Below are 57,671 nucleotides of genomic sequence, written 5' to 3'. Positions count from 1 at the left end.
TACCTGATATTGGTCTCAGGGCCGCGCGGTTGGTGCCGGTTGGATGACGAATGGTGGGTTCTCAGAGGAACGCTTCACGCAAGTGGCAGATCACCTGCTCGACTGTCATGCCGGGTGCTTTTGGCGGATCAGGCCGTTCACAGAACTCGCGCCAGACGAACAGTGTCAGTTCGGCGCCATCGGTCGGGCTTGCCGGCGTGGCGGAAGAGAAGGTGTCGAGCAACCGGTAGCGTTCATCCTGCCAGAACAGATCCTCGACCCAGTCGTAGATCGGGACGATGTGAAAATGGATGGAGTGCCCGGGTTCATGGCCATAACGACCGATGTACAGGCGTTTGGGTTTGAACAGTGTTTCAACGATGCGTTGGGTGGTGGCCAGCAGCGGACCGAGTTCGGCCAGTGCGCTGTCGGGCAGTTCGTGGAGCGCGTTGGCGTTGGAGCGGGCGCCAAGCATCAGGTAACCCGGCAACGCCGAGTTGAGGCGATGGTTGAGCTGCCAATATTTGGTTTCGTGAATGATGAAGGGTTGCGGGATGTTCATCGGTGCTCCTTTTCAGCCCTGCATGAGTGCCAGTTTCGTTTCCAAGTGCTGCCGAACCTGCGGCCATTCATCATCAATGATGCTGAACCGCACCGAGTTGCGCTTGCGACCGTCCGGCATGATCCGTTCGTGGCGCACGATGCCTTCCTGCTGCGCGCCCAGCCTGAGGATCGCGTTGCGGGATGTCTGGTTGTTTTCGTCAGTGGTGAATTGCACCCGCACGCAATCGAGCGCTTCGAAGGCATGGCGCAGCATCAGGTACTTGGCCTCGGTGTTGACGAAGGTTTTCTGCCAGCTGGCGCCGATCCAGCTGCTGCCGATTTCCAGCTTGCGGTTGAGCCGGTCGACTTTCCAGAACCGGGTAGAGCCGATGACTTTGCCCGTCTCCTTGAGCACGATGACGAACGGCAGGACGCTGCCGGCATCGCGACCGTCGAGGGCTCTTTTCAGGTAGCTGTCGACGGTGGTCGAGGAGGGGACCACGGTGACTGTCAGTTTCCACAGTTCGCCGTCTTCCGCCGCTTGCACCAGCGCCTCGGCATCGGCGTATTGCAGGGGGCGCAGGATGATTCTGTTGCCTTCGAGGGAGGTGTCCATGGCGTCGATATTCTCGGCAGATCAGGCGGGGCATTGGGCGCCTATTACGCCGCACATTGCTTTGCCGACGCAACCACCAGAACCGGCAGCTGTCACACCCTAGACACCTCTTCACCAGGAGCCTGGGTCGATGAAGCCTTTGCGAATCGCGACGTTTAACGTCAACGGCCTGCGCGCCCGACTGCCGAACCTGCTGGCCTGGCTGGCGCGAGAGCAGCCGGACATCGTCTGCCTCCAAGAGCTCAAATCCCTCGACAGTGCCTTCCCGGCCGCGGAGTTGGAAGCTATCGGCTATGGCGCGATCTGGCAGGGCCAGTCCTCGTGGAACGGGGTGGCGATCCTGGCCCGGGATGCGCAACCATTGGAAAGTCGTCGCGGCTTGCCCGGAGACGACGCCGATACCCAAAGCCGCTATCTGGAAGCGGCGGTTCACGGGGTGCTGGTGGGGTGTCTGTACTTGCCTAACGGCAACCCGCAACCGGGGCCGAAGTTCGAGTACAAACTGGCCTGGTTCGAGCGGCTGATCAGCTACGCGCAAGCCCTTCAAGCCAGTGACCACCCGGTGGTGCTGGCCGGCGACTACAACGTGGTGCCCACCGACCTGGACATCTACAACCCGCGCTCCTGGCTCAAGGATGCGTTGCTGCAACCCGAGAGTCGCGAGTGTTATCAGCGCCTGCTGGACCAGGGCTGGACCGATTCCCTGCGGCACCTTTACCCGGAAGATCGCCTCTACACGTTCTGGGATTATTTCCGACAGCACTGGCAGAAAAATTCCGGGTTGCGTATCGATCATCTGTTGCTTAACCCGGCGCTGAGTCCGTATCTGCAAGAGGCCGGCGTCGATGCCTGGGTGCGCAACGAGCCCCATGCCAGCGACCATGCGCCGACGTGGATTCGGTTGGGGACGCGCAAGCGGCGTTGATTCTGCGTGGGTGGCGATTGGCGAAATCAATTGTCGGTCAAGCCGGTTTATCCCTTATATAGGGCGACCATCGGCGCAGTGACCTGCGGCCCCGTGCATAAGGATTGAGCAATGAGTGAGCCACGCCTGAGGAATCTGGATCTGTACCTGCAACGCCTGGGTTTCAGCGCTCCCCCCGCGCCCACCCTGGACACCCTGCGTCAACTTCAACTGCGCCATACCGGCGCGTTCCCGTTCGAGAACCTCACCACGTTATCCGGCGAACCGGTACTCATCGACGTGCCGTCCGTGGAGCAGAAAATCCTGCACCAAGGCCGCGGTGGCTATTGCTATGAACTGAACAACAGCTTCCTGGCCCTGCTTCAGGCGCTGGGCTTTGACGCTCGCGGCATCAGCGGGCGAGTGGTGATGGGCCAGCCGGAAGGCGCGTGGACCGCGCGCACTCACCGCTTGAGCCTGGTGACCCTGGACGGGGTGCGCTACATCAGCGACGTCGGCTTCGGCGGCATGGTGCCGACCGCGCCGCTGATGCTCGATACCCGCGCCGAACAGCCGACGCCTCACGAGGCCTATCGCATTGAGCAGCACGAAGACGGCTACACCCTTCGCGCGAAGGTCGCCGATGAGTGGCGCGCGATGTATATCTTCGATCTGCAACGTCAGGACGACATCGATTACACCGTCGGCAATTGGTACGTCTCGACCCATCCGGAATCGTCTTTCGTCAAACAGTTGATGGTGGCCCGTACTGGCGAGGGCTGGCGGCGGACGTTGAACAACGGCAGCTTTGCGATCCACCGGATCGGAAGCGAGAGCGAACGGCGCGAGGTGACGGATGTCGATGAGTTGCTCGCGTTGCTGGAAAGGGAGTTCGGGATTAGGGTGCCGCCGAGTGCGCGCTTGAAGCAGGTGCTCGAGCGTTTGATCGAGCCCAAAGAACAGGACAGGTAAAAGCCTGGCACTCCATTTTCCTGTTCCCTTTTCAACGAATATCGCGCCGCCATTTCCCACTCTTGGCGTTAAAGCGCCTGCAAGCAAGCCCCAGGCGTGGATAGATCCATGGAATGCCGTAGGGGCGAATGGTGAAATAAAACCGGTAATCGGCGTAGTCGTGGAAGGTCGCGTAGAAATGCGCTTCATCCAGCCAGAAGACCTCGTCGAGCCAGAACGAATTGTACATTTGACCGACTGTGCGTTCGTTCAACACCGTTGCGAGGTCTTTGCTGACCAGTACAAAACAGACAGCCTCTTCGAATGGGCAGTCGAAGTCGGTCACCAGCAGATAGCCGGCTGCCGTTTCGTATTGGTGCAATAGATTGAAGCCCGAGATCGCCAGCGAAGAGACGCTGCCATCGATGATGACGGGGGTTTTCGCCGGCCAGTCTTCATAGGGGCCGTGATGCTGCACCAGGGCGAATCGCTCAATCACATTCATGGCTATGGCTCTGCAAAGTGTTCGACGCGTTCGCCGTGGTTCAGTTGCTGAAGGATGACAGCGTTGTTGCCTAGGGGCGGACATCCGGTTCCATCACCCGACGGATTTCGCTGAGCGCGTCTGCGAGTTTCTTCTCGAGGCTTTTCAGGTCGGTGGCGGTCACGCCTTTTTTAAGATGGCCTGTCGTGGCGCTACCGTGTTGATCGGCCTTCGCGACTTGCCCGTTATCGTTGAGCAACGCCTGGCGCAAAGTGTTGTTGATCACCGTCTGATAGCCAAACCCTTCGTTTTCCGCAAGCGAGCGCGCCGCTTCGATCACCGCATCGTCGAGCATGATGGTAATGCGGGTCTTGCCTTTGCTGGAGGCCACCGCCCCGCGTTTGGCGTTACTGAAGTCGTATTCATCTTTCATGGTCATGCCTCCTTGTATTGGCGACGCTCGTTTTTGGTCGCGACGCGCGCCGAAATGATTCGAACGAAATTCGGATCGCGCCAGGTGTAGGCAACCACCAGTACCCGACCTTTGGCGTCCTGCCCCACGATAATCCAGCGCTGCTCATCGTGATCGCGGTCTTGCACGGTCAGGGCTCGCTCGTCGTCGAACACTGGCTCGGTTTCTGCAAGGCTGATGCCTCGATGCTTGAGTTTGTTGGCCGCGTTTTTCGCTTTGTCATATTGAATTTCGAATGGCTTCATTATGCATACTTTATATGTATATAAAAGAGGGCCTCCGTGCCGGCGGTCGCCATGAAGGAAAAAGATTAGCGGGAGAAGGGAGAAGCGCCGGGATGGATGTATTTCAAGGTTTTAGAGCGATTGGGCGCGTAGTGCGACGGTCAGGATGAACAGATGTCCATAATCTGACTGGTCAGTTGTATACAACTCTATAGACATTTGTCCTGAGTCTTGCATACAGTGTGCGCATAACAAAAACCAGGGAACCCCCCAACCATGAAAACGCCCCATGTTTCACACCAACGGCCTGAGGATGAAAATCTCGGGATCGGCGCGAATATGGCTTACGGCCTGCAACACGTCCTGACCATGTACGGCGGCATCGTCGCGGTACCCTTGATCATCGGCCAGGCGGCCGGGCTTTCGCCGGCGGACATCGGTTTGTTGATTGCTGCTTCATTGTTTGCGGGGGGCTTGGCGACCTTGCTACAGACCCTCGGTCTACCGTTTTTCGGTTGTCAGTTGCCGCTGGTACAGGGCGTGTCGTTCTCCGGCGTCGCGACCATGGTGGCGATTGTCAGCAGCGGCGGGGAGGGTGGCTTTCAGTCGATCCTCGGGGCGGTGATTGCCGCGTCATTGATCGGTTTGCTGATCACACCGGTGTTCTCACGGATCACCAAGTTCTTCCCGCCGCTGGTCACCGGCATTGTGATCACCACCATCGGCCTGACGCTGATGCCGGTGGCCGCACGCTGGGCCATGGGCGGCAACAGTCATGCCCCGGACTTCGGCAGCATGGCCAATATCGGTCTGGCGGCCGTGACCCTGGTGCTGGTGCTGCTGCTGAGCAAGATCGGCAGCGCAACCATCTCTCGCCTGTCGATTCTGCTGGCCATGGTCATCGGCACGGTGATCGCGGTATTCCTCGGCATGGCGGACTTCTCCTCCGTGACCCAAGGCCCGATGTTCGGCTTCCCGACCCCGTTCCACTTCGGCATGCCGACCTTCCACTTCGCCGCGATCCTGTCGATGTGCATCGTGATCATGGTGACCCTGGTGGAAACTTCCGCCGACATCCTGGCGGTGGGCGAAATCATTGGCACCAAGGTCGACTCCAAACGCCTGGGCAATGGCCTGCGTGCTGACATGTTGTCGAGCATGATCGCGCCGATCTTCGGTTCCTTCACCCAAAGCGCGTTCGCCCAGAACGTCGGGCTGGTGGCGGTGACCGGGATCAAGAGCCGCTTCGTGGTGGCCACTGGCGGTGTGTTCCTGGTGGTCCTTGGCCTGCTGCCATTCATGGGCCGGGTGATTGCGGCAGTACCGACCTCGGTGCTCGGCGGCGCCGGTATCGTGCTGTTTGGCACCGTGGCCGCCAGCGGCATTCGTACGCTGTCCAAGGTCGACTATCGTAACAACGTCAACCTGATCATCGTCGCCACCTCCATCGGCTTCGGCATGATCCCCATCGCGGCACCGAACTTCTACGATCACTTCCCGAGCTGGTTCGCGACGATCTTCCATTCGGGCATCAGTTCGTCGGCGATCATGGCCATCGTCCTGAACCTGACCTTCAACCATTTCACCACCGGCAACTCGGATCAGCAGTCGGTGTTTGCGGCCGGTACTGAACGCGTCCTGCGCTACCAGGACCTGGCGGCATTGCGTGAAGGCGATTATTTCAGCGAAGGCAAGCTGCATGACTGCGACGGGAAGGAGATCCCGGTGGTCGAGGCGGAGCATGGGCACGCGGAACCGCGGGCGGTGCATGCGAAGAGTGGGGAGCATGTCTGACGGTAGACACCCGTTGAAAGGGCTGTAGATCAAAAGATCGCAGCCTTCGGCAGCTCCAGGTGAAAGCGAATCCTGTGAGCTGCCGAAGGCTGCGATCTTTTGACTTTATGACAGGCACAAAAAAGCCCCTGAACCGTTCGATTCAGGGGCTTTTCGGTACTTCTGTCTGGCTCCACGACCTGGACTCGAACCAGGGACCCAGTGATTAACAGTCACTTGCTCTACCAACTGAGCTATCGCGGAATGGCGTGTATGTTACTGATTCAAAAAGAGAAGTCAAGCATCCATTGTTAACTTGATGGATTCATGAAGACGGACGGTGGTTTATCGGCCATTGGCGGTTACCAGAATCGTCCCGGAGGTCTACCATAGCTGCCCGGAAGTGGTGACACGCGCTACCGGCCATTCGCCGAACAAGGTAAGCGCCATGAATCATCCAGTACTCACATTGCCAAACCACGGGGTGTTCGCATGAGCATCGCCCAGATCAGCCTGCCCAAAGGTGTCGGTCCTCACGCCGAGAAACTGTTCGACGCCATCACCCAGGCCAGCACCGCTGATGAATTGAACCGCGCCGGTGGCAAGGCGGAAGGTTTTGTCCTTGGCCTGGAAAGCGCCAAGGCGATCAAGAGCCAAGTCGCCGAATCGCTATACGTGGCGTATGACGACGCCGCCAGCCAGCGCGCGACCGAACTGGCTTAACCGCCGAAGGTAAAGGTGCCGAGCATCAGCTTGGCATACAGCGAAGTTGCGGCCAGTTGCACCAGCCATAAGGCCAGGCCGCCGAGAAACACGCCGGCTGCCACTTGCAACACCAGGTTGTTGCCGCGTTTGGCCGGGGTGCGAGGGACGAAATGGTCCAGTTCGTCACGGTCAGCGCGTAGGTCATCGTTTTTCATGTGGGTTCTCGTAGATATTCCAGGCTGTACACATAATCTGTAGGAGCATCGTTGTGTGCAGTTTAGAGGGCGTGGACAACGCTTTGACACATCTCTCAGACAAATAAAAAACGGGAAGCCAAAAGGCTTCCCGTTTTTCGTACCGCGCGAGACTCAGATCACCGCAACGATGGCCTTGGTTACTGCATCGATGTTGCTCTGGTTCAGCGCCGCTACGCAGATGCGGCCGGTGTCCAGGGCGTAGATGCCGAACTCGCTGCGCAGACGGGTCACTTGCTCAACCGTCAGGCCGGAGTAGGAGAACATGCCGCGCTGGCGACCGACAAAGCTGAAGTCGCGCTGCGGCGCTTGCTTCGCCAATGCTTCAACCATCTGGATGCGCATGCCGCGAATCCGCAGGCGCATTTCCGCCAGTTCTTCTTCCCACTGTGCGCGCAGCACCGGGCTGTTCAGCACGGCGGCAACGATGCTTGCACCGTGGGTCGGCGGGTTGGAGTAGTTGGTGCGGATCACGCGTTTGACTTGCGACAGCACGCGCGCGCTTTCTTCTTTCGATTCGCTGACGATCGACAGGGCGCCAACGCGCTCGCCGTACAGCGAGAACGATTTGGAGAACGAGCTGGAAACGAAGAAGGTCAGGCCCGATTCCGCGAACAGGCGCACAGCCGCGGCGTCTTCGTCGATGCCGTCGCCGAAGCCCTGGTAGGCCATGTCGAGGAACGGTACGTGACCCTTGGCTTTCACCACGTCCAGTACGTTGTTCCAGTCCGCCGGGCTCAGGTCCACGCCAGTCGGGTTGTGGCAGCACGCGTGCAGCACAACGATCGAGCCGTTCGGCAGGGCGTTCAGGTCTTCCAGCAGGCCGGCGCGGTTAACGTCGTGGGTAGCGGCGTCGTAATAGCGATAGTTCTGCACCGGGAAACCGGCGGTTTCGAACAGCGCGCGGTGGTTTTCCCAGCTCGGGTCGCTGATCGCCACGACAGCGTTCGGCAGCAGTTGCTTGAGGAAGTCGGCACCGATTTTCAGGGCGCCAGTACCGCCAACGGCTTGAGTGGTGAGGACGCGGCCGGAAGCGATCAGCGGCGAGTCATTGCCGAACAGCAGTTTTTGCACGGCCTGGTCGTAGGCGGCAATACCGTCGATAGGCAAGTAGCCACGGGAAGCGTGTTGAGCGACGCGAATCGTCTCGGCTTCGACAACGGCGCGCAGGAGTGGAATTCGCCCCTCCTCGTTGCAGTAAACACCGACCCCCAGGTTGACCTTGTTGGTACGGGTATCGGCGTTGAATGCTTCGTTGAGGCCCAGGATTGGATCGCGTGGTGCCATTTCGACAGCGGAGAACAGGCTCATTTTTGCGGCGGCTCTGAATGGAGTGTGGAGGGACGTGTCGCGCTCCAGCCGAATGCACTAGAGCGGTGCACAAACGGGGAGCTAGTATAGAGGCCATCTGCGATGGCTGGCGACAGACGATTCGGCTTTTGGGGTAAGTTTTTCCGATTATTTTTCGACCGTTAGTCGAAAGGCATCGTCAAAGACTTCGAGGGATGTAGGACGTTTGCCTTGAAAGCGCGGGCAATCGGCTCCACATTGAGCACAATCCAGTTTTTTCCTCGGGCGACGTCGGTCGTTTGCGGTCTTTCTCGTTCCTGTCCGGTTTGACCGCGCGGGGGTGAAATCAGAGGTATTTCATGTCTGAATTCCAGCTAGTCACCCGCTTCGAGCCCGCCGGCGATCAGCCGGAAGCCATCCGCCTGATGGTCGAGGGCATCGAAGCCGGGCTGGCGCACCAGACTCTGCTCGGTGTGACCGGCTCGGGCAAGACCTTCAGCATCGCCAACGTGATCGCCCAAGTACAGCGCCCGACCCTGGTGCTGGCGCCGAACAAGACCCTGGCCGCGCAGTTGTACGGCGAATTCAAGGCATTCTTCCCGAACAACGCCGTCGAATACTTCGTTTCCTACTACGACTACTACCAGCCCGAAGCGTATGTGCCGTCGTCGGACACCTTCATCGAGAAGGATGCGTCGATCAACGACCACATCGAACAGATGCGACTCTCGGCGACCAAAGCGCTGCTGGAGCGCAAGGACGCGATCATCGTCACCACGGTGTCCTGCATCTACGGTCTGGGCAGCCCGGAAACCTATCTGAAAATGGTGCTGCACGTGGATCGCGGCGACAAGCTCGATCAGCGCGCGTTGCTGCGTCGGCTCGCCGATCTGCAATACACCCGCAATGACATGGATTTCGCCCGCGCGACCTTCCGGGTTCGCGGTGACGTGATCGATATCCACCCGGCGGAATCCGATTTCGAAGCGATCCGCATCGAGCTGTTCGACGATGAAGTGGAGAAGATTTCCGCCTTCGATCCGCTGACCGGCGAAGTCACCCGGCAGTTGCCGCGCTTCACTTTCTATCCGAAAAGCCACTACGTGACGCCGCGGGAAACCCTGCTCGGTGCCATCGAAGGCATCAAGGTCGAGCTTCAGGAGCGCCTGGACTACCTGCGCACCAACAACAAACTGGTGGAAGCCCAGCGTCTGGAGCAGCGCACCCGTTTTGACCTCGAGATGATTCTCGAACTGGGTTACTGCAACGGCATCGAAAACTACTCGCGCTACCTGTCCGGTCGTGAATCCGGCCAGGCGCCGCCAACCTTGTTCGATTACCTGCCGGCCGATGCCTTGCTGGTGATCGACGAATCCCACGTCAGCGTGCCGCAGGTCGGCGCGATGTATAAGGGCGACCGATCCCGTAAAGAGACGCTGGTGGAGTACGGTTTCCGTCTGCCGTCGGCGCTGGACAATCGGCCGATGCGTTTCGACGAGTTCGAAAACATCAGTCCGCAGACGATTTTTGTCTCGGCCACACCGGGCAACTATGAGGCGGAACATGCTGGCCGCGTGGTCGAGCAACTGGTGCGCCCGACCGGTCTGGTAGACCCGCAAATCGAAATCCGTCCGGCGCTGACCCAGGTCGACGATCTGCTCTCGGAAATCGGCAAACGCGTGGCGCTGGAGGAGCGGGTACTGGTCACCACGCTGACCAAGCGCATGTCCGAAGACTTGACCGATTACCTGGCCGACCACGGCGTGCGCGTGCGATACCTGCACTCGGACATCGACACCGTGGAGCGGGTCGAAATCATCCGCGATTTGCGCCTCGGCACCTTCGACGTGCTGGTGGGGATCAACTTGCTGCGTGAAGGCCTGGACATGCCGGAAGTGTCATTGGTGGCGATTCTCGATGCGGACAAGGAAGGCTTCTTGCGTTCCGAGCGCTCGCTGATTCAGACCATCGGCCGAGCAGCGCGGAACCTCAATGGTCGGGCGATTTTGTACGCCGACCGCATCACCGGTTCCATGGAACGGGCGATCGGCGAGACCGAGCGTCGTCGCGACAAGCAGATCGCGTTCAACCTGGCCAATGGCATCACGCCCAAAGGTGTGTTCAAGGACGTCGCCGACATCATGGAAGGCGCCACCGTGCCGGGTTCGCGCAGCAAGAAGCGCAAAGGCATGGCCAAGGCCGCCGAGGAGAGCGCCAAGTACGAAGCCGAATTGCGCTCGCCGGGTGAAATCGCCAAGCGCATCAAAGCGCTGGAAGAGAAGATGTATGCGTTGGCCCGCGACCTCGAATTTGAAGCCGCGGCGCAGATGCGAGATGAGATTGGCAAGTTGCGGGATCGGTTGATCACGGTTTGAGCCCAGGATCGTTCCCACGCGGAGCATGGGAGCGATCAGAGGCGGCTAGTGCGCCTCCCCAGCCTTCAATCCCGCCGGCAACGCCTTGGTCAGCAACACCGCCAACATGCTGATCCCCAGCGCAATCCCGACAAAGTGAAACGCATCGTTATAGGCCATGATCGACGCCTGCTGATGCACGATTTCACTCATCTTGCCCAGTGCCGCCGTGTCACTGCCAAACCGGTCCGCCATCGACGCCATCCGCTCGGCCACCTGAGGATTGCTCGGCACGATCGACTCGCGCAAATAATCAAAGTACGTCTTGGTCCGCGCATCCAGCAACGTGGCGAGCAGGGCGATGCCAATCGCGCCGCCGAGGTTGCGCAGGATGTTGAACAGGCTCGACGCCGACCCCGCGTCCTGGGGCAGGATGTACGCGGTGGCGATCAGCGAGATGGTCACCATGATCAACGGCTGGCCCAGCGCACGGATGATCTGGATCTGATTGAACTGCGGCCCGGCGAAGTCCGGATTCAACACCCCCGAGGAAAAACTCGCCAGGCCGAACAGCCCAAAGCCAATGGTGCACAGCCATTTTGGCGGGATGAATTTCATCAGCTTCGGCACCAGCGGAATCAGGAACAACTGCGGCACGCCCATCCACATGATCACTTCGCCGATCTGCAGCGCGTTGTAGTTCTGGATCTGCGCCAGGTACAGCGGCAGCAGATAGATCGAGCCATACAACCCGACCCCCATCCCCAGGCTGGAAATGCTCGACAGCCCGAAGTTGCGATTGCCAAGGATGCGCAGGTTGATCAGCGGATTGGGCTTGGAAAACTGCACGATCACAAAGGTGATCAGGCTGAACAGCGCAATGCTGCCCAGGCTCACGATCAGGCTCGATTCCAGCCAATCCTTGCGGTGGCCTTCTTCAAGAAACACCTGCAAGCAACCGAGGCCGACGCCGAGGGTGAGAATGCCCATGTAGTCAGTGCTTTTCAGCAGTTCCCAATGCGCTTCTTTCTTCTCCAGGCCATACATCAGGCCGGCGATCATGATCAGGCCGGGCGGGATGTTGATGTAGAAAATGTATTCCCAGCCCCAGTTTTCCGTGAGCCAGCCACCGATGGTCGGGCCGATGGAGGGCGCAAAGGTCGCGGTCATGGCGAACATGGCCATGCCTTTGGCGCGGTGGTGTTCCGGGAGTTTGATTAGCGTCAGTGTGAATGCGAGAGGGATCAGCGCGCCGCCGGTGAAACCCTGCAGGGCGCGAAAGACGATCATGCTTTCCAGGCTCCAGGCCATCGAGCACAACAGCGAGGCCGCGAGAAAACCGAGGGACACCCACACTGCCAGGCGCCGTGCCGAAAGCAACTGCACCAGCCACGCGGTGAGCGGGATCATGATGATTTCCGCCACCAGGTACGAGGTGGAAATCCACGAGCCTTCTTCCAGAGTCGCCGACAGCGCGCCCTGGATGTCCTTGAGCGAGGAGTTGGTTATCTGGATGTCGAGCACCGCCATAAAGGCGCCGAGCATCACGCTCATGACTGCAATCCAGTCCCGCCGGGTCGGTTCGCCGGCCGGGCGAAGCAGTTGATCACCGGCCATCGTCAGGGGCGTCTTTGATGTTCACTTTGACGGTGACCGACATCCCCGGGCGGATCTTGCCGTGCAGCGGATTGTCCGCGGCGAACGTCAGTTTTACCGGAATCCGTTGTACGACTTTGGTGAAATTGCCCGTGGCATTGTCCGGCGGCAACAGGCTGAACTGTGCGCCGGAGGCGGCGAACAGGCTGTTGACTCGGGCTTCAATCGGCGTGTCGCCGTAGGCGTCGAACGTCAGTTCGGCTTTCTGCCCGGGCTGCATGTGGCCGATCTGGGTTTCCTTGAAGTTGGCCTGAATCCAGATGTCCTGGTCCGGGACGATCGACAGCAGATAGGCGCCGGCCTGCACGTACTGGCCATTGCGCGCGGCGCGTTGGCCGATGAGGCCGCTGATCGGCGCATGGATTTCGCTGCGGGTCAGGTTCAGTTGTGCCTGGGCCAGGTCGGTCTTGGCGTTGGCGATCATCGCGTCGAGGCGCTTGATCTCGGCGCTCAGGGCGTTGACTTGCTGGCGCTGACTTTGCGCATCGGCCTGGGCCTTGGTCACTTGCGAGCGGGCGATGTGGTTGTCGGCGGAGAGGGTGGTCACCCGTTCTTCCGAGACGTAGCCAGGTTTGCGCAGGGCTTCGGCTCGGGACAGGTCGATTTGCGAGCGGCCGAGGCTGGCCTGGCTGGACACCACTTGCGCGTCGCTGGCGGCAATCAGGCTGGCCTGCTGGGTCAGTTTGCTCTGGGCTTGCAGGCGCTCGGCTTCGCGGGTGGCGAGGGCGGCGTTGGCGCGGTCGACGGCGAGGTGGAAGTCATCGCCTTCGAGCTTGATCAACAGTTGGCCTTTTTCGACGTGCTGATTGTCCTGCACCAGCACTTCATCGATGCGTGCGCCCAATTGGCTGGAGACGCGGGTGATCTCGCCCTGGACATAAGCGTTGTCAGTGCTTTCATAAAAACGCCCCTTGAAAAACCAATGGGCAAAGAAGCCCCCGGCGATCAATAGGACGATCAATAGGAAAATAAACAGGCGACGCTTGAGTTGGGCAGGCATGGGGCAGACTGTAGTCGAGAAATTGTAAGGAAAGTTATCAGCAGGCGAATCTGGCATACCGCCGATAAACGGTAAATGCCATCGGCTGATATTTGGCCATTCACCGCGGTCTGCGGGCGTTGTAGACGCAACCTTGGCTTAAATGCCCTGCTGACTGGAGCCGGGCGGGTATCGCCTGTTACCATTCGCCCCTTGCTTGATCTTCGCTTTCAATTCTTTGTTGAGACTTACCATGACCACCGTCCGCACGCGCATCGCGCCATCGCCTACCGGGGACCCCCACGTAGGTACCGCTTACATCGCATTGTTCAACTACTGCTTTGCCAAGCAGCACGGCGGTGAGTTCATCCTGCGGATCGAAGACACCGATCAATTGCGTTCGACCCGCGAGTCCGAACAGCAGATTTTCGACGCCCTGCGCTGGTTGGGCATCGACTGGAGCGAAGGCCCGGACGTCGGCGGCCCGCACGGTCCTTACCGGCAGAGCGAGCGCGGCGACATCTATCAGAAGTACTGCCAGCAACTGGTTGATATGGGCCACGCCTTCCCGTGCTTCTGCACCGCCGAAGAACTGGACCAAATGCGCGCCGAGCAAATGGCTCGCGGCGAAACCCCACGTTACGACGGCCGTGCGCTGCTGCTGTCCAAGGAAGAAGTCGCTCGTCGTCTGGCTGCTGGCGAGCCGCACGTGATCCGCATGAAAGTGCCGAGCGAAGGCGTTTGCGTGGTGCCGGACATGCTGCGGGGCGACGTCGAGATCCCGTGGGATCGCATGGACATGCAAGTGCTGATGAAGACCGACGGCTTGCCGACGTACTTCCTGGCCAACGTGGTCGATGACCACTTGATGGGCATCACCCACGTACTGCGCGGTGAAGAATGGCTGCCATCGGCGCCAAAACTGATTCTGCTGTACGAATACTTCGGCTGGGAACAACCGGAGCTGTGCTACATGCCGCTACTGCGTAACCCGGACAAGAGCAAGCTGTCCAAGCGCAAGAACCCGACCTCGGTGACGTTCTACGAGCGCATGGGCTTCATGCCGGAAGCGATGCTCAACTACCTGGGCCGCATGGGCTGGTCGATGCCGGACGAGCGCGAGAAGTTCTCGTTGCAGGAAATGGTCGACAACTTCGACCTGAGCCGTGTATCCCTCGGCGGGCCGATTTTCGACGTCGAGAAGCTGTCGTGGCTCAACGGCCAGTGGCTGCGTGACCTGCCGGTGGAAGAGTTTGCCAGCCGCTTGCAGACCTGGGCGCTGAACCCGGAATACATGATGAAAATCGCTCCGCACGTGCAGGGCCGGGTTGAGACTTTCAGCCAGGTCGCACCGCTGGCCGGGTTCTTTTTTGCCGGTGGCGTGAACCCGGACGCGAAGCTGTTCGAATCCAAGAAGCTCTCGGGTGATCAGGTTCGGCAGTTGATGCAGTTGATCCTCTGGAAGCTCGAAAGCCTGCGTCAGTGGGAGAAGGACAGCATCACCGCGACTATTCAGGCGGTGGTTGAATCCCTGGAGCTGAAGCTGCGTGACGCCATGCCGCTGATGTTCGCTGCGATTACTGGCCAGGCCAGTTCGGTGTCGGTGCTCGATGCGATGGAAATCCTTGGTCCGGATCTGACCCGTTTCCGCCTGCGCCAGGCCCTCGACTTGCTCGGTGGCGTGTCGAAGAAGGAAAACAAGGAGTGGGAAAAACTGTTGGGCAATATCGCCTGATACCCACTGTTCTCTGTAGCAGCTGCCGAAGGCTGCGTTGGGCTGCGAAGCGGCCCCTTATGGCAGCAACACAATCTGTCTGAAAGGGCAGGGTGGCCGAATCGCGAGTGCTACGCACTCGAACGCAGCCTGCGGCAGCTGCTACAAGAACGGATACACCCCCGGAATTACGGGGGAGGGCGGTAAGTGATTGTTATGTCGGCAAAAAACTTTGAAATATTTTAAAAATAAGTTTGACAGCCTTCCGATGCGCCATTAAGATTCGCCCCGTCCTCAGCGATGAGGGGCTATAGCTCAGCTGGGAGAGCGCTTGCATGGCATGCAAGAGGTCGACGGTTCGATCCCGTCTAGCTCCACCAATTTACACTTCAAGGTCTGGCCACACCGGCCTTGAAGCGATCAACACTCAGCGTTGATCAGTTGTATAGAAGGGTTTGCGTCCCCTTCGTCTAGTGGCCTAGGACACCGCCCTTTCACGGCGGTAACAGGGGTTCGAGTCCCCTAGGGGACGCCAGTTTTACAGAAGCAGTGTCGCAAGATGCTGCTCCGCCGCCAGGCGATAAATCGGGGCTATAGCTCAGCTGGGAGAGCGCTTGCATGGCATGCAAGAGGTCAACGGTTCGATCCCGTTTAGCTCCACCAATTTTACAGTTCAAGGTCTGGCCACACCGGCCTTGAATCGATCAGCTCTCAGCGCTGGTCAGTGTATAGAAGGGTTTGTGTCCCCTTCGTCTAGTGGCCTAGGACACCGCCCTTTCACGGCGGTAACAGGGGTTCGAGTCCCCTAGGGGACGCCACGATTACCCGCTCTGCGGGATTTATAAGGGTCATTCAATTATTGAATGGCCCTTTTGTTTGTCTGGCGTTTGGCCAAATCTCCTTTTCCTTCAAAACTGTTCTTCAGACCAGCGGTCACAGCCATGACTTGCGCAAATTTATTATGCGAATAATATTCTAGTCGTAATATTCGGAGGCAACGATGAACGATAAAAAAGCTCAAACCCGCGAACGCATCCTCAAGGCTGCCAGCGCAGCGCTGATTCAGCGCGGCCCGGCCGAGCCGAGCGTGGGCGAAGTGATGGGCGCGGCCGGTCTGACGGTCGGCGGCTTCTACGCACACTTCGAAAGCAAGGACGCGATGATGCTGGAAGCGTTCAAGCAGTTGCTCGGTCACCGCCGTGGCTTGATCGCCGACATGGACGCCGAGTTGACCGGCGAAGAGCGTCGTGCCTTGGTGGCTGCGTTTTATCTGTCTCGCAAACACCGTGATTCCTCTGATTCAGCGTGCCCGATTCCGGCTTCGGTTGGTGAACTGGGCCGTCTGCCGGACGAATTCCGTGTGGCGTTGAATGAGCATGTGGAAATGATGGTCGCGCAGTTGGCGGCCAGCCCGGAAGACACCGACAAAGCCTTGGCCGACATGGCCTTGATGGTCGGTGGTTTGGCCCTGGCGCGGGCGTTGGGGCCAGGCGAATTGTCCGATCGATTGCTGCGCGCCGCTAAATCCGCGGTGCTATGACCTGAAGGCAAAACGGCCTGAGGAGTGAAGCGATGAGCACGTTAAAGTGGGTTCGTAGCGTTAATGGCACCTTGGGTTGGGTCGCACCACACATGGTCGCGAGCAAAATGCGCCAGGCCTTCATGACACCGCGCACGTTCGCACCCGGTGACTGGGAATTGCCGCTGCTGGCGAAATCCGAGCGCATCACCTTGCGCTTCGGCCTCTCGGCGTTGCGCTGGGGGCAGGGCCCGACGGTCTTGCTGATGCACGGCTGGGAAGGCCGGCCGACCCAATTCGCCAGCCTGATCACCGCGCTGGTGGATGCCGGCTACACCGTAGTGGCGCTGGACGGCCCGGCCCACGGTCGTTCACCCGGGCGTGAGGCCAATGTGGTGCTGTTCGCTCGGGCCATGCTCGAAGCGGCCGCGGAGTTGCCGCCTCTGCAAGCGGTGATCGGCCACTCCATGGGCGGCGCCAGTGCGATGCTCGCCGTGCAGTTGGGGCTGCGCACCGAAACCCTGGTCACGATTGGCGCCCCGGCGCGGATTCTTGGCGTACTGCGCGGTTTTGCCCGTTATGTACGACTGCCACCGAAAGCCCGCTCGGCGTTCATCCGTCAGGTCGAGAAAGACGTCGGCATGCGCGCTGCCACCCTGGATGTCGCGCACTATCAACTCGATATGCCGGGGCTGATCGTCCACGCTGAAGACGATCGCTATGTGCCCGCCAAAGAATCGCAACTGATCCACGAAGCCTGGTTCGACAGCCGCCTGCTGCGCCTGGAAGAGGGCGGTCATCACCGCGTGATGGCAGACCCTCGGGTGATTGATGGGGTGCTATCACTGCTGTCAGGGCGCAGCCTTCAAGCGCGGCAATCAGCCTGAGCATCCGTTACACTGCCCCGGTCGAATTTATCTGACCGGGAGTGGGGCATGGGCTGGGATCGGGCAACGCCATTTATCATTGATCTGGAAGTCGGCGCCGAGGACATCGACGGGCTGGGCCACGCGAACAACGCGGTGTACGTGACCTGGCTCGAGCGCTGTGCCTGGCGCCACTCGCAACGGCTCGGCCTGGACCTGGTCGAGTACCGGCGGCTGGATCGGGCGATGGCCGTGGTGCGTCATGAGATCGATTACCTCGCTGCCGCCTATGAAGGCGATGAGTTGCAATTGGCGACCTGGATCGTCGATTGGGACCAGCGCCTGAAAATGACCCGACACTTCCAGCTCAAGCGCCCCAGCGACAACACCACGTTGCTGCGCGCGCAAACCACCTTCGTCTGCATCGAACTGTCCAGCGGCAAGCCCAAGCGCATGCCGGCGGAGTTCGTCGAGGGCTACGGCCCGGCGTTGCAAATCCCTGTTTAGGTGTCTGCCCGCGAAGGCGTCATCACAATCGCCACCGCCCCGTCTGACGAAATACCTTCTGCGCGCCGAAACCAGTAAACTGCCGCACGTTTTTCGTTGAGTGTGTTTTCCATGCAAATTGCTTTGGCGCCCATGGAGGGGTTGGTCGACAACATCCTGCGGGACGTGCTGACCCGCGTCGGCGGTATCGATTGGTGCGTAACCGAATTCATTCGGATCAACGATCAACTGCTCACGCCTGCCTATTACCACAAGTTCGGCCCTGAGCTGCTGACCGGCGCCCGTACTGCGTCCGGCGTGCCGCTGCGTGTGCAGTTGCTCGGTTCCGATCCGGTGTGCCTGGCGGAAAACGCTGCGCTGGCCTGCGAGTTGGGTTCTGAAGTCATCGACCTGAACTTCGGCTGCCCGGCCAAGACCGTCAACAAGTCCCGTGGCGGCGCGGTGTTGCTCAAAGAACCTGAACTGCTTAACCAAATAGTCGAAACCGTGCGCCGCGCGGTGCCTGCGCATATACCGGTGACCGCCAAGATGCGCCTGGGCTTCGACAGCCCGGACGGCGCGCTGGTCTGCGCCACGGCCCTGGCCGAAGGCGGTGCGGCGCACATCGTGGTGCACGCGCGGACCAAGACCGACGGCTACAAACCGCCAGCCCACTGGGAGTGGATTCCGCGGGTGCAGGACGTGGTCAAGGTCCCGGTGTTCGCCAACGGCGATATCTGGAGCGTCGAAGACTGGCGCCGCTGCCGCGAAATCAGCGGTGTCGAAGACATCATGCTCGGTCGCGGCCTGGTGTCGCGCCCGGACCTGGCCCGGCAAATCGCCGCCGCGCGCGCCGGTGAAGAGGTGGTCGAGATGACCTGGGCTGAGCTGCTGCCGTTGATCCAGGATTTCTGGCTGCAAGCCAAGGCGCAGATGACGCCGCGCCAATCGCCGGGACGCTTGAAGCAATGGCTGGCGATGCTGACCCGCAATTATCCCGAAGCGGTGGAGCTGTTTACCGTGCTGCGGCGTGAAACCGAGCTGGATCAGGTCTCGCGTTTATTGGGTCTGCGGGTCGCCGAAGCCGCCTGAAAAAAATCTGCAAAAAGTCTCTTGAAATGCAATCAGCGGTCCCTATCTAAGGGTTACGCGATGCCGAATTCGGGTCGCGGAGACAAAAAAACTTGCTGATATGTTTTCAGGAGATTTGAATCATGACGACTGCATTTTCCATGGCACCCCTGTTCCGTTCCTCGGTAGGTTTCGACCGTTTCAATGATCTGTTCGAAACCGCCTTGCGCAACGAGCCAGGCAGCACCTACCCACCTTACAACGTGGAAAAACACGGCGATGACCAATATCGCATTGTTGTAGCGGCCGCCGGCTTCCAGGAAGAAGACCTGGAGCTGCAAGTGGAAAAAGGTGTGCTGACCATCAGTGGCGGCAAGCGTGACGCGACCGAAGACGTCACCTACTTGTATCAAGGCATCGCACAGCGTGCCTTCAAACTGTCCTTCCGTCTGGCAGACCATATCGAAATCAAGGCCGCCGGCCTGAGCAACGGTTTGTTGAGCATCGACCTGTTGCGGGTCATTCCGGAAGAGGCGAAAGCCAAACGCATCCCGATCAACGGGACGCAAAAGCCAGCGTTGCAGCACTGAGTCATTCGAAGACACACATTCGTCTGAACAGGCTATAACCCGCTGAATGAAGGCCCCGACTTGTCGGGGCCTTTTTGTGTCCGGTCAAAAAAACGCCCGGCAGGCTTTGCCGCCTGGCGACGGTTTCTCTACAATCCGCGGCAGTTTTGCCGACTCCCATTCTGCCTGGTCGGCCCGGAGCTTTTTTTCATGGAAGAGATACAAAAGCGTTGGCTGTGCGGTCTTTCTGCGCCAATGGTGGCCCTCAACCCTCGTGCCGAATACGACGAGCCCGCTTTCTATTCCGATCCGGAATTTATCGACTTGCAATGCAGCTGGGGCATCAATGACCGGTCGCAGTTATTGAGCATGCTCGAAAGAATGACCGATGCCGGTCACGCCACCCACCTCAAAGAGGCGTATCGCTCATGGCAACGCTGTTTGCCCGGGGAGTGGCAGGCGTTGCTCGAGACCCTGGAACCCCGTGAGCGCATCTTGCATGAGTTTGCCAGCCGTACCTTCGAGGGCTGCGGCTCGGGGGGTATCCAGGCGTGGGATTTGGGGCGCATGGGCTTTCTGTTGCGGTGTGGCGTGCGCAACGAGTGGATCAATCTCTCCGAGAGCCTCTGGCTGCACTGGCGCCTGGCCGTCAGGGCGCAATATCACTACGACGACTGGTATTCCTATCTCAACGGATTTCTGACCGGTCGCGCATTCTGGGGCTGCCTGAGCAGCAGCGACGATACGCTGGCTTACGAACTGGACCGACAAGGGGCGTTTTCGAGCAGTCTGCGCATCGCTCGCGGCCTGGGTCGTAACATGCCGGCTTTTCTGGCCGACTTGCCTTGGCACCTGGAGCTTGATCCGCCGCAACGCCCGGCATCCTTAGGGGAGTTCGACTGGTCATGAGTTGCTGGATACGTCTGGGCATCGAGCCCACCAAAGACCAGGCACTGATTCGGGATGCCTACCGCGCGCGTCTACCGCAGCATCATCCGGAAAGTGATCCCGAAGGCTTCCAGGCACTGCGTGAAGCCTATGAAAGCGCCAACCGTTTCGCCCGGCAGGAAGAGGAGGACGTCGAAGAAGAGGATGCTGGCGTCCCTGAGATGCCGCAGACCATCGTGGATTTTTACGCGCTGCTCGAAGACCCGACGCGGCGTTTCAATCCGCAGGCCTGGCAAGTCTTTGTCAAAGCACTGGATCAATTGCCGCTGGACGCCCTCGATGACCTCAGTTGGGGGCTGTTCCACCCATTGGCCAACGCCCGTCCGTTGTCGTACCGCTGCGCGAATCTGTTGGCGCAACGGCTGGCCTGGGAGCAGCAGTTGCTGGACCTGGAGTTCGACCAGGCGAAAGAAGTCGAAGCATTCCTGCAACGGATCAAGGGTCCCGACCCGTTCGACACGACGCTGATGGGCGATTGGCCCGAGCCTGCGCAGCTGGAAACCCTCTGGTATGCCCGCAGCCTCGACTACATCTTCCAGCATCGTCCTCTGCATGAGTTCGCAGACTTCGCCAGCCACCACACCTGTTTGCCGCTGCCGGCAGATGACGCATTTATCCAGCGCTTGCTGGTGCAGTTCACTCAAGCGGGCATCGGCGGTCCCGGTCTGCGGCAAGTGTGCGTCGAACAACAGGCGCAAGCCCCCGACGATGTCGACTGGCTGTATTTGCTGGCGTGCCAAAACAGCTTGCTGGGCCTGGAGGATCAGGCGCTGCCTTGCTGGATCCGGCTGTGGCAGGAGCATCGTCATCCGAAGGCCGAAAGCCGCTTGCTGGAACTGTGCGCCAGGCGTCAGCCGGACTTTTTGGCGCTGCTGATCCAGGCATTTGATCGCCTGGAGAATTTCCGCGATTGGTCCACCGACCTCGCCGATGTCAGCCAAACTTATGGCAGCCCTTCACAACGTCCCGAGACGCTGGCGCGCTGGCTTGGGGTCGGGCAACTCGAGCTGCAAGGCTTGGCGGCCGCTTTTGTCGACTGGCGGATGACCGGGGATGAGCTGCCACTGCTGGCCTTGCTGATAGGGCAGCCTGTGGATGCCCGTTTGCAGCAGCTGTACCGGCATGCCTGGGCCTTGCACCGTGGCGATGTCGGATTGCTGCAACACATACTCGACGAACCGCAGCCGGTCGATGCCCTCGAAGGCCTGGTGCTGAGCGGGTTCAAGTATCAGGCTGCGCAGCAACTCTGCTGGCTGAATCAGGCATCGATCCCTTTGGCGCTGAAGGCGTTCCTCGGCAGTCGTTCCGCTGAGCCGCAACTGGCCGAGGAACTGGCAAAGGACGAACCCCACACCATTTGTCGCCTCTGGTTGCGCAGGCTGCGGCCTTACGATCAGTCCGCGCTGGCGCGGATCGACCGGGCATTTGATCTGCAAGACGCGCAAGCGGACGTGGACTTGCGCGGTGTGAGCCTGCTGGTCCAATTGGAACAGCGCGGCGTGGTTTTGCCGGCCATGGCCCAAGGTGAGGCGGCGTGGCAATGGCACGCGCAAACCCTGTTTCTGCTGGCGTTGCTCGACCAGCCGGAACGTTGGCTGTCGTTGATCGATTCGTCCTGCCTGGAACGGCTGGAGGTCGACCCGACTCATCCTCTGAGTCGGCTCCAGCCGCTGCTGCGGCGTTTGCAACGCGAGCAAGGGAGTTGCGCCGGTTTGCTGGGGTGGTTGCAAGCCAGCGATCCGGTGCATGGCTTGCTCGTGCAAAAGCTGTTCAACGTGCAACAGGCTCTCGACAGCGCGGCGTTGCCGGGTAACGCGCAACTCTATACCTGCATTGAAAGCGATCCTGACGCCTGCGGCGAAGATGTGTTGGGGCTGATGCTGCTCTGGGGCGTGCTGTATCACGATCCGACGCTGAATGCCGAACAGCACCGCGCGTTGTTGCAGTCCATCGCCGCCATCAGTTGCGAAGATGAATGGTTCGAAGGGTTCCGCAATGGCTTGATCAAAGGCGAACCGGTGTGGCCGCCAGAAAAGGTGTTGGCGGATTTCGGTGTCGAGAAACTGGTGGTCTATTCACTCCTCGATACCCTGAAAAGCCTGGTCCGTCATGGCGCGGCCGGGGTGCCGCGGAACAAGGTGCTAACCATCTTGCAGTACGGCAAGGACAACACCGAGAACAGCGTGGGCCTGCGTCTGGCGCTGACGGCCCTGTTGTCGTGGAACGAACGCCTGCTGCTGGCCAGCAGCGACAAACGTCCCGTGCCGGCCATGGCGTTCTGGCGCCTGGGTTCCCGACTCGGGCGCAAGGCGTTTATCGGGCAAGTGCTGGGGTGTGTGCTGTTCACCCCGTACCTGGCGTTGATGAGCGGCACTGCGCTCTCGGGCATTGGCGTGCTGTTGCTGGGCGCCTTGTTGTTGCTCGGCGCGATCCTGCGTCGCCTGCATGACATGGGCCGCGGGATTCCCACCCTGCTGATTTTTGGCTGCCTGTCGCCAGTGCTGCCGTTCATGCCTTTGCTGCTGTTCGGCTTTCCCGGCGACAAATTGCCCAACCGTTACGGTGCGCCGCCGGACAGCGGCGGTGAAGACACCTTGTCCGGCGGTTTGCAGGCGGCCCTGCGGCGGCTTAACGGCTAAAGGCGCAGTTCATCCAGGGCTTTATTGAGCTGTGAACGATGGCTGGCGATCTCCACCGATTGCTGGCCACCGAGCACGGCGGTAAAGGTATCCAGCCAATCGGCAATCTGCTCGCGTTCGTCACCCAGGCTTTGCGCCCAGGCCCGCTCCAGGCGCGCGAGTAAGGTGCGGTTGGGCAGGGTGTCGCGGGGGTGGATTTTCAGGGCGCTGAGTCGATCATGGCTGTTTTGCCGCGATTGCGGGTCGAGCCCTGTGGGGCTGCGGTCGATGCTGTGGCTGTGGCGTTCGCCGCTGGCCAGCAGGGTGACGTCGACTTCGAGCAAACCGTTGATGTCGTAGCTGAAGCGCACATCCAGCGCCTCGGTTTGTTCGCTGGGTGTCAGCGCGACGTCGAAGGCATCGATGAAAATATTGTCCCGCACCCACGGCCGCTCGCCCTGATAGACCTCAATGCGGATCAACGTTTGCTGGGGGTGACTCGTGAAAAAGCGCTTCACCCTGGACGTCGGGATCACCGTATTGCGCTCGATGATCGGCGAGAAAGCACCGCTGATGCCTTCACCGCGATTGGTCGAGATGCCCAGGGTGTAGGGGCAGACGTCGGTCAGGATCAGTTCTTCGATGGCGCTGTCCCGGGCCTTGCAGGCCGCTTGGGTGGCGGCGCCCAGCGCGACGATCGTGTCCGGGTCGAGGTGGCGATAGGGCAGGCGCCCGAACAGCGTCGCAACCATTTGCTGTACGGCCGGCATCCGCGTGGCGCCGCCGACCATCACCAGACTGTCGAGGTCCCGAGGCTTGAGCCGCGCATCACGCAGGGCTTGCTCGATGGGCGCGCGTAACCGGGCGAGCAGCGGCTCCCAGATTTTCAACGCCCCGGCTTCATCCAGCGACCATTCGCGCAATGCGCCGGCACCGTTCCAGCTCAGGTGCTGGGTGCCTTCACTGAGTTTGCATTTGAGTTGTTCCAGGGCATCGCCGAGGCTGGCCAAGCCCTGGCCATCGATCATTTGCGGGGTGAGTTGCCAGTCTTTCAGGCAGGCCTGCAGCAGCGCGGCGGTGAAGTCTTCGCCACCGAGGAAGTTGTCGCCAGTGGAAGCATGCACCTCGATCAGCGGCAGGGCGTATTCCAGCACCGTGACATCGAAGGTGCCGCCGCCCAAATCGAAAATCAGCGTGCGCTCGAACTTCTGCTCATGCAACCCGTACGCCATGGCGGCAGCGGTCGGTTCGTTGATCAGCCGCGATACCGTCAGGCCAGCCAGTTCGGCAGCAAACAGCGTGCGCTTGCGTTGCTCGTCACTGAAATACGCCGGCACCGAAATCACCGCCTCGTGCACCGGGTGGCCGAGCCAGGCTTCGGCGTCCTGCTTGAGCGAACCGATCACCAGCGCAGAAAGTTCTTCCGGGCTGAACTGGCGTCCGCCCAGTTCGAACGGCTTGTCGCTGCCCATGAAACGCTTGAACGCCGCCACCGAGCGTTCCGGGTGGGTGGTCAGGCGCGCGCGGGCGGCCTTGCCCACTAGAATGCTGTCGTCTTCATCGAGGCTGACCACGGACGGGGTGAGGACATCGCCGAGGGCGTTGGGAATCAACTGTGCCCGACCGTCCTGCCAGACGGCGATCAGGCTATTGGTGGTCCCAAGGTCGATACCCAGCAAGGCCGGGCGGGGGAGGGTTGCATCCTGCATGGTTGATCTCTTTGAGGCGGCGCAAAAAACGCGACCCTACAGGCTGAGAGAAAAACTGGCAATTACCGCAAACCTGTAGCAGCTGCCGAGCCCCAGCGAGGCTGCGTTCGGCGGCGAAGCCGTCGTAAACCCAGCGCACGCGGTTTGCCTGATCCACCGCGTCGTCTGATTTCACGGCGACTTCGTCGCCGAACGCAGCCTCGCTGGGGCTCGACAGCTGCTACGGAGGGGGCGGTGATTTATTTGAGCAGGGTCTGAAACGCCTCCACCGGCAATGGCTGGCTGTGCAGGTAGCCTTGATACAAATGGCAACCCAATCCCTGCAGAAACTCCAGTTGCTCCGGCGTCTCTACCCCTTCGGCAATTACTTCCAGTGCCAGGCTGCGGGCCATGGCGACGATGGCGCGAATGATTTCTGCGTCGTTGGGGTCGGTGGTGGCATCGCGGATGAACGACTGGTCGATTTTCAACGTGTCCACCGGCAGGCGCTTGAGGTAGGTCAGCGAGGAATAACCGGTGCCGAAGTCGTCCATGGCAAAGCTCACGCCGAGTTTTTTCAGGCGACGCATTTTGTTGATGGTGTCTTCCAGGTTCTGGATGACGATGCCTTCGGTGATTTCCAGTTTCAGCAACGAATAGGGCAGGCCGTGGCTGCTGAGGCTGCGTTCGATGCGTTCGACGAAGTCGTTCTGGCGGAATTGCCGTGGGCTGATGTTCACGCACAGGCTGAAATTGAGCGGGTCGATCCGGCCTTTGGCGATCAAGTGTTTGAAGGCAGCGCAGGCTTCATCGAGGATCCAGGTGCCGACCTCCAGGATCAATCCGCTGTCTTCCAGCACCTTGATGAACTCGGTGGGCGATTGCGCGCCGAGTTCCGGGTGGTTCCAGCGCACCAGGGCTTCGGCGCCGATGATGCGGTTGTCCTGGGCGTCCACCTGAGGCTGGTAATGCACGCTGAATTCACCCCGGGAAAGGGCCAGGCGCAAATCGGTTTCCATGCGCAAGCGTTCGCTGGCGGCCTTCTGCATGGTGTTGTGGTACATCTGCGTGGTGTTGCGCCCCGAATCCTTGGCCCGGTACAGGGCGATGTCGGCGCGCTTGAGCAGGTCGGTCGGCGTGGAACCGTGATCGGGAATCAGCGCGATGCCGATACTCGGCGTGACTTGCAGGCGCTGGCCATCGAGGAACATCGGTTCCGAGAGCAACTCGCGCAAGGTGTCCGCCAGGTCCCGCACCTGTTCGCTGACTTCGCTGCGCGAACCTTCCAGGCCACTGAGCAGCACCACGAATTCATCACCGCCGAGCCGCGCCACCGTGTCTTCCATGCGCACACTGGCTTCGAGGCGTGCGGTGATGATCTTCAGCACCGTATCGCCCACCGGGTGACCGAGGGAATCGTTGATGTGCTTGAAGTGGTCGAGGTCGAGAAACATCAAGGCGCCACGCAGGTTGTGGCGTTTGAGCAGGGCGATCTGCTGGCTCAGGCGATCCATCAGCAGCGCGCGGTTGGGCAGGTTGGTCAGCGGGTCGTGGTAGGCAAGGTGACGGATCTGCGCTTCGGCGTTTTTCAGCAGACTGACATCGCGAGCGGTCAGCAACAGGCACGCAGTTTCGTTGAGGGTGATCGGTTCGACCGAGACTTCAACGGTCAGCAGATCGCCGCGTTTGTTGCGCCCGAGCATTTCCTGGTGGTGCACGCGGCCCTTGATTTGCAGCTCGGCCAACAGCGATGAACGCTGTTTCTCTTCGGCCCAGATGCCGACCTGATACACGGTTTTGCCCACCACTTCATCGGCGCGGTAGCCGGTCAGGCGGCAGAAACCGTCATTGACCTCCAGATAGCGCCCGGTGTCGCGTTCGGTAATGGTGATGGCGTCGGGGCTGGAGTGAAACGCCTTGGCGAATTTCTCTTCGCTGGCCTTGAGCGCCGCTTCCGAGCGCTGCTGCTGGGTAATGTCGCGCAGGGTGGTGACGATGCAGGGCTGGTCGCCGACGCTGATCTGCCGGCTGGAAATCACGCAGGTCAAGGCTTGCCCGTCCTTGTGCTGGACGAGGATCGCCACATTGCTCAGGCCTTGCTCGCGGATGACCTGTTCGATCCGTTGCAGGCTTTTTGCGGATGCGTCCCACAGGCCGATTTCATCGGCGCTGCGGCCAATCACGTCGGCGGCGGTCCAGCCGAAAATCTGCGTGAAACTGGAGTTGATCTCGATGAACTCGCCGCTTTCCTGGCGCGTGACGCAGATCGGGTCCGGGCTGACCTGGAACAACGTGGCGAATTTTTCCTCCGAAGCCACCAGCAACTGTTCCCGCTCGACCTGATCGGTGATGTCCAGCAGGGTGCCGGCCATGCGCAACGGCACGCCGTTTTCATCGCGATAGAGCCGGGCGCGGCTTTCCAGGAAGCGCGAACTGCCGTCGGGCAGTTGCACGCGGTAGGTCAACTGATAATTGCCGGCCGGGCCTTCGCGCAGGCTGCGATAGGCGTTGCGCATGCTGTCCCGTTCTTCGCCGGGCACGCCTTCGAAAAATTCGTCGAAGGCTTCGTGGAACGGTTTCGGTTCCATGCCGTGCAACTGCGCCGCCCGTGCCGAGCCGTAGAGCATGCCGCTGGGGATGTGCCAGTCCCAGGTGCCGAGTTGCGCGGAGTCCAGGGCCAGGTCGAGGCGTTCCTGGCTGTCCTTGAGCGCATGTTCGGCGGCTTTGCGTTCAGTGGTGTCGAGGAAGGTGCTCAGCAGATACGGCTGGCCTTCGAGTTCGACCTTTTGCGCGCTGAGGATGCCATCGTGGACCTGACCATTGCTGGCGCGAAACTGCACTTCCATGCTGACCAGTTCACCCTTGGCCTTGGTCGCCTTGACCAGCACCGCCCGTTGCTCGGGATGCACCCACAGGCCCAGTTCCAGCGTGGTACGGCCAATCACACTTTGCACCGGCCAGCCGAACAGGCTTTCGAAATACTGGTTGGCCTCGCTGATCAAACCGTCTTCCTGGCGGGTCAGCAGCACCATGTTCGGGCACAGGTGGAACAGTGTGGCGAAGCGCTTTTCCGAGCTGCTCAGGGCCTGCTCGCGTTGACGCTGATGGGTGATTTCCCGGATGACCCCGATCATCCGCGGCCGGCCGTGCTTGTCCGGCAGCAGACTGCCGTTGATCTCCAGCCAATGCAGGCTGCCGTCGGGCCAGCGGATGCGGTGATGCATCGCCTGTTCCAGCGGCGCACCGGCAATGACCTGATGGAACGCGCGAATGGTTTTCGCCCGGTCCTCCGGTGGCAGCAGGTCGAGGTATTCCAGGTCTTTGGGCAGCGGTTGCCGCGGATCGAAGCCGAACAGCGCCTGGGTGCCCCGGGACCAACTGATCTGCCCGCGTTCGATGTCCCAATACCACGCTCCCAAGTGCGCGCCGTTGAGCGCGGCCAACAACTGCGGCGCACTTTCCCAGCTCTGCTCGGACCGCTGCGGGTCAATGGCCTGAATACGCGGCATCGGCGGAATACGGTCAACAGATTTGGGCATTGGCAGCAGGCCTTGGGCTGAATGGGGCGTTAGGCACGGGGTTTTGCAGCTCTATAGGAGTAGCACAAGTTAGCCGTGGGTCCCTGGCAGATCAATTTGTGCATCCAGCAGGGCCATAAAGGCGCGTGCCGCATTCGAAAGCGTCCTTTCCGTGTGCAGGATATAGCCTAGCTGGCGAGTGAGCTGTATGCCCGGCAAAGGTATGCGCGCCACTTGTTCATCGAGCATGGTGCGCGGCAAAACGCTCCAGGCCAGGCCGATCGAGACCATCATCTTGATCGTTTCCAGATAATTCGTGCTCATGGCGATGTTTGGCGTCAGGCCCTGGGCTTCGAACAGGCGTTGCACGATGTGATGGGTAAAGGTGTTGCCGCCGGGGAAGACCGCCGGGTGCAGGGCGATATCCGCCAGGTTGACCGCGCCGTTGCTGATCAACGAATGCTCCGGGGCCACCACGAAATCCAGCGGGTCGTCCCACACCGGCGTGGCCTTGACCAGTGCGTGCGGCTCCGGGGCCAGGGTGATGACTGCCAGTTCGGCGCGGCCATGGAGGATTTCTTCGTAGGCCACTTCCGAATCGAGGAACTGAATATCCAGCGCCACTTGTGGGTAACGGCGGGTGAATTCCCTTAATAAGGGCGGCAAGCGGTGTAAACCGATGTGGTGACTGGTGGCCAGGGTCAGGCGGCCGCTGACTTCGCCGGTCAGGTTGGTCAGGGCGCGGCGGGTGTCGTCCAGCACGTTGAGAATCTGATAAGCCCGTGGCAGCAGGGCGCGGCCGGCCTCGGTCAGGCCGACTTCACGGCCCAGGCGATCAAACAAGCGCACCTTTAATTGCTGCTCCAGCCCGGCAATGCGCTTGCTGATCGCCGGTTGGGTCAAGTGCAGCCGTTCGCCCGCGCCGGAGAAGCTGCCGGTCTCGGCAATCGCGATAAAAGCGTTGAGGTTGGCCAGGTCCATTGTGGTATTCCAGTTGGTTATCCAAAGCATGAAAAATATGAATTTGAGTTATTTAATGTAACCCCCTAGGATCGGCCTCACAAGCCAAGGGGTTATTGAACCGCTGCACGACCCAAGGCATAGAAAATAGAAACAAGCTGATGAGGACCGTCTGATGGCCGGCAAAACGCTTTACGACAAGCTCTGGGATTCCCATGAAGTGAAACGGCGCGACGATGGGTCGTCGCTGATCTATATCGACCGCCACATCATCCATGAAGTGACTTCGCCCCAAGCTTTCGAAGGCCTGCGCCTGGCCGGGCGCAAGCCTTGGCGTGTCGACTCGATCATCGCCACCCCGGACCACAACGTACCGACCACCCCGGATCGCAAGGGCGGCATCGAGGCGATCACCGACCAGGTCTCGCGTTTGCAGGTTCAGACCCTCGATGACTATTGCGACGAATACGGCATCACCGAGTTCAAAATGAACGACGTGCGCCAGGGCATCGTTCACGTGATCGGCCCGGAGCAAGGCGCAACATTGCCGGGCATGACCGTGGTCTGCGGCGACTCGCACACCTCGACCCACGGCGCGTTCGGCGCCTTGGCTCACGGCATCGGCACTTCCGAGGTGGAGCACGTGTTCGCCACCCAGTGCCTGGTCGCCAAGAAAATGAAAAACATGCTGGTCTCGGTCGAGGGCAAATTGCCGTTCGGCGTGACTGCCAAGGACATCGTGCTGGCAGTGATTGGCAAGATCGGCACTGCCGGCGGTAACGGCCACGCCATCGAGTTCGCCGGCAGTGCGATTCGCGACTTGTCCATCGAAGGCCGCATGACCATCTGCAACATGTCCATCGAGGCCGGCGCTCGCGTAGGTCTGGTGGCCGCAGACGAAAAAACCGTGGAGTACGTCAAGGGCCGCCCATTCGCCCCGAAAGGTGCGGAGTGGGACATGGCGGTCGAAGCCTGGAAAGACCTGGTTTCCGACGCTGATGCGGTGTTCGACACCGTGGTTGAGCTCGACGCGACCCAGATCAAGCCGCAAGTCAGCTGGGGCACTTCGCCCGAAATGGTCTTGGCCGTTGATCAAAACGTGCCAGACCCGGCGAAGGAAATGGACCTGGTCAAACGCGGTTCCATCGAACGCGCCTTGAAGTACATGGGTTTGAGCGCCAATCAGGCGATCACCGATATTCAGCTGGACCGCGTATTCATTGGTTCCTGCACCAACTCGCGGATCGAAGACCTGCGTGCCGCGGCGGTGATCGCCAAGGGCCGCAAAGTCGCTTCGACCATCAAGCAGGCCATCGTGGTGCCGGGCTCGGGCCTGGTGAAGGCGCAAGCCGAGGCTGAAGGCCTGGACAAGATTTTCCTCGAAGCCGGTTTCGAGTGGCGTGAACCGGGTTGCTCGATGTGCCTGGCGATGAACCCGGACCGCCTGGAGTCGGGCGAGCATTGCGCTTCGACCTCCAACCGCAACTTCGAAGGGCGTCAGGGCGCCGGTGGCCGTACGCACCTGGTCAGCCCGGCCATGGCCGCTGCCGCTGCCGTCAACGGTCGTTTCATCGACGTTCGCGAACTGATCTGAGGAACCGCACATGAGAGCTTTTACCCAACACACCGGTTTGGTCGCGCCATTGGACCGGGCCAACGTCGACACCGACCAGATCATTCCAAAGCAGTTTCTGAAGTCGATCAAGCGCACCGGTTTTGGCCCGAACCTGTTTGACGAGTGGCGCTACCTGGACGTGGGCTATGCCTACCAGGACAACTCCAAGCGTCCGTTGAACAAGGATTTCGTGCTCAACGCCGAACGTTACCAGGGCGCCAGCGTGTTGCTGGCCCGAGAAAACTTCGGTTGCGGCTCCAGCCGTGAGCATGCGCCGTGGGCCTTGGAAGAGTACGGTTTCCGCAGCATCATCGCGCCGAGCTACGCCGACATTTTCTACAACAACAGCTTCAAGAACGGCTTGCTGCCGATCATCTTGAGCGACGCTGAGGTTGATGAACTTTTCCAGCAGGTCGAAGCCAATCCGGGTTACCAGTTGACGGTCGACCTGCAAGCCCAGACCGTGACCCGGCCGGATGGCAAGGTTTACCGCTTCGAATTGGATGAATTCCGCAAGCATTGCCTGGTGAATGGCCTCGATGACATTGGCCTGACCTTGATGGATCACGAGGCGATTGCGTCGTTTGAAAGCAAGCACCGGGCGAGTCAGCCTTGGTTGTTTCGCGACGTTTGATTTTGCGTAAGGCGGGATGACGCCTTCGCGGGCAAGCCCAGACACCACAAGACTTAACCCCAAAAAGGAAGTCCCCCATGACCCAGCACAGCCAAGTCGTACAAAAGCAGTTCGGTGAACAGGCTTCCGCCTATCTGAGCAGCGCCGTTCACGCTCAAGGCACCGAATTCGCACTGCTACAGGCTGAACTGGCCGGGCAGGGCGGCGCCCGCGTGCTGGACCTGGGTTGCGGCGCCGGTCATGTTGGTTTTCACGTGGCGTCGCTGGTGAAGGAAGTGGTGGCCTACGACCTGTCCCAGCAAATGCTCGACGTGGTCGCCGCAGCGGCGATTGATCGCGGTTTCAGTAATGTCACCACGGTCAACGGTGCCGCCGAGCGCCTGCCGTTCGCCGATGGCGAGTTCGACTTCGTGTTCAGCCGTTATTCGGCGCACCATTGGAGCGATCTCGGCCTGGCCCTGCGCGAAGTGCGTCGGGTGCTGAAGCCGGACGGGGTGGCGGCGTTTATCGATGTGTTGTCGCCGGGTAGTCCATTGTTCGACACCTACCTGCAAAGCGTCGAAGTGCTGCGTGACACCAGCCATGTGCGCGATTATTCCGCCGGCGAGTGGTTGCGCCAGGTCAGCGAAGCGGGGTTGCATACCCGCAGCACCACCCGCCAACGGCTGCGTTTGGAGTACACCTCCTGGGTCGAACGCATGCGCACGCCCGAAGTGATGCGCGCGGCGATCCGCGAGTTGCAGCAGTCGATGGGCAATGAAGTGCGTGAATATTTTGAGATTGAGGCCGATGGTTCGTTCAGTACCGATGTACTGGTGCTGATGGCAGAACGATAGAATTTTTCCGGGCGCGCCCAAGGCGCACCGACTGATGACATGAGGAAAGCATGAGCAAGCAGATTCTGATTCTCCCAGGTGACGGTATTGGCCCGGAAATCATGGCCGAAGCGGTCAAAGTGCTGGAACTGGCCAACACCAAGTACAGCCTGGACTTCGAGCTGAGCCACGACGTGATCGGCGGCGCCGCCATCGATAAGCACGGCGTGCCCTTGGCCGACGAAACCCTGGATCGCGCCCGCGCGGCCGACGCCGTACTGCTGGGCGCCGTGGGCGGCCCGAAATGGGACACCATCGAGCGCGACATCCGCCCTGAGCGCGGTCTGCTGAAGATCCGCGCGCAACTGGGTCTGTTCGGCAACCTGCGTCCGGCGATCCTGTACCCGCAACTGGCCGAGGCTTCCAGCCTGAAGCCGGAAATCGTTGCGGGCCTGGACATCCTGATCGTCCGTGAACTGACCGGCGGCATCTACTTCGGCGCCCCGCGCGGCACCCGTGTTCTGGAAAATGGTGAGCGCCAGGCCTACGACACCCTGCCATACAGCGAAAGCGAGATTCGCCGTATCGCCCGGGTCGGTTTCGACATGGCCATGGTCCGCGGCAAAAAGCTCTGCTCGGTGGACAAGGCCAACGTGCTGGCGTCCAGCCAACTGTGGCGTGAAATCGTCGAGCAAGTGGCCAAGGATTACCCTGAAGTCGAACTGAGCCACATGTACGTCGATAACGCCGCGATGCAACTGGTGCGTGCACCTAAGCAGTTCGACGTGATCGTTACCGACAACCTGTTCGGCGACATCCTCTCCGACCAGGCGTCGATGCTCACCGGTTCCATTGGCATGCTGCCGTCGGCGTCCCTGGACACCAACAACAAGGGCATGTACGAGCCGTGCCACGGTTCGGCGCCGGACATCGCCGGCAAAGGCATTGCCAACCCGTTGGCGACTATCCTGTCCGTGTCGATGATGCTGCGTTACAGCTTCAACCTGCAGGATGCGGCCGATGCCATCGAGAAGGCCGTCAGTCTGGTATTGGACCAGGGCCTGCGCACCGGCGACATCTGGTCGAACGGTTGCACTAAAGTCGGTACGCAGGAAATGGGCGACGCAGTAGTCGCCGCGCTGCGGAATCTGTAATCTCTCGGGCCCGCTGCCACTTTCACCCATGAAAGCAGCGGCCCACTTTTTCAAGAAGGTGTAGTTGCGATGAAACGTGTAGGTCTGATCGGTTGGCGCGGTATGGTCGGTTCCGTGCTCATGCAGCGGATGCTGGAAGAGCAGGATTTCGATCTTATCGAGCCGGTGTTTTTCACCACTTCCAATGTCGGTGGCCAAGGCCCGTCCGTGGGCAAGGACATTGCTCCGCTCAAGGACGCTTACAGCATTGAAGAGCTGAAAACCCTCGATGTGATTCTGACCTGCCAGGGTGGCGACTACACCAGTGAAGTGTTCCCGAAACTGCGCGAAGCCGGCTGGCAGGGTTACTGGATCGACGCCGCTTCCAGCCTGCGCATGCAGGACGACGCGGTGATCGTGCTGGACCCGGTGAACCGCAAGGTCATCGACCAGCAGCTCGACGCGGGCACCAAAAACTACATCGGCGGCAACTGCACCGTCAGCCTGATGCTGATGGGCCTGGGCGGCTTGTTCGAAGCCGGCCTGGTCGAGTGGATGAGCGCCATGACCTATCAGGCGGCCTCCGGTGCCGGCGCGCAGAACATGCGTGAACTGATCAAGCAAATGGGCGCGACCCACGCCGCTGTCGCTGATCAACTGGCCGACCCGGCCAGCGCGATCCTCGACATCGACCGCCGTGTGGCCGAAGCCATGCGCAGCGACGCGTACCCGACCGAAAACTTCGGTGTTCCGCTGGCCGGCAGCCTGATCCCGTGGATCGACAAGGAACTGCCGAATGGCCAGAGCCGCGAAGAGTGGAAGGCCCAGGCCGAGACCAACAAGATCCTCGGTCGCTTCAAGAGCCCGATCCCGGTCGACGGCATCTGCGTGCGCATCGGCGCCATGCGCTGCCACAGCCAGGCGCTGACCATCAAGCTGAACAAAGACGTGCCAATCGCCGACATCGAAGGGCTGATCAGCCAGCACAACCCTTGGGTCAAACTGGTGCCGAACAGCCGCGAAGCGAGCATTCAGGAACTGAGCCCGACGAAAGTCACCGGCACCCTGAACGTACCGGTGGGCCGTCTGCGCAAGCTGAACATGGGTACTCAGTACTTGGGCGCGTTCACCGTTGGCGACCAGTTGCTGTGGGGCGCGGCCGAACCGCTGCGTCGCATGCTGCGGATCCTGCTTGAGCGTTGATCGCTTGAAGTTGTGAAAGAACCCGCACCTTGAAAGAGGTGCGGGTTTTTTTATCCCCACCGATCGTTCCCACGCCCCGCGTCCGATCGTTCCCACGCTCTGCGTGGGAATGCCGCCATGGACGCTCTGCGTCCGCTGTCGAGGCTGTGACGCGGAGCGTCACGGGATGCATTCCCACGCAGAGCGTGGGAACGATCGCGGTGGGCAGAAATTGCCTGCACGCCACCCACCCGGTAAAGTGCCGCTCCCCCCGTTTCGCCAGAGGTAGAACCATGAGCCAGTCCTTCGATATTGCCGTGATCGGCGCCACCGGTACTGTCGGCGAAACGCTGGTGCAGATTCTCGAAGAGCGGGATTTCCCGGTCGGCAACCTGCACTTGCTGGCCAGCAGTGAATCCGCCGGGCATTCAGTGCCGTTTCGCGGCAAGAACGTGCGGGTGCGGGAAGTCGATGAGTTTGACTTCAGCAAGGTGCAACTGGTGTTTTTCGCCGCGGGACCGGCCGTGACCCTGAGTTTCGCCTCCCGCGCCCGCGCCGCCGGTTGCTCGCTGATTGACCTGTCCGGCGCTTTGCCAGCGGATGAAGCACCGCAAGTGGTGCCGGAAGCCAACGCCCAGGTGTTGGCCGGACTGAAAAAACCGTTCCAGGTCAGCAGCCCGAGCCCGTCGGCTACCACTTTGGCCGTGGTGCTCGCGCCGTTGCTTGCAGTGATCGACCTGCAACGCATCAACGTCACCGCCAGCCTGGCCGTTTCCGCCCAAGGCCGCGAAGCCGTCACCGAGCTGGCGCGGCAGACGGCCGAATTGCTCAACGTGCGTCCGCTGGAACCGACGTTCTTCGATCGGCAGATGGCGTTCAACCTGTTGGCTCAGGTCGGCAAACCCGATGAGCAAGGCCATACGCTGCTGGAAAAACGCCTGGTGCGTGAGCTGCGTCAGGTCATGGCGCTGCCTTTATTAAAGATTTCCGCTACTTGCATTCAAGCCCCGGTGTTTTTTGGCGATAGCTTTAGCGTGACCTTGCAGTCATCGAGTGCTGTCGACCTGGCCAAGGTGAACGCTGCCCTGGAAGACGCACCGGGCATCGAACTGGTGGAAGCCGGTGATTATCCGACCGCGGTAGGTGACGCGGTAGGGCAGGATGTGGTCTACGTTGGTCGGGTTCGCAGCGGTGTCGACGACCTGTCGGAACTTAATTTGTGGTTGACGTCAGATAACGTACGCAAAGGCGCCGCGCTCAATGCTGTGCAGGTGGCTGAATTGTTGATAAAAGACCTGCTGTAAAAGATACTTGGCAACAATTTGTCGAATGATTCTAGCCGAGCGCTATGCTTGGCCGGAGTGCTTGACGGCAAGTCACCCTGTGCGGCTTCCCGGGCAGCAAAGAAACGATCGCGCGCGACGACCCCTTCGCCGCCGCGCGCAATGCCTTACGGCAGCGACTTTCAACACCTTCTCGCTGGCCGAGGAATGTTCAAACAAAGGATGAGGCTATGGTTCAAGTTCGCAAACTGGTGTTAGCAATAGCGGCCGCCTCGGCGCTGTCCTCCGGTATGGCGCATGCCCTCGGGCTCGGGGAACTGACCCTGAAGTCGACGCTGAACCAGCCCCTGGTGGCAGAAATCGAGCTGCTCGATGTCAAGGACCTCACCGCTGCCGAAGTGGTGCCGAGCCTGGCCTCGCCGGAAGATTTCGCCAAGGCCGGGGTTGATCGCCAGGCCTTCCTCAATGACCTGACCTTCACCCCGGTGCTCAACGCCAGCGGCAAAAGCATCCTGCGCGTGACGTCCAGCAAACCGCTCTCCGAGCCGATGGTGAAATTCCTCGTGCAGGTGATGTGGCCTAACGGTCGTTTGCTGCGCGACTACAGCGTGCTGCTCGATCCGTCCAAATTTTCGCCGCAAACCGCCGATGCCGCCGCGCAACCGGCGCCGTCCCAAGCGGTCACCGCGCCAACCACCGGCGCCACCAAGCCGTCGACCTACACCACCACGCCGCGCGATACCCTGTGGGAAATCGCGGCCAAGGCGCGTAATGGCGGTTCGGTGCAGCAAACCATGCTGGCGATCCAGGCGTTGAACCCGGATGCCTTTATCAACGGCAACATCAACCTGCTGAAAACCGGCCAGGTCCTGCGCATGCCGGATCAGGTGCAAAGCACCAGCCTGGCGCAACCCAAGGCCATCGCTGAAGTCGCCGCGCAGAACACCGCGTGGCGCCAGGGCCGCCGTTATGTGGCCAAGCCTGGCACTGGGCAGCAGCAGTTGGATGCCACCAAGCGTGGTCGCGGCGATGCCGCTTCGACCCAAGCGGCGAAAGACAAGCTGAGCCTGGTGTCTGCCGAATCTGGCAAGGGCGGTAAAGGTGCGGCGGGTGATGCGAAGAATCTGAGCAACAAACTGGCGGTGACTCAGGAGAGCCTGGACACGACCCGTCGTGACAACGCCGAACTGAAAAGCCGCATGACCGATCTGCAAAGTCAGCTGGACAAGCTGCAACGCCTGATCGAACTGAAAAACAATCAACTGGCCAAGTTGCAGGCTGAAGGTGCTGCTCCAGCGACACTGGATGCACCTGCGGCAGCGACTGCTCCGGCAATCTCGGCCGAGCTGACACCTGCGCCGACACCGGCGGCAACCCCGACGGAAGCGGCACCGGCAACGCCTGCACCGGTGGTGACGGCCCCTGAGGCCACTCCGGCCCCGGCAGAAACGCCCGTCGAGCCGACTCCGGCAGTTTCCAACGAGCAGAAATTCAACGACCTGCTGACCAACCCGATTCTGTTGGGCCTGGTCGGTGGCGGCGCCATCGTCCTGCTGCTGTTGCTGTTGCTGCTGGCCCGTCGCCGCAAAGCCCAGCAAGAAGCCGAAAAGCATCTGCGCATGGCGCGAGCCCTGGCCGAAGAGCAGGAGTTCTCTCCTGAACAAGATTTGCCGGAAAGCAGCTTCGAAGGCCTTGAAGTGCCGCCGCCCGCCGTTAAGCTGGCCAAGGCCCCAGCGCCGACACCTGCACCCGCTCCGGCTCCGGCTCCGATCATTGAGCCAGTCGTGGTCGCCCCAGTGATTGCCGCGCCGCTGGTTTCCCCGGCCGCCGAACGCAATGATGACGTCCTGGCTCACGCCCAGTCGCACATCACTGCCGGTCGTCTGAATCAGGCGGCTGCTCTGCTCGAAGACGGCATCAAGCAGGAACCGCAACGCAGTGACCTGCGCCTGAAGCTGATGGAAGTCTACGGTCAGCAAGGCGATCGTGATGCTTTCGTGGCCCAGGAGCGTCAGCTGGTAGCCAATGGCGATAACTTCGCCCAAGTCGAACAGCTGAAAAGCCGTTTCCCGGCCATGGCACTCGCCGCCGCGGGTGGCATCGCTGCCGCCGCTATCGCTGCAGAACTGGATGCCCAGTACGTCAAGGATCTGCTGCTGGATGAACCTGAAGTCCCGGCACCGGCTCCGGCCGCCGATGATCTCGACAGCGCCTTCGACTTGAGCCTGGATGACCTGGAAAATGCTTCTCCGGCCGTGGTCGCTCCGACACCGGAACCGGAAGCCTTGGCAGAGCTGGACGAATTTCCGCTGGACGACGACCTGAGCTTTGAATCGGTGCTGCAACAGCAGACCGACATCAAGGAAAACCTCGACGACCTGTCGGACTTCGATCTGGACCTGGACCTCGGTGGCGACGCTTCGCCAGCGACCCTGGCCGAAGATGATTTCCTGCTCGACCTGGATGAGGGCGTCAAGGACTTGCCTGCCGTCGACGCACCAGTCGTGACCGAAGCGGCGCTGGATGACCTGGAACTGCCGGCGGACTTCGACCTGTCCCTGGCTGACGAAATGGACGTCCCTGAGCCGAAGGATGCGTTTGCCGCTGAGTTGGACGACGTCAACGCCGAGCTGGATCGTTTGTCCCAGAGCATGGGTGAACCAACCTTCACTGCTGAAGACGCGGCCGCTTCCGTGGCCGACGAGCCGGAGTTCGACTTCCTCTCCGGTACCGACGAAGTCGCCACCAAACTCGATCTGGCCCAGGCCTACATCGACATGGGCGACAACGATGGCGCCCGGGACATCCTCAATGAGGTGGTGACCGAGGGTGATGCAGGGCAGAAGAGCGAAGCCAAGGAAATGCTCTCGCGCCTGGCTTGATGGTCAGTGAGTTGTAAAAAAACGGCAGCCCATTGAGGCTGCCGTTTTTGTTGGTGAAGCAAAAAGATCGCAGTCTTAACTCAACAAATCCTCATAAAACGCCCCGAATGGACGGGTAGGGTGGGCAATCTGGATCTCCAGAATCCACAACCCCACATTCGGGCAGTCCTCGAAATGACCCAAATCCCCGGCACGATAGATCGCATGCGGGAAATCACTGACCCGATGGCCCTTGATCTCCAGGTTCAACTTCCAGCCCATCGCCGTGGCCTGTTCGTCGGCATAGCGATACAGCTCAGGACCGGCTACCTGCTGTGTGCGCCAGTAATCGTGGACCTGATCGAACAGGGTTTTCGCCGCCACGGCGCATGCCTTCATCTCCGGATCATCGCCGACAGTGAACGTCGCGCCCGAGTCGCCTTCATGGCGATCCCAGACCACGCCGAGGTCGATAAAGAAAATATCGTTCTCAGCCAACACCGGATCGCCGTCGGAACGTTGCTTGAAGGTTTTCAGGGTGTTTTCGCCGAAACGGATTTTCGACGGGTGCCAGATGCGGTCCATGCCCAGTTCGTTCAGCACTTCCAGGCTCATCGCCTGGGCTTCGGATTCCAGCATGCCGGGTTTGACGCGGCGGGCCATTTCGTCGATAGCTTCCCAGGTCTTGCGTTTGGCGTGGAGCATGCCTTCCAGGCTATACGCCAGGCCGACGGCTTCCTTGTTTGCAATGGCGGTCATCATCAGGTCTCGTTTTTTGTGTTTTCGTTGTGTATTTGTCTATATAGCGAAGTCGGTAGGCGTGATGCAATGGCACACAGCTCTGGCGTCCCGGACTTGCGGCCTTATAATGCCCGCCTTTGCGTACATCAGCAGGCTGTCACCCCTTGGCAAATATAGATAATCCGGCTGCCGAAATGGCGGCCGACGGCTTTTTCCGGATCGCGCTGGGCGTTGAATACAAAGGCTCGCGTTATCGCGGCTGGCAGCGCCAGGCCTCTGGCGTGTTGACGGTGCAGGAAACCCTCGAAAACGCCTTGTCCAAAGTCGCCGATTCGCCGGTGTCGCTGCATTGCGCCGGGCGTACCGACGCGGGTGTGCATGCCTGCGGCCAAGTGGTGCATTTCGATACCCAGGTCGAGCGTTCGCTCAAAGCCTGGGTCATGGGCGCCAACATCAATTTGCCCCACGACGTCAGCGTCAGCTGGGCCCAAGTCATGCCGCCGCACTTTCATGCGCGCTTCAAGGCCATCGCCCGGCGTTATCGCTATGTGATCTACAACGATCAGATCCGCCCGGCGCACCTGAACGAAGAAATCACCTGGAACCACCGTCCGCTGGACGCCGAGCGCATGGCCGAAGCCGCGCAGTATCTGGTCGGCACCCATGATTTCAGCGCCTTTCGTGCCGGGCAATGCCAGGCCAAATCGCCGATCAAGGAGCTGCACCACCTGCGGGTCAGCCGCCACGGCAAGATGATCGTGCTGGATATTCGCGCCAGCGCTTTCCTGCACCACATGGTGCGCAACATCGCCGGGGTATTGATGACCATCGGGTCGGGCGAGCGCCCGGTGGAGTGGATGAAGGAAGTGCTGGAGAGCCGCGTTCGCCGTTCCGGCGGCGTCACGGCGCACCCGTACGGCCTGTATCTGGTGCAGGTGGAGTACCGCGACGAGTTCCCGTTGCCGGACCGTTATATCGGGCCGCACTTCCTCACCGGTTTCAGCGAACTTGACGGCTGACGCCCTCGAACGCATTTGTTACCATCCGGGACTTTCTCGGATTTGCCTTGGGGTTCTATCGACATGTCAGCCGTTCGCAGCAAGATTTGCGGGATTACCCGCATAGAAGATGCGTTGGCGGCAGTCGAGGCCGGGGCTGATGCCATCGGATTTGTGTTTTACGCCAAAAGCCCACGGGCGGTGACGTTTGCGCAGGCGAGGGCGATCATCAAGGCCTTGCCACCGTTCGTGACCACCGTGGGTTTGTTCGTCAATGCCAGTCGCTGCGAGTTGGGGGAAATCCTCGACGCGGTGCCGCTGGACCTGTTGCAGTTCCACGGTGACGAAACCGCCGACGAGTGCGAAAGCTGGAATCGCCCGTACATCAAGGCCCTGCGGGTCAAGGCCGGGGATGACATAGCGGCGGCGTGCCATGCGTTCCCAAGTGCCAGCGGTATTTTGCTCGACGCCTATGTTGAAGGCGTGCCGGGCGGAACCGGCGAAGCGTTCGACTGGTCACTGATACCGCAAGGCTTGAGCAAGCCGATTATCCTTGCCGGCGGTCTCAATCCCGATAACGTCGCCGAAGCCGTTGCCAGGGTTCGGCCGTATGCCGTGGACGTCAGCGGTGGGGTAGAGGCGAGCAAGGGCATCAAGGATCACGCAAAGATCCAGGCATTCATCAAAGCGGTACGTGATGTGACGGCTGGCTAACGGCCGCCGTCCACAGCTCTGTAGAAAAGAGGCTGAGGGTTTTTCGGGTTGTACGCAGGTCAGTTTTTCTGACCCGGCCATCCATCGATCATCGCCACACACATGAATTTAGCTCAAGGGCATACGCGGGGCTGCGAACCAAAGCGTTCGGGCCGCCGGTACTGGAGAAAGAAAGCATGAGCAACTGGTTAGTAGACAAACTGATCCCTTCGATCATGCGTTCCGAGGTCAAGAAGAGCTCGGTGCCTGAAGGTCTGTGGCACAAATGCCCGTCTTGCGAGGCTGTGCTGTATCGTCCGGAGCTGGAAAAGACCCTGGACGTTTGCCCCAAGTGCAACCACCACATGCGTATTGGCGCTCGTGCGCGCATCGACATTTTCCTCGACGCCGAAGGCCGTGCCGAATTGGGCGCGGACCTGGAGCCGGTTGACCGTCTGAAATTCCGCGACGGCAAGAAGTACAAGGACCGCCTGACCGCCGCGCAAAAAGCGACCGGCGAAAAAGACGCCCTGATCTCCATGAGCGGCACCCTGCTGGGCATGCCGGTGGTGGTGTCGGCGTTCGAGTTCTCCTTCATGGGCGGCTCGATGGGCGCCATCGTTGGTGAGCGTTTTGTTCGCGCTGCCAACTACGCGCTGGAAAACAAATGCCCGATGATCTGCTTCGCCGCCTCCGGTGGCGCGCGGATGCAGGAAGCCCTGATTTCCCTGATGCAAATGGCCAAGACCTCCGCGGTCCTGGCGCGTCTGCGTGAAGAAGGCATTCCGTTCATCTCGGTCCTGACCGACCCGGTCTACGGCGGCGTTTCCGCCAGCCTGGCAATGCTGGGCGACGTGATTGTCGGCGAGCCGAAAGCCCTGATCGGCTTCGCCGGTCCGCGTGTGATCGAGCAAACCGTGCGTGAAAAACTGCCGGAAGGCTTCCAGCGCAGCGAGTTCCTGCTGGAACATGGCGCGATCGACATGATTATTCACCGTCAGGAGCTGCGTCCGCGCCTGGGCAACCTGCTGGCACAAATGATGGGCCTGCCGACGCCGAAGTTCGTCGCTGCGCCAATCGAGCCGATCGTGGTGCCACCGGTACCTGCCAACATATGACCGAGCGCACCCTTGGCGAATGGCTCGCCTACCTCGAGCAGTTGCACCCTTCGGCCATCGACATGGGCCTGGAGCGCTCGCAACAGGTAGCGTCCCGCATGGGACTGGGCAAGCCGGCGCCTCGGGTGATCACGGTCACCGGCACTAACGGCAAGGGTTCTACCTGTGCGTTCGTGGCTTCTTTGCTGCGGGCCCAGGGCCTGAACGTCGGTGTCTACAATTCTCCGCACCTGTTGCGTTACAACGAGCGGGTGCAGGTCAATGGCGTCGAAGCCACTGACGCCGAGCTGTGCGAAGCGTTTGCGGCGGTTGAGGCCGGTCGTGGCGAAACGTCGCTGACCTACTTCGAAATGGGCACCCTGGCGGCGTTCTGGCTGTTTCAACAGGCCAAGCTCGATGCGGTGGTGCTGGAAGTCGGCCTCGGCGGGCGTCTGGACACGGTCAACGTGGTCGATGCCGACATTGCGCTGGTCACCAGCATTGGCGTCGATCACGCCGATTACCTGGGCGATACCCGCGAATCCGTGGCCTTCGAGAAGGCCGGCATCTTCCGCCAGGGCGCACCTGCGCTCTGTGGCGATCTGAATCCTCCCCAACCCCTGCTGGACAAGGCGCGCGAGCTGGATTGCCCGTTTTTCTTGCGTGGGCGCGATTTCGACCTCGGCATTACCGAACAAAACTGGCAGTGGCGTGGCGTTGACGCTCAAGGGCGAGTGGTTGAGCTGCATGATCTGCCGTTGCTGGATCTGCCGATGGAAAACGCGGCGTTGGCTTTGCAGGCTTATTTGCTGCTCGATTTGCCGTGGGTCGATGCGCAGATTATTGAAGCGCTGAAAGCGACGCGGATTGTCGGGCGGCTGGATCGACGGCAGTTCGAGTGGCAGGGCAAGCGCCTGAATTTGTTGCTGGATGTGGGGCATAACCCCCATGCGGCCGAGTATCTGGCCCGGCGTCTGGCCAGTCGCCCACCGGTGGGCAAACGCCTGGCGGTGTTCGGTTTGCTGGCGGACAAGGATCTGGATGGTGTCGTTGGCGAATTGAATGCTAGTGTCCAGTCATGGGCTGTTGCGCCACTGGATTCGCCGCGGGCGCGGCCGGTTGCAGATTTGCACGCGGCCTTGCAGAACCTTGGCGCGTCGGTAACGTCCTATGGCAGTGTGGCGGCCGCCCTGGAAGGGCAGTGCGCACTGGCGACGAGCGACGACGAGATTCTGTTGTTCGGATCATTTTATTGTGTTGCCGAGGCCCTTGAATGGCTGGCCCGGCGCTCCACGGAGGAAGCGGCAAATGGCTTTGCTGGATAAGGCGTACAAACAGCGCATGGTCGGTGCCCTGGTACTGGTGGCGCTGGCGGTGATTTTCCTGCCGATGCTGTTTTCCCGTCAGGACGAACAGCGTCAGATCACGGTGCAGGCGCCGGCTGCGCCGCAAGCTCCTTCGATGCCGCAAGTGCAGGTCGAGCCGGTGGTGGTGCCTGAGCCGCAAACCTTGCCTCAGGAACCGGTGCCGAGCGACGACGAAATTGCCGATCAGCAGGCACCGACGATGCCGATTGCACCGGCTGCCCCTGTGGCCTCGACTCCGGCAGCTGCCCCCAAACCGGTGACGCCGCCTGCACCTGTCGCCAAACCGGCACCGGCCCAGCCGATTGCCGCCGCACCGGCGAAACCGGATACCACCCAAAGCCGCGTCGATGCCAATGGCCTGTCGGTCAGCTGGTCGGTGCAACTGGCCAGCCTGTCGAGCCGTGCCAGTGCCGAAAGCCTGCAAAAATCCCTGCGCAGTCAAGGCTATAACGCCTACATCCGTACCGCCGATGGCAAGAACCGGGTGTTTGTCGGGCCGCTGATCGAGCGCGCAGAAGCCGATCGCCTGCGTGACTTGTTGGGTCGCCAGCAGAACCTGAAAGGTTTTGTCGTACGTTTCCAGCCTGAGCGTGGCTAAAACTATCGCGCCGATTTGAAATGCACTGACAATCGCAGCTTACCGATAAGCATGGGCTCTGCTAAAATGCGCCGCCTTATCCGTCTGTAGGCTGCACTGTGCCATTTACCTGGGTTGACTGGGCGATCGTTGCAATCGTCGCCATCTCCGCATTGATCAGTCTGAGCCGCGGCTTCGTCAAAGAAGCATTATCGCTGGTGACCTGGATCATCGCAGGAGCTGTTGCCTGGATGTTCGGTGGTTCATTGTCCGAGTACCTCGCCGGATACATCGAAACGCCATCGGCTCGTGTGATCACGGGCTGCGCCATCATGTTTATCGCCACGTTAATCGTCGGCGCAATGATCAATTATCTTATCGGTGAGTTGGTTCGCGTTACCGGGTTGTCCGGGACCGATCGATTCCTCGGCATGGCCTTCGGCGCTGCGCGTGGCGTGTTGCTGGTGGTCGTGGCGGTCGGGCTGTTGAGCCTGGGGCCGGTACAGCAGGACAGCTGGTGGAAAGAATCACAGCTCGTGCCAAAATTTTTATTGGTCGCAGATTGGTCCAAAAACCTGATTCTCGGGTGGAGCAGTCAGTGGCTTGCCAGCGGTATCAGCGTACCCGCTGAATTACCGTTCAAGGAACACCTCTTGCCGACGGCCAAAACGCCTCAGTGAGTTGTGTTCAGTTCAGATCCATTAAGTAGGGGTTGCGTCGCATGTGTGGCATCGTCGGTATCGTCGGTAAGTCGAACGTCAATCAGGCGCTGTATGACGCGCTAACCGTGCTCCAGCACCGCGGCCAGGACGCTGCCGGTATCGTGACCAGCCATGACGGCCGGTTATTCCTGCGCAAGGACAATGGCCTGGTGCGTGACGTGTTCCATCAGCGTCACATGCAGCGCCTGGTCGGTCACATGGGCATTGGCCATGTGCGTTACCCGACCGCAGGCAGCTCGACTTCGGCCGAGGCTCAACCGTTTTACGTCAACTCGCCTTACGGCATCACCCTGGCGCACAACGGTAACCTGACTAACGTTGAACAATTGGCCAAGGAGATTTACGAATCTGACCTGCGCCACGTCAACACCAATTCCGATTCGGAAGTGCTGCTCAACGTGTTCGCACACGAGCTGGCCCAGCGCGGCAAGTTGCAGCCGACCGAAGAAGACGTCTTTGCCGCTGTAACTGACGTGCACAACCGTTGCGTCGGTGGTTACGCGGTCGTGGCGATGGTCACCGGCTACGGCATCGTCGGTTTCCGCGATCCGCACGGCATCCGCCCGATCGTCTTCGGTCAGCGTCATACCGACGAAGGCGTCGAGTACATGATCGCCTCCGAAAGCGTATCCCTGGACGTGCTCGGTTTTACCCTGATTCGCGACCTGGCACCGGGCGAAGCGGTCTACATCACTGAAGACGGCAAGCTGCACACCCGTCAGTGCGCGACCAACCCGTCCCTGACTCCGTGCATCTTCGAACACGTGTACCTGGCGCGTCCGGACTCGATCATCGACGGCGTGTCGGTCTACAAGGCCCGCCTGCGCATGGGTGAGAAGCTCGCCGACAAGATCCTGCGCGAGCGTCCAGAGCACGACATCGACGTGGTCATCCCGATCCCGGACACCAGCCGTACTGCGGCCCTGGAGCTGGCGAACCACTTGGGCGTCAAGTTCCGCGAAGGCTTCGTGAAGAACCGCTACATCGGCCGGACCTTCATCATGCCGGGCCAGGCTGCACGGAAAAAATCCGTACGCCAGAAGCTCAATGCCATCGAGCTGGAGTTCCGCGGCAAGAACGTGATGCTGGTGGATGACTCGATCGTTCGCGGCACCACGTGCAAGCAGATCATCCAGATGGCCCGTGAAGCTGGCGCGAAAAACGTCTACTTCTGCTCTGCGGCCCCGGCCGTTCGCTACCCGAACGTCTATGGCATCGACATGCCGAGCGCCCATGAGCTGATCGCGCACAACCGTTCAACCCAGGACGTGGCTGACCTGATCGGCGCCGACTGGCTGATCTATCAGGACTTGCCTGACTTGATCGAAGCGGTCGGTGGCGGCAAGATCAAGATCGAGAAGTTCGATTGCGCGGTGTTCGACGGCCAGTACGTGACCGGCGACGTCGACGAGGCGTACCTGAACAAGATCGAGCAGGCACGCAACGATGCCTCCAAGGTCAAGACCCAGGCAGTCAGTGCGATCATTGATCTGTATAACAACTGAGTAACTACCGGCCCTGAGGGGCCGGTTTTGTATCTACTAAAAGAGCAAGGCAAGGAGTGACAGCATGAGTCAGGATTGGGATGCCGGTCGGCTGGACAGCGACCTCGATGGCGTAGCGTTCGATACCCTGGCCGTACGCGCCGGTCAGCACCGTACGCCGGAAGGCGAACACGGTGATCCGATGTTCTTCACTTCCAGCTACGTATTCCGCACCGCTGCCGATGCGGCAGCGCGTTTTTCCGGTGAAGTGCCGGGTAACGTTTACTCGCGCTACACCAATCCGACCGTGCGTGCGTTCGAAGAGCGTATTGCCGCGCTGGAAAGCGCCGAGCAAGCGGTAGCCACCGCCACTGGCATGGCTGCGATCATGGCGGTGGTGATGAGCCTGTGCAGCGCTGGCGACCATGTGCTGGTGTCGCGAAGCGTGTTCGGCTCGACCATCAGTCTGTTCGAGAAGTACTTCAAGCGCTTCGGTGTCGAAGTCGATTACGTGCCGTTGGCCGACCTGTCCGGCTGGGACGCGGCGATCAAGGCCAACACCAAATTGCTGTTCGTCGAATCTCCGTCCAACCCGCTGGCCGAGTTGGTGGATATCGCCGAACTGTCGAACATCGCTCACGCCAAAGGCGCGATGCTGGTGGTCGATAACTGCTTCTGCACCCCGGCCTTGCAGCAGCCGTTGAAACTGGGCGCGGACATCGTTGTGCATTCGGCGACCAAGTTCATCGACGGCCAGGGCCGTTGCATGGGCGGCGTGGTAGCTGGTCGCAGCGAACAGATGAAAGAAATCGTCGGTTTCCTGCGTACCGCCGGGCCGACCCTCAGCCCGTTCAACGCCTGGATCTTCCTCAAGGGCCTCGAAACCCTGAACCTGCGGATGAAGGCGCATTGCGCCAACGCCCAGCAGCTGGCCGAGTGGCTGGAGCAGCAGGATGGTATCGAGAAAGTCCATTACGCTGGCCTCAAGAGCCATCCGCAGCATGAACTGGCCTTGCGTCAGCAGAAGGGCTTCGGTGCGGTCGTGAGTTTTGAAGTCAAGGGCGGCAAAGAGGGCGCGTGGCGCTTTATTGATGCGACCCGACTGATTTCCATCACCGCCAACCTCGGTGACACCAAGACCACCATCACCCACCCGAGCACCACCTCTCACGGCCGTTTGGCGCCGCAAGAACGTGAAGCGGCGGGGATCCGTGACAGCCTGATCCGCATTGCGGTCGGCCTGGAAGATGTGGCCGACCTGCAAGCCGATCTGGCGCGCGGGTTGGCGGCCTTGTGATCGAGTTGTCGACACCGAATACGGGCACCCATGGCCGCGTTGCGTTGGTCACCGGTGCCGCGCGTGGCATCGGCCTGGGCATCGCGGCCTGGCTGATCAGCGAAGGCTGGCAGGTGGTGCTGACGGATCTGGATCGCGTGCGCGGTTCGAAAGTGGCGAAGGTGCTGGGTGACAACGCCTGGTTCATCGCCATGGACGTGTCGAATGAAGGGCAAGTGGCACTGGGTGTCGCCGAGGTGCTGGGGCAGTTCGGGCGCCTGGATGCGCTGGTGTGCAATGCGGCGGTCGCCGATCCGCACAACATCACCCTGGAAAGCCTTGATCTGGCTTACTGGAACCGCGTGTTGGCGGTCAACCTCAGTGGGCCGATGTTGCTGGCCAAGCACTGTGCGCCGTACCTGCGCGCTCACAACGGTTCGATCGTCAACCTGGCCTCGACCCGCGCCGGGCAGTCGGAACCGGACACCGAGGCTTACGCGGCGAGCAAGGGCGGGCTGTTGGCCCTGACGCACGCGCTGGCGATCAGCCTGGGGCCGGAGATCCGCGTCAATGCGGTCAGCCCCGGCTGGATCGATGCCCGGGACCCGGCTGCACGGCGTGCCGAACCCCTGACCGATGCCGACCATGCCCAGCATCCGGCGGGCAGGGTAGGGACGGTCGAGGACGTGGCGGCGATGGTGGCGTGGCTGTTATCGCGCAATGCCGGTTTCGTCACGGGCCAGGAGTTCGTGGTCGATGGCGGCATGACCAAGAAGATGATTTACAGCGAGTAGTTCGAGCAAGGGGCCGTGACAGGCGAGGCTTACGGTTGAAGGCGTCTGTTGCTGGCGTTGCGTGGAATGACACGATTTTGTCTTTTTCAGAAAAACTTCAATCCTGCTATTGACTTAGGTTCGCTACCTGCGTAAATTTCGCGGCCTCGGAGATGCAAACCGGGTGATTAGCTCAGCTGGGAGAGCGTCTGCCTTACAAGCAGAATGTCGGCGGTTCGATCCCGTCATCACCCACCACTTCCGAGAGTCTTGCGAAAGCAAGATGGACGCTTTTAAAAGCCTCCACCGACGCGCAGCGGTAGTTCAGTCGGTTAGAATACCGGCCTGTCACGCCGGGGGTCGCGGGTTCGAGTCCCGTCCGCTGCGCCATATTTCCGAAGCAGGTTGTTACCTGGTTCGAGATTGAAAAGCCTCGAAGCTTTCAGTCAGACGAGTTACTTGAGCGAAAGCTCAAAGCGATACGCAGCGGTAGTTCAGTCGGTTAGAATACCGGCCTGTCACGCCGGGGGTCGCGGGTTCGAGTCCCGTCCGCTGCGCCATATCTGCCTCAAGGCCCACTGAACGCCTTGTAGCTACGAAGAAAAGCCGCTGGCTGACTTCGAGTCGATAGCAAAGACCCTGGTCGAAAGACCGGGGTTTTTTGTGTCTGCGATTTGGCTTTTCCCTCCTTTGCCCTGGTCCTCAGGGATTCGCATCCGCCGACCGAGCGCGGATTGGCAATAATCTCACTCCTGTTGATAATCCCTCTCAATCACGCGCAGCCCTGATTAACCGGTGCTTGCGCGTCGAAATCTCTCTCCGTCAGTCATTTATTCAAGTATTTACTGGGTGCAAACCGCACAAAGCGCTTTATTTGAAGTCCCATCACTAATTAGAATGAGTCGCATTTAAAATATTTCTTCGCGCAGGGTTCCTTTAGATGAGTGATGCAGCGATGCCGACGGGGCAAACCTTCCACGACCTGTACCGCGACCACCGGGGCTGGCTGGAAAGTTGGTTGAGACGACGCATGGGCAATGGCTGTGATGCGGCGGACCTCAGCCAGGATACGTTCGTGCGCCTGCTCGCCAGCTCCCAGCGTATTGCAGACCTGCAAGAACCCCGCGCCTACCTGGCCACAGTCGGCAAACGCCTGCTGACCAATTTCTACAAACGCCGCAGCCTCGAACAAGCCTACCTCAATGCCTTGGCGCTGCTGCCGGAGGACTGCGTCCCGTCCCCCGAGCAGCGCTGGATCCTCCTGGAAACCCTGCAAGCCCTGGACGAATTGCTCGATGGCTTGCCGAGACCGGTGCGACGGGCGTTTCTCTGGAGCCAGCTGGAAGGCTTGGGCTACTCGGAAATCGCTGAACGCCTGCAAGTCTCCGAACGCACGATCAAGCGCTACATGGCCCAGGCCTACGAGCATTGCCTGCTGGTGGAGCTGTGATCGGTTCGCCACCGACGGCCGAAGCCCGCCAGGTTGTGCGGGCCGCCGCGCAGTGGCTGGCACTGATGGAATCCGGCAGCGCCAATGAGCGGGATCGCGCCAACCTGCAGAGCTGGCGCGATAGCCATAGCAGTCACGAACAGGCCTGGCAGAAAGCCCAGTTGTTGCGCCAACGTTTTGCTGACCTGCCATCGGCATTGGCGATGGCCAGTCTGGATCGGCCGCAAGCCAGTCGGCGTACGGTGCTCAAGCGCGCCGTCGGTGCCGTGGCGCTGGTGCCGACCGCCTGGCTGATCAGTCGACAGTTGCCCTTGGATGTGTGGAGCGCCGACCTGCGCACCGCGACCGGGGAGGGCAAGAAAGTCCAACTGGCCGATGGCAGCTCATTGCAACTGAACACCGCGACCGCCGTCGATATCGATCTGAAGAACCGGCGCCTGAAACTCGTCGAGGGTGAAATTGCGCTGAACGTGCCTGGAGCCTCGCCGCTGACGATTCAGACAAACTTCGGGCAAGTGATCGTCAGCCAGAGCGCGGTGTGTGTGCGTCAGGGGCAAACGGGCTGCAAAGTCTCGGTGCTTAAAGGCACAGTGCAGTTGCAGCCGTTGCGCGGGCCGGTCTTTTCGTTACTGGGAGGCCAGCAAGTCAGCCTTCTGGCGGCGGGCGCCGGCAACGTGGAACCCTTCGATGTGCTCGCCCCAGGTTGGCGCGACGGTGTGCTGATGGCGCAAAACCAGCCGCTGGGGGATTTTTTGCGCGAACTCAGTACCTATCGCCCAGGCGTGCTGCGCTGGGAACCCGAACTGGAATCCCTGCGCGTCACCGGCAGTTTCCGTCTGGAAGACACCGATCGTATCCTCGCCTTGTTAGCGGCCAGCCTGCCGCTGGAGGTGCATTCGCGTACGCGTTATTGGGTAACGCTGCTGCCGCGCAAAAATATTGTTTAGGGCGTGTCCCCTTTTTTCGCGTCGCTTGTCATTCAAGGCAAGTGAAACGAAATCAGAGAGATTCTCAATGCCCGCAGTGATGCCTTGCAGTACGCGTCTGGCTCCATCCAGGCTGCGCCCGTTGTTGCACTTGAGTCTGTTGTTGAGCCTGAGTGCCTGTCCGTTGTTCATCACTGCCGGTTGGGCCGCAGATGCGTCCAAACGCAGCTACCAAGTGCCAGCAGGCAGCCTCAGCGCCGCGCTGACCCGTTTCGCCGGGCTGGCCGGGGTCAATCTGTCGGTGGACCCGGCACTGGTCAGCGGGCGTAACAGCCCGGGGCTTTCCGGCGACTTCGCGGTCGAGGAGGGCTTTGCCCGGTTGTTGCAGGGTTCCGGTCTGCAATTGCAGCCAGTGGGCGAACAGGCGTACATCCTGACGCCGGCGCCGGAAGGCGGCAGCCTGCAACTGGCGCCGACTTCGATTCTTGGCGCAACCGGTGGGTCGGACGGCGAGGTGTATGCCGGCGGCCAGGTCGCGCGCAAAGGCTCACAAGGCATGCTCGGCTCGAAAGACTTCATGGAAACGCCGTTCAGCATGACCACCTACACCGCCGAGGCGGTGAAAAACCAGCAGGCGCGCACCTTGGGCGACCTGGTGGCCAGCGATCCTTCGGTTCGTGCGACCAACCCGGCGGGTGGCCGTTATGAGCAATTCACCATTCGCGGGCTCAGCCTGTTCAACAGTGACGTTTCCTACAACGGCCTCTACGGCGTCCTGCCGACCTATACGATCGACATGGAGATGGCCGACCGCGTCGACATCATCAAAGGCCCGAGCCAGCTCATCAACGGTATCTCGCCGCGGGGCAGCGTCGGTGGCGGGATCAACGTGGTGCCCAAGCGCGCGACCGACAAACCGATCACCTCGTTCACCGGCAGCTACGCCTCCAATAATCAGCTCGGCGGCGCCGTGGATATCGGCCGGCGCTTTGGTGAAGACGACAAGTTCGGCATTCGTTTCAACGGCGTGAAGCAGTCCGGCGACACCGAATGGGATCACCAGAGTGTCGACCGCGACATGGCCGTACTGGGCCTGGATTTTCGCGGTGAACGCCTGCGACTCTCGACCGACGTCGGGCATACCGAGCGTGATACCGATGCGCCGCAGGAGCGTGTGATCGTCGGCGCCAACGCCCAGGTTCCCCACGCCAGCGAAGTACGCAGCAACTATGCGCAGCCCTGGAGCAAGGCGCGGACCAAGGACACCTTCGGCACAGTCAGCGGCGAATACGATGTCAGCGATTCGGTCATGCTGTATGGCGGCGTGGGGGCGCGCAAAAGTAATCATGACTTTCTCCGTCACGCCGTTTCCATCACCAACAACGCCGGCGATTTCAGCGTTCAGCCCCGTGATTTCACCCGTGACGAAAATGTCCGCACGGGTAATTTTGGCGTACGCAACTGGTTCCATACCGGTTCGGTGAGCCATGAAGTCAACCTGGCGGCCAGCTACTTCTACATGGACTTTGAAAATGGCGGCGCCCGTTATGCCTCCGCCCCCAGCAACCTCTACAACCCGGTGGAAACACCGACACCCAACAGACCTACGCGACAGGATTCGAAGGTCTACACCGAAAACCGCTCCACCGGCGTGGCGTTGTCCGACACCTTGGGCTTCTTCGATGACCGTGTGCTGCTGACCCTCGGCGCTCGCTGGCAGCGCGTAAAGGTTGACGACTGGACCGATAACGTCAAAGGCGACACCGCCTACGATGATGAAAAGGTATCGCCATCGGGCGGCATCCTGTTCAAGGCCACCGACAAGCTGTCGCTGTACGCCAACTACATGGAAGGCCTGAGCCAGGGCAAGATCGCACCGTCGACCTCGGTCAACGAAGACGAGATCTTCCCACCATTCGTCAGCCGTTCGGTAGAGGTCGGCGCCAAGTACGACGCGGGTCCATTCGCCGTGACCGCTGCGGTGTTCCGAATCAAGCAGCCGGCCTACGAGACCAATGCCACCACGCGGGTCTTCGGCCCGAACGGCAAGCGCGAAAACACCGGTGTGGAAGTGAGCATGTTCGGCGAGCCGCTCGACGGCTTCCGCCTGCTCGGCGGCGTCATGTACATCGACAGCGAGTTGAAGAAGACCACTGACGGCCTGTTCGACGGCAACCGCGCGCCGGCAACGCCGAAATACAACGTCAACCTGGGCGCCGAATATGATGTGCGCAGCGTACAGGGCCTGACCCTGACCAGCCGCGCCATTTATTCCAGCTCGCAGTACCTGGACCAGTCCAACGTCAAGGAAATCGACGCCTGGACGCGGATGGACGTCGGCGCTCGCTACGCCTTCAAGGTCGACGACAAGAACATCACCCTGCGCGGCAATATCGAGAACGTGGCGAACAAGCGCTACTGGAGTTCCGCCGGGGCTTCGGATGACAGCGAGCCTGGCTTGACGCTGTCGACCCCACGAACCTATCTGCTGTCGGCGACTGTCGACTTCTAAATCGATGCAACCGTGCGCTGCGCCACAAGGAAGGGCGCCGTCGGTTGTTTCATCCGTTTATTCCTGCAGAGGAAATATCCATGTCCCACCTGACTTGATGATCTATCGCGATACTTTGCTATAAGTGAGTGCCTGTTCGTAGGTAATAACAAAGTTGTCAGTTTTATAACAATAACATGGCCGGATAATGGCACTGATGAACGCTTGAACAAGTTTCCATAACTTGTGGTTTTGTGTGCGTGAACGGTTTTAATAACCGATTATCGAGTTATGTAAATATTCCCAAAAAGTGCAAGCAAACGGTTGCGTCATTTTGTAAATGGGAATAGTTTTCATATCGAAACTTATCGAGGATAAACCGATGTTGAATGATGGCGTATTGCACTCTAATCCATTGCAAAAAACCAATGCCGACTATCTGGCTCGACAAAGCAAGTTCGAATCCAATGTACGCAGTTATCCACGCAAGTTACCACTGGCAATTGCCAAGGCCCACGGTGTGTGGGTCACCGACGTCGAAGGCAATAGTTACCTCGACTGCCTCGCCGGCGCTGGCACGTTAGCCCTGGGGCACAATCACCCGGCCATCATGGCCAGCCTCGACAGTTTCCTCGCCTCGGGCTTGCCGATGCACACGCTGGACCTGACCACTGTGGTCAAGGACGCCTTCAGCGAAACCCTGCTCAGCCTGTTGCCGAACCAGGGCCGCGATTACTGCCTGCAATTCTGCGGGCCGTCCGGGGCGGATGCGGTGGAGGCGGCGCTGAAACTGGCCAAGACCTACACCGGGCGCAACAACATCATCAGTTTCTCCGGGGCCTACCATGGCATGACCCACGGCGCCCTGGCCCTGACCGGCAATACCGCGCCGAAAAATGCCATCGCCAGCCTGATGCCCGGGGTGCAGTTCATGCCGTTCCCCCACGAATACCGTTGCCCGCTGGGGATTGGCGGCGAGGCTGGGGTCGAGGCGCTGACCCACTATTTCACCCAGTTCATTGAAGACGTAGAAAGCGGCGTGTCACTGCCGGCAGCGGTCATTCTTGAGGCCGTGCAAGGCGAGGGCGGTGTCAACTGCGCCCCGGCGAGCTGGCTGCGGGCGATCCGCGAGGTGACGCGCAAGCACGGCATTCTGCTGATCCTCGACGAAGTGCAGACCGGTTTCGGTCGCACCGGCAAGATGTTTGCCTTCGAACACGCTGAAATCGAACCCGACCTGATTGTCATGTCCAAAGCCGTCGGTGGCGGTTTGCCCATGGCGGTGCTGGGTATCCGTCGCGAATTCGACGCCTGGGAGCCCGGCAACCACGCCGGCACTTTCCGCGGCAATCAAATGGCCATGGCTGCCGGGCTCGCAACATTGCAGGTGCTGCAACAGCAGAATCTTGCCGCCCAGGCCGAACGCCGTGGCCAGTGGCTCAAGGACCGACTGGTGGAGTTGCAGGCGCATTACCCGGCCCTTGGCCAAGTGCGCGGTCGCGGCCTGATGCTGGGCATCGAGATCGTCGACGAGCGCCAGCCGGCAGACCGCCACGGGCATTTCCCGATGGACCCGGCACTGGCCGTGGCCATCCAGCAACACTGCTTTAAACAAGGTCTGCTGCTGGAACGCGGCGGGCGCAAGGGTAATGTCATCCGCTTGTTGCCGCCATTGATTATCGACGATGAACAATGCCAGCAAGTGATCCAGCGTTTTGATAACGCCATGGCCGCTGCTTTATTGCAGTTGCGTCCCTGAGTGTTTAATCGAAGTGTTTAGCACGTCGCCAAGTTGCAGTTTGATGACGCTGGCGCCCATCACTTTGATCATCATCTGATTGTTTAAAAGGTTCAGTGAAGTGAAGTCGTTACGTGGAGTTTCGTCGGCCGTAGAAACGGTCGATCAACAACTAATTTTTTCGCCATATAACGTGTCCAGTGGCCTCGCGGGCTACGGTGGAGCACCCATGAATCATCCCAATCGCAGTGTTTTACCGAATATGGTCAGTGAGCTGGCGACAACGTGCGCGTTGCTTAATTGTTTAATTAAAGAGTTCGCCTTGCCGGAAAACTGCCTCAGTTACAGTTGGCCGACCCAGATGCAAGGCATCGCCCCGGGCAGTTACCTCGAAGGCCTGGAATGGAAGGGCATTCCCCTGACCATCAACCTGCCCAACCAGCAGCAGTTCTTTGTGATGGTGGACCGTCGTGATGGGCTCGGCAGTCACCGTTACCTGTCGGACGTCTACGCCCGGCGCGGTGAAGGCGACTGGTCGAGCCTGCGGTTTGCCGAGTTCGTCGAGCAGTTGCTCGCCGCGTGTGAACATATGACCCGCGCCAGCAACGATGAGTTGCTGGATCAGGTGTTGCAGAGCCAGTTACTGACCGCCGCTATCGTCGGCCACAACACGCCGATGGACGCCGACCCGCTCAGCGGGTACCTGGCCAGCGAGCAGGGCTTGTGGTTTGGCCATCCGAACCACCCGGCGCCCAAGGCGCGGCTGTGGCCGGCGCATCTGGCCCAGGAAACCTACGCCCCGGAATTCCAGGCGCGCACCGCGATGCATTTGTTCGAGGTACCGCTGGAAGGGTTGAACGTCGGTGCCAATGGCTTGAGCAAAGCCCAGGTGCTCGCCGGTTTTGCCGATCAGTCCCAGGCCCGGCCGGGGCACGCGGTGATCTGCATGCACCCGGTGCAGGCGCAACTGTTTATGCAAGACGGTCGGGTGCAACGTCTGTTGAAAGACAAAGATATCGTCGACCTGGGCGCCACGGGGCTGATGGCCAATCCCACGGCGTCGATCCGCACCTGGTACATCGAAGGTCACCCGTTTTTTATCAAGGGCTCGTTGAACGTGCGCATTACCAATTGCGTCAGGAAAAACGCCTGGTACGAGTTGGAAAGCGCGCTAATGATCGACCGCATTTTCCGCAACCTGCAACTGACCCAGCCCGAGACCCTCGGCGGGTTGTCGGTGGTGGCCGAACCGGGCCTGTTGAGCTGGGCACCGCACAGCGCCAACGAAGCCGACAGCCACTGGTTCCGCGAACAAACCGGCGCAATCCTGCGCGAGAACTTCTGCCTCGACACCGGCACCGACTGCAGCATCATGGCCGGTACGCTGTTCGCCCGAGGCCTGCATTTGCGGCCGTTGGTCCACGAATTCCTGACCCGCTTCAATGGCAACGACATCGACGATCAACAACTGTTGAGCTGGTTCGATGACTATCAGGCGCTGCTGCTGCGGCCGGTGCTGGCGCTGTTCTTCAACCATGGCATCGTCATGGAACCGCACCTGCAAAACAGCGTGTTGGTGCACGACAACGGTCGCCCACAACGCTTGCTGCTGCGGGACTTCGAAGGGGTGAAACTGACTGAGGAACTGGGGGCGTCGAAGATTGATTCCGACGTTCATCCACGGGTCCGCGAGTCGCTGCTGTATTCGCGCCAGCAGGGCTGGAACCGCATCGTCTATTGCCTGTTCGTCAACAACTTGTCCGAGGCCGTGCTGGCCCTGAGCTGGGAGCGTCCGCACCTGGCGCCGCTGATGTGGCAACGGGTGGAACAGCAGTTGATCAGCATCCGCGCCGAACTGACCCGCGCGGCACCGGAGCTGGATGCGCTGATCGCCGGTCAGCCGATTGCCTGTAAGACCAATCTCAAAGTGCGTCTGGCGGCCAAGGCTGATCGCCAGGCTGGCTACGTCACATTGGTGTCCCCATGGGGCAAGGAGGCTACGCATGGATAAGCTGCCCGCGACGGTATTGGCCGCCATCGACGAAGCCCGCACGCAACAGGAAGATCCGCTGGCGCTGTTCATCTACGACCTGGACGCGCTGAAGCAACACGTGACCCGGGTGATGGCCGCGCTGCCCAAAGGCGTCGAGCTGTACTACGCGATCAAGGCCAACAGCGAACCGCAGATCCTCGCCACCGTCGCGCCGTTGGTGCACGGGCTTGAGATTTCCTCGGGCGGCGAGATCGATCGCGTCCAGGCCTGCCCGACAGCCAAGCCCTTCATCTTCTCCGGCCCCGGCAAACTGGATTCCGACCTGCGCTCGGCGCTGCAGCATCAGGTCGAAGCGATCCATATCGAAAGCCTGAATGAAATCGTCCGCCTGCAACGGCTGGCGCTGGAAGCGGGGCGGGTGCAGGACGTGTTGCTGCGGATCAACCCGGAACTGCCGTCGCCGCTGTCGAGCAAATTGGCGATGGCCGGCACTGCTACGCCATTCGGCATTGATGAGTCAGAACTGGCCCAAGCGGTGAGCTGGGTGGATAACGCCAGTCATCTGCGACTCAAGGGTTTCCACGTGCACGCGATGTCCCATCAGTCGCTGGTGGAACGCCACGAACAACTGCTCGATCTGTACCTGGAACGCTGGCCGCAATGGAAGGCGTTGTCGGCCAG

General features: G+C 60.5%; 48 protein-coding genes and 8 tRNA genes (1 of these 56 only partly in view). 42 read left to right on the top strand and 14 right to left on the bottom strand.

What is annotated here, in order from left to right:
- Positions 1 to 61 precede the first annotated feature (61 nt).
- Positions 62 to 541: an HIT family protein gene (locus HKK53_RS10030; RefSeq protein WP_169370690.1), complete on the bottom strand. Its 480-nt coding sequence runs from the start codon at positions 539 to 541 to the stop codon at positions 62 to 64.
- Positions 542 to 553: 12 nt separating this feature from the next.
- Positions 554 to 1,138: a GNAT family N-acetyltransferase gene (locus HKK53_RS10025; protein WP_169370689.1), complete on the bottom strand. Its 585-nt coding sequence runs from the start codon at positions 1,136 to 1,138 to the stop codon at positions 554 to 556.
- 130 nt (positions 1,139 to 1,268) lie between these two features.
- On the opposite strand from HKK53_RS10025, the gene xth reads away from it, so the two are divergent.
- Positions 1,269 to 2,063 carry an exodeoxyribonuclease III gene (xth, locus tag HKK53_RS10020; protein ID WP_169370688.1) on the top strand — a complete coding sequence of 265 codons (795 nt, stop codon included), beginning with the start codon at positions 1,269 to 1,271 and terminating at the stop codon, positions 2,061 to 2,063.
- A gap of 111 nt (positions 2,064 to 2,174) precedes the next feature.
- Positions 2,175 to 3,014 (top strand): arylamine N-acetyltransferase family protein, encoded by an 840-nt coding sequence (locus tag HKK53_RS10015; RefSeq protein WP_169370687.1) that lies wholly within the window; start codon positions 2,175 to 2,177, stop codon positions 3,012 to 3,014.
- A gap of 31 nt (positions 3,015 to 3,045) precedes the next feature.
- On the opposite strand, the gene HKK53_RS10010 is transcribed toward HKK53_RS10015, so the two are convergent.
- The 3 genes from HKK53_RS10010 to HKK53_RS10000 form a co-directional block, all read right to left on the bottom strand.
- Positions 3,046 to 3,498: a hypothetical protein gene (locus HKK53_RS10010; protein ID WP_169370686.1), complete on the bottom strand. Its 453-nt coding sequence runs from the start codon at positions 3,496 to 3,498 to the stop codon at positions 3,046 to 3,048.
- Positions 3,499 to 3,568: 70 nt separating this feature from the next.
- Positions 3,569 to 3,910: a BrnA antitoxin family protein gene (locus HKK53_RS10005; RefSeq protein ID WP_237150767.1), complete on the bottom strand. Its 342-nt coding sequence runs from the start codon at positions 3,908 to 3,910 to the stop codon at positions 3,569 to 3,571.
- A gap of 2 nt (positions 3,911 to 3,912) precedes the next feature.
- A complete protein-coding gene (locus tag HKK53_RS10000; RefSeq protein WP_169370684.1) occupies positions 3,913 to 4,194 on the bottom strand; it encodes a BrnT family toxin in 282 nt (93 codons plus the stop codon).
- Between the two features lie 255 nt (positions 4,195 to 4,449).
- Here HKK53_RS10000 and HKK53_RS09995 point away from each other — a divergent pair, with 255 nt between their 5' ends.
- On the top strand, positions 4,450 to 5,967 hold the full coding sequence (locus HKK53_RS09995; RefSeq protein ID WP_169370683.1) for a nucleobase:cation symporter-2 family protein: 1,518 nt from the start codon (positions 4,450 to 4,452) through the stop codon (positions 5,965 to 5,967).
- Between the two features lie 167 nt (positions 5,968 to 6,134).
- On the opposite strand, the gene HKK53_RS09990 is transcribed toward HKK53_RS09995, so the two are convergent.
- Positions 6,135 to 6,210: transfer RNA gene (locus HKK53_RS09990), tRNA-Asn, on the bottom strand.
- A gap of 228 nt (positions 6,211 to 6,438) precedes the next feature.
- Between HKK53_RS09990 and HKK53_RS09985 the strand changes: the two genes are divergently transcribed.
- Entirely contained in the window at positions 6,439 to 6,669 is a 231-nt protein-coding gene (locus HKK53_RS09985) for a hypothetical protein (protein ID WP_033061947.1), read from the top strand.
- Here HKK53_RS09985 and HKK53_RS09980 read toward each other — a convergent pair.
- Positions 6,666 to 6,866, bottom strand: coding sequence for a hypothetical protein (locus tag HKK53_RS09980; RefSeq protein WP_054054136.1), 201 nt, complete (start codon positions 6,864 to 6,866; stop codon positions 6,666 to 6,668). The genes HKK53_RS09985 and HKK53_RS09980 overlap by 4 nt on opposite strands.
- Before the next feature lie 153 nt (positions 6,867 to 7,019).
- Positions 7,020 to 8,216 (bottom strand): amino acid aminotransferase, encoded by a 1,197-nt coding sequence (locus tag HKK53_RS09975; RefSeq protein WP_169370682.1) that lies wholly within the window; start codon positions 8,214 to 8,216, stop codon positions 7,020 to 7,022.
- A gap of 338 nt (positions 8,217 to 8,554) precedes the next feature.
- On the opposite strand from HKK53_RS09975, the gene uvrB reads away from it, so the two are divergent.
- The gene (gene uvrB, locus HKK53_RS09970; protein WP_123403549.1) at positions 8,555 to 10,570 is read left to right on the top strand and encodes an excinuclease ABC subunit UvrB; all 2,016 of its coding nucleotides are present in this window, start codon (positions 8,555 to 8,557) and stop codon (positions 10,568 to 10,570) included.
- 45 nt (positions 10,571 to 10,615) lie between these two features.
- On the opposite strand, the gene HKK53_RS09965 is transcribed toward uvrB, so the two are convergent.
- Both HKK53_RS09965 and HKK53_RS09960 read right to left on the bottom strand, forming a co-directional pair.
- On the bottom strand, positions 10,616 to 12,166 hold the full coding sequence (locus tag HKK53_RS09965; protein ID WP_169370681.1) for an MDR family MFS transporter: 1,551 nt from the start codon (positions 12,164 to 12,166) through the stop codon (positions 10,616 to 10,618).
- Positions 12,156 to 13,205 (bottom strand): HlyD family secretion protein, encoded by a 1,050-nt coding sequence (locus HKK53_RS09960; protein ID WP_169370680.1) that lies wholly within the window; start codon positions 13,203 to 13,205, stop codon positions 12,156 to 12,158. Before HKK53_RS09960 ends, HKK53_RS09965 begins: the two co-directional genes overlap by 11 nt.
- 232 nt (positions 13,206 to 13,437) lie before the next feature.
- On the opposite strand from HKK53_RS09960, the gene gltX reads away from it, so the two are divergent.
- The 12 genes from gltX (at position 13,438) to HKK53_RS09900 (ending at position 22,996) form a co-directional block, all read left to right on the top strand.
- Positions 13,438 to 14,919 carry a glutamate--tRNA ligase gene (gene gltX, locus HKK53_RS09955; RefSeq protein WP_169370679.1) on the top strand — a complete coding sequence of 494 codons (1,482 nt, stop codon included), beginning with the start codon at positions 13,438 to 13,440 and terminating at the stop codon, positions 14,917 to 14,919.
- Positions 14,920 to 15,202: 283 nt separating this feature from the next.
- Positions 15,203 to 15,278 (top strand) — tRNA-Ala (locus HKK53_RS09950).
- A gap of 79 nt (positions 15,279 to 15,357) precedes the next feature.
- Positions 15,358 to 15,433, top strand: a tRNA-Glu gene (locus HKK53_RS09945).
- A gap of 52 nt (positions 15,434 to 15,485) precedes the next feature.
- Positions 15,486 to 15,561 (top strand) — tRNA-Ala (locus tag HKK53_RS09940).
- A 79-nt stretch (positions 15,562 to 15,640) separates the two neighbouring features.
- A tRNA-Glu gene (locus HKK53_RS09935) sits at positions 15,641 to 15,716 on the top strand.
- A 182-nt stretch (positions 15,717 to 15,898) separates the two neighbouring features.
- On the top strand, positions 15,899 to 16,438 hold the full coding sequence (locus tag HKK53_RS09930; RefSeq protein WP_169370678.1) for a TetR/AcrR family transcriptional regulator: 540 nt from the start codon (positions 15,899 to 15,901) through the stop codon (positions 16,436 to 16,438).
- 32 nt (positions 16,439 to 16,470) lie between these two features.
- Entirely contained in the window at positions 16,471 to 17,304 is an 834-nt protein-coding gene (locus HKK53_RS09925) for an alpha/beta fold hydrolase (RefSeq protein ID WP_169370677.1), read from the top strand.
- 48 nt (positions 17,305 to 17,352) lie between these two features.
- Positions 17,353 to 17,790, top strand: coding sequence for an acyl-CoA thioesterase (locus tag HKK53_RS09920; RefSeq protein WP_169370676.1), 438 nt, complete (start codon positions 17,353 to 17,355; stop codon positions 17,788 to 17,790).
- A gap of 111 nt (positions 17,791 to 17,901) precedes the next feature.
- Positions 17,902 to 18,861 (top strand): tRNA dihydrouridine synthase, encoded by a 960-nt coding sequence (locus HKK53_RS09915; protein WP_169370675.1) that lies wholly within the window; start codon positions 17,902 to 17,904, stop codon positions 18,859 to 18,861.
- 122 nt (positions 18,862 to 18,983) lie between these two features.
- Positions 18,984 to 19,430 (top strand): Hsp20 family protein, encoded by a 447-nt coding sequence (locus HKK53_RS09910; RefSeq protein ID WP_123403565.1) that lies wholly within the window; start codon positions 18,984 to 18,986, stop codon positions 19,428 to 19,430.
- A gap of 189 nt (positions 19,431 to 19,619) precedes the next feature.
- Positions 19,620 to 20,318: a DUF1266 domain-containing protein gene (locus tag HKK53_RS09905; RefSeq protein ID WP_169370674.1), complete on the top strand. Its 699-nt coding sequence runs from the start codon at positions 19,620 to 19,622 to the stop codon at positions 20,316 to 20,318.
- A complete protein-coding gene (locus HKK53_RS09900; protein ID WP_169370673.1) occupies positions 20,315 to 22,996 on the top strand; it encodes a DUF805 domain-containing protein in 2,682 nt (893 codons plus the stop codon). Before HKK53_RS09905 ends, HKK53_RS09900 begins: the two co-directional genes overlap by 4 nt.
- On the opposite strand, the gene HKK53_RS09895 is transcribed toward HKK53_RS09900, so the two are convergent.
- The 3 genes from HKK53_RS09895 to HKK53_RS09885 all read right to left on the bottom strand — a co-directional run bounded on the left by HKK53_RS09895 (position 22,993) and on the right by HKK53_RS09885 (position 29,162).
- Entirely contained in the window at positions 22,993 to 24,684 is a 1,692-nt protein-coding gene (locus tag HKK53_RS09895; protein WP_169370672.1) for a molecular chaperone HscC, read from the bottom strand. The two genes, HKK53_RS09900 and HKK53_RS09895, sit on opposite strands and share 4 nt — an antisense overlap.
- Before the next feature lie 239 nt (positions 24,685 to 24,923).
- Positions 24,924 to 28,202 (bottom strand): sensor domain-containing protein, encoded by a 3,279-nt coding sequence (locus HKK53_RS09890; RefSeq protein WP_169370671.1) that lies wholly within the window; start codon positions 28,200 to 28,202, stop codon positions 24,924 to 24,926.
- A 69-nt stretch (positions 28,203 to 28,271) separates the two neighbouring features.
- Complete coding sequence (locus tag HKK53_RS09885; protein ID WP_169370670.1) at positions 28,272 to 29,162, bottom strand: LysR family transcriptional regulator; 891 nt, start codon at positions 29,160 to 29,162, stop codon at positions 28,272 to 28,274.
- 154 nt (positions 29,163 to 29,316) lie between these two features.
- Here HKK53_RS09885 and leuC point away from each other — a divergent pair, with 154 nt between their 5' ends.
- The 7 genes from leuC (at position 29,317) to HKK53_RS09850 (ending at position 38,685) form a co-directional block, all read left to right on the top strand.
- Positions 29,317 to 30,735, top strand: a complete 1,419-nt coding sequence (leuC, locus tag HKK53_RS09880; protein WP_149658899.1) for a 3-isopropylmalate dehydratase large subunit — start codon at positions 29,317 to 29,319, stop codon at positions 30,733 to 30,735.
- A 10-nt stretch (positions 30,736 to 30,745) separates the two neighbouring features.
- Positions 30,746 to 31,390: a 3-isopropylmalate dehydratase small subunit gene (gene leuD / locus HKK53_RS09875; RefSeq protein ID WP_169370669.1), complete on the top strand. Its 645-nt coding sequence runs from the start codon at positions 30,746 to 30,748 to the stop codon at positions 31,388 to 31,390.
- Positions 31,391 to 31,467: 77 nt separating this feature from the next.
- A complete protein-coding gene (locus HKK53_RS09870) occupies positions 31,468 to 32,226 on the top strand; it encodes a class I SAM-dependent methyltransferase (RefSeq protein WP_169370668.1) in 759 nt (252 codons plus the stop codon).
- Positions 32,227 to 32,276: 50 nt separating this feature from the next.
- Positions 32,277 to 33,359, top strand: a complete 1,083-nt coding sequence (gene leuB / locus HKK53_RS09865; protein WP_169370667.1) for a 3-isopropylmalate dehydrogenase — start codon at positions 32,277 to 32,279, stop codon at positions 33,357 to 33,359.
- A 69-nt stretch (positions 33,360 to 33,428) separates the two neighbouring features.
- Positions 33,429 to 34,541, top strand: a complete 1,113-nt coding sequence (asd, locus tag HKK53_RS09860; protein ID WP_149658895.1) for an aspartate-semialdehyde dehydrogenase — start codon at positions 33,429 to 33,431, stop codon at positions 34,539 to 34,541.
- Positions 34,542 to 34,813: 272 nt separating this feature from the next.
- Positions 34,814 to 35,824, top strand: coding sequence for an aspartate-semialdehyde dehydrogenase (locus tag HKK53_RS09855; RefSeq protein WP_169370666.1), 1,011 nt, complete (start codon positions 34,814 to 34,816; stop codon positions 35,822 to 35,824).
- A 209-nt stretch (positions 35,825 to 36,033) separates the two neighbouring features.
- Complete coding sequence (locus tag HKK53_RS09850; RefSeq protein ID WP_169370665.1) at positions 36,034 to 38,685, top strand: FimV family protein; 2,652 nt, start codon at positions 36,034 to 36,036, stop codon at positions 38,683 to 38,685.
- Between the two features lie 75 nt (positions 38,686 to 38,760).
- On the opposite strand, the gene HKK53_RS09845 is transcribed toward HKK53_RS09850, so the two are convergent.
- The gene (locus tag HKK53_RS09845) at positions 38,761 to 39,423 is read right to left on the bottom strand and encodes a M24 family metallopeptidase (protein ID WP_169370664.1); all 663 of its coding nucleotides are present in this window, start codon (positions 39,421 to 39,423) and stop codon (positions 38,761 to 38,763) included.
- A 176-nt stretch (positions 39,424 to 39,599) separates the two neighbouring features.
- Here HKK53_RS09845 and truA point away from each other — a divergent pair, with 176 nt between their 5' ends.
- The 18 genes from truA to HKK53_RS09755 all read left to right on the top strand — a co-directional run.
- Entirely contained in the window at positions 39,600 to 40,424 is an 825-nt protein-coding gene (gene truA, locus HKK53_RS09840) for a tRNA pseudouridine(38-40) synthase TruA (protein WP_169374222.1), read from the top strand.
- Between the two features lie 63 nt (positions 40,425 to 40,487).
- Positions 40,488 to 41,117 (top strand): phosphoribosylanthranilate isomerase, encoded by a 630-nt coding sequence (locus HKK53_RS09835; protein WP_169370663.1) that lies wholly within the window; start codon positions 40,488 to 40,490, stop codon positions 41,115 to 41,117.
- Positions 41,118 to 41,293: 176 nt separating this feature from the next.
- Entirely contained in the window at positions 41,294 to 42,214 is a 921-nt protein-coding gene (gene accD, locus HKK53_RS09830) for an acetyl-CoA carboxylase, carboxyltransferase subunit beta (protein WP_054052935.1), read from the top strand.
- A complete protein-coding gene (folC, locus tag HKK53_RS09825) occupies positions 42,211 to 43,518 on the top strand; it encodes a bifunctional tetrahydrofolate synthase/dihydrofolate synthase (protein ID WP_169370662.1) in 1,308 nt (435 codons plus the stop codon). The genes accD and folC overlap by 4 nt, the downstream gene beginning before the upstream one ends.
- The gene (locus HKK53_RS09820) at positions 43,502 to 44,158 is read left to right on the top strand and encodes an SPOR domain-containing protein (RefSeq protein ID WP_169370661.1); all 657 of its coding nucleotides are present in this window, start codon (positions 43,502 to 43,504) and stop codon (positions 44,156 to 44,158) included. The genes folC and HKK53_RS09820 overlap by 17 nt, the downstream gene beginning before the upstream one ends.
- 98 nt (positions 44,159 to 44,256) lie before the next feature.
- Positions 44,257 to 44,817, top strand: coding sequence for a CvpA family protein (locus tag HKK53_RS09815; RefSeq protein WP_149658888.1), 561 nt, complete (start codon positions 44,257 to 44,259; stop codon positions 44,815 to 44,817).
- Between the two features lie 41 nt (positions 44,818 to 44,858).
- The gene (gene purF, locus HKK53_RS09810) at positions 44,859 to 46,364 is read left to right on the top strand and encodes an amidophosphoribosyltransferase (RefSeq protein ID WP_123512535.1); all 1,506 of its coding nucleotides are present in this window, start codon (positions 44,859 to 44,861) and stop codon (positions 46,362 to 46,364) included.
- Between the two features lie 64 nt (positions 46,365 to 46,428).
- Entirely contained in the window at positions 46,429 to 47,640 is a 1,212-nt protein-coding gene (locus tag HKK53_RS09805; protein ID WP_169370660.1) for an O-succinylhomoserine sulfhydrylase, read from the top strand.
- Entirely contained in the window at positions 47,637 to 48,413 is a 777-nt protein-coding gene (locus tag HKK53_RS09800; protein WP_169370659.1) for an SDR family oxidoreductase, read from the top strand. Before HKK53_RS09805 ends, HKK53_RS09800 begins: the two co-directional genes overlap by 4 nt.
- Positions 48,414 to 48,574: 161 nt before the next feature.
- Positions 48,575 to 48,650: transfer RNA gene (locus HKK53_RS09795), tRNA-Val, on the top strand.
- A 55-nt stretch (positions 48,651 to 48,705) separates the two neighbouring features.
- Positions 48,706 to 48,782, top strand: a tRNA-Asp gene (locus HKK53_RS09790).
- 93 nt (positions 48,783 to 48,875) lie between these two features.
- Positions 48,876 to 48,952: transfer RNA gene (locus tag HKK53_RS09785), tRNA-Asp, on the top strand.
- A 380-nt stretch (positions 48,953 to 49,332) separates the two neighbouring features.
- Entirely contained in the window at positions 49,333 to 49,842 is a 510-nt protein-coding gene (locus tag HKK53_RS09780; RefSeq protein WP_169370658.1) for a sigma-70 family RNA polymerase sigma factor, read from the top strand.
- Complete coding sequence (locus HKK53_RS09775; protein WP_169370657.1) at positions 49,839 to 50,789, top strand: FecR domain-containing protein; 951 nt, start codon at positions 49,839 to 49,841, stop codon at positions 50,787 to 50,789. The genes HKK53_RS09780 and HKK53_RS09775 overlap by 4 nt, the downstream gene beginning before the upstream one ends.
- Before the next feature lie 67 nt (positions 50,790 to 50,856).
- Positions 50,857 to 53,280, top strand: a complete 2,424-nt coding sequence (locus tag HKK53_RS09770) for a TonB-dependent receptor (protein ID WP_169370656.1) — start codon at positions 50,857 to 50,859, stop codon at positions 53,278 to 53,280.
- A 361-nt stretch (positions 53,281 to 53,641) separates the two neighbouring features.
- The gene (locus HKK53_RS09765; protein WP_169370655.1) at positions 53,642 to 55,018 is read left to right on the top strand and encodes a diaminobutyrate--2-oxoglutarate transaminase; all 1,377 of its coding nucleotides are present in this window, start codon (positions 53,642 to 53,644) and stop codon (positions 55,016 to 55,018) included.
- 208 nt (positions 55,019 to 55,226) lie between these two features.
- Positions 55,227 to 57,008 carry an IucA/IucC family protein gene (locus tag HKK53_RS09760; protein ID WP_169370654.1) on the top strand — a complete coding sequence of 594 codons (1,782 nt, stop codon included), beginning with the start codon at positions 55,227 to 55,229 and terminating at the stop codon, positions 57,006 to 57,008.
- Positions 57,001 to 57,671, top strand: partial view of a type III PLP-dependent enzyme gene (locus HKK53_RS09755; RefSeq protein ID WP_169370653.1) — the 5' portion only. It continues 532 nt past the right edge of the window; 671 of the gene's 1,203 nt are visible here — the first part of the coding sequence; its start codon is at positions 57,001 to 57,003; its stop codon lies beyond the right edge, outside the window. Before HKK53_RS09760 ends, HKK53_RS09755 begins: the two co-directional genes overlap by 8 nt.

The sequence above is a fragment of the Pseudomonas sp. ADAK7 genome, assembly GCF_012935675.1.
GTDB lineage: Bacteria > Pseudomonadota > Gammaproteobacteria > Pseudomonadales > Pseudomonadaceae > Aquipseudomonas.
The sequence above is the reverse complement of the archived record's forward strand: the minus strand, read 5'-3'. Positions and strand labels throughout refer to the sequence as shown.

Coding starts and splice junctions, on each gene's coding strand:
- HKK53_RS10030 (WP_169370690.1), bottom strand. CDS start 541: ATGAACATCCCGCAACCCTTCATCATTCACGAAACCAAATATTGGCAG.
- HKK53_RS10025 (WP_169370689.1), bottom strand. CDS start 1,138: ATGGACACCTCCCTCGAAGGCAACAGAATCATCCTGCGCCCCCTGCAA.
- xth (WP_169370688.1), top strand. CDS start 1,269: ATGAAGCCTTTGCGAATCGCGACGTTTAACGTCAACGGCCTGCGCGCC.
- HKK53_RS10015 (WP_169370687.1), top strand. CDS start 2,175: ATGAGTGAGCCACGCCTGAGGAATCTGGATCTGTACCTGCAACGCCTG.
- HKK53_RS10010 (WP_169370686.1), bottom strand. CDS start 3,498: ATGAATGTGATTGAGCGATTCGCCCTGGTGCAGCATCACGGCCCCTAT.
- HKK53_RS10005 (WP_237150767.1), bottom strand. CDS start 3,910: ATGAAAGATGAATACGACTTCAGTAACGCCAAACGCGGGGCGGTGGCC.
- HKK53_RS10000 (WP_169370684.1), bottom strand. CDS start 4,194: ATGAAGCCATTCGAAATTCAATATGACAAAGCGAAAAACGCGGCCAAC.
- HKK53_RS09995 (WP_169370683.1), top strand. CDS start 4,450: ATGAAAACGCCCCATGTTTCACACCAACGGCCTGAGGATGAAAATCTC.
- HKK53_RS09985 (WP_033061947.1), top strand. CDS start 6,439: ATGAGCATCGCCCAGATCAGCCTGCCCAAAGGTGTCGGTCCTCACGCC.
- HKK53_RS09980 (WP_054054136.1), bottom strand. CDS start 6,866: ATGAAAAACGATGACCTACGCGCTGACCGTGACGAACTGGACCATTTC.
- HKK53_RS09975 (WP_169370682.1), bottom strand. CDS start 8,216: ATGAGCCTGTTCTCCGCTGTCGAAATGGCACCACGCGATCCAATCCTG.
- uvrB (WP_123403549.1), top strand. CDS start 8,555: ATGTCTGAATTCCAGCTAGTCACCCGCTTCGAGCCCGCCGGCGATCAG.
- HKK53_RS09965 (WP_169370681.1), bottom strand. CDS start 12,166: ATGGCCGGTGATCAACTGCTTCGCCCGGCCGGCGAACCGACCCGGCGG.
- HKK53_RS09960 (WP_169370680.1), bottom strand. CDS start 13,205: ATGCCTGCCCAACTCAAGCGTCGCCTGTTTATTTTCCTATTGATCGTC.
- gltX (WP_169370679.1), top strand. CDS start 13,438: ATGACCACCGTCCGCACGCGCATCGCGCCATCGCCTACCGGGGACCCC.
- HKK53_RS09930 (WP_169370678.1), top strand. CDS start 15,899: ATGAACGATAAAAAAGCTCAAACCCGCGAACGCATCCTCAAGGCTGCC.
- HKK53_RS09925 (WP_169370677.1), top strand. CDS start 16,471: ATGAGCACGTTAAAGTGGGTTCGTAGCGTTAATGGCACCTTGGGTTGG.
- HKK53_RS09920 (WP_169370676.1), top strand. CDS start 17,353: ATGGGCTGGGATCGGGCAACGCCATTTATCATTGATCTGGAAGTCGGC.
- HKK53_RS09915 (WP_169370675.1), top strand. CDS start 17,902: ATGCAAATTGCTTTGGCGCCCATGGAGGGGTTGGTCGACAACATCCTG.
- HKK53_RS09910 (WP_123403565.1), top strand. CDS start 18,984: ATGACGACTGCATTTTCCATGGCACCCCTGTTCCGTTCCTCGGTAGGT.
- HKK53_RS09905 (WP_169370674.1), top strand. CDS start 19,620: ATGGAAGAGATACAAAAGCGTTGGCTGTGCGGTCTTTCTGCGCCAATG.
- HKK53_RS09900 (WP_169370673.1), top strand. CDS start 20,315: ATGAGTTGCTGGATACGTCTGGGCATCGAGCCCACCAAAGACCAGGCA.
- HKK53_RS09895 (WP_169370672.1), bottom strand. CDS start 24,684: ATGCAGGATGCAACCCTCCCCCGCCCGGCCTTGCTGGGTATCGACCTT.
- HKK53_RS09890 (WP_169370671.1), bottom strand. CDS start 28,202: ATGCCCAAATCTGTTGACCGTATTCCGCCGATGCCGCGTATTCAGGCC.
- HKK53_RS09885 (WP_169370670.1), bottom strand. CDS start 29,162: ATGGACCTGGCCAACCTCAACGCTTTTATCGCGATTGCCGAGACCGGC.
- leuC (WP_149658899.1), top strand. CDS start 29,317: ATGGCCGGCAAAACGCTTTACGACAAGCTCTGGGATTCCCATGAAGTG.
- leuD (WP_169370669.1), top strand. CDS start 30,746: ATGAGAGCTTTTACCCAACACACCGGTTTGGTCGCGCCATTGGACCGG.
- HKK53_RS09870 (WP_169370668.1), top strand. CDS start 31,468: ATGACCCAGCACAGCCAAGTCGTACAAAAGCAGTTCGGTGAACAGGCT.
- leuB (WP_169370667.1), top strand. CDS start 32,277: ATGAGCAAGCAGATTCTGATTCTCCCAGGTGACGGTATTGGCCCGGAA.
- asd (WP_149658895.1), top strand. CDS start 33,429: ATGAAACGTGTAGGTCTGATCGGTTGGCGCGGTATGGTCGGTTCCGTG.
- HKK53_RS09855 (WP_169370666.1), top strand. CDS start 34,814: ATGAGCCAGTCCTTCGATATTGCCGTGATCGGCGCCACCGGTACTGTC.
- HKK53_RS09850 (WP_169370665.1), top strand. CDS start 36,034: ATGGTTCAAGTTCGCAAACTGGTGTTAGCAATAGCGGCCGCCTCGGCG.
- HKK53_RS09845 (WP_169370664.1), bottom strand. CDS start 39,423: ATGACCGCCATTGCAAACAAGGAAGCCGTCGGCCTGGCGTATAGCCTG.
- truA (WP_169374222.1), top strand. CDS start 39,600: ATGGCGGCCGACGGCTTTTTCCGGATCGCGCTGGGCGTTGAATACAAA.
- HKK53_RS09835 (WP_169370663.1), top strand. CDS start 40,488: ATGTCAGCCGTTCGCAGCAAGATTTGCGGGATTACCCGCATAGAAGAT.
- accD (WP_054052935.1), top strand. CDS start 41,294: ATGAGCAACTGGTTAGTAGACAAACTGATCCCTTCGATCATGCGTTCC.
- folC (WP_169370662.1), top strand. CDS start 42,211: ATGACCGAGCGCACCCTTGGCGAATGGCTCGCCTACCTCGAGCAGTTG.
- HKK53_RS09820 (WP_169370661.1), top strand. CDS start 43,502: ATGGCTTTGCTGGATAAGGCGTACAAACAGCGCATGGTCGGTGCCCTG.
- purF (WP_123512535.1), top strand. CDS start 44,859: ATGTGTGGCATCGTCGGTATCGTCGGTAAGTCGAACGTCAATCAGGCG.
- HKK53_RS09805 (WP_169370660.1), top strand. CDS start 46,429: ATGAGTCAGGATTGGGATGCCGGTCGGCTGGACAGCGACCTCGATGGC.
- HKK53_RS09780 (WP_169370658.1), top strand. CDS start 49,333: ATGAGTGATGCAGCGATGCCGACGGGGCAAACCTTCCACGACCTGTAC.
- HKK53_RS09770 (WP_169370656.1), top strand. CDS start 50,857: ATGCCCGCAGTGATGCCTTGCAGTACGCGTCTGGCTCCATCCAGGCTG.
- HKK53_RS09765 (WP_169370655.1), top strand. CDS start 53,642: ATGTTGAATGATGGCGTATTGCACTCTAATCCATTGCAAAAAACCAAT.
- HKK53_RS09760 (WP_169370654.1), top strand. CDS start 55,227: ATGAATCATCCCAATCGCAGTGTTTTACCGAATATGGTCAGTGAGCTG.